Genomic DNA, 57,671 nt, shown 5'->3' on the forward strand with positions numbered 1-57,671 from the left:
GTCAGTGAATAAATAAAATGAAATATTTTTTAATAGGGTGCGTGGAGTCTTTTAAGTCTATTATCTCGACACTCAAAAGCTGGTGTGCGGTCCCGTCAGGAGCTTTCCTTTGCTTTAGATCTATTGATATGGCCAAAAGGATTTTTAGGGTTTGTGCGGATTTAAGGCAAGTTAAAAAACGTCCGGTGTTGGCCCGCATATCATGAGGCGTTAATTGGCGAAGGAAACTAATTTTATCCTTGCGGGAATCAATAAGAACGCTCAGATTTTCAATGCGATTGACGGTAATAAACTCAAGCCAGGTTAAATTCTATTTGAAGGCAGCAAGTAAGTTTTTTGACGGCGGTTACCAGATGCGCATCCACCGTTTTGACGGAAATCTTTAGGATTTCTGCCGTTTCTTTATAGCTCAGGCCTTCTTCTTTAACTAATTTAAAAACCAACTTGCACTTGTTTGGTAACGACTGTACTGCACTCTCAAGCTTCTCTTTCAGCTCGTCATTAATTAATATCTGCTCTGGGGTTGGTGCATTCAGAACCAGCTCAATATCAATATCATCCAGGGATATTATTTCTTGTCTGGCTTGTTTTTTCAAAATATTCAGCGATTTATTTCGCGCAATAACAAAGGCATACACCTTAATATTGTCAATATCGATAAGGGCTTGCCTGTCGCACCACAAAGCGATCATAACGTCGCTTGCTACTTCTTCGGCCTGTTCTTTTGATTTTAGAAGAGAATAAGCAAAGCGATACAGCGACGGAAAAAGCAGGTTAAATAATTTTTTATATGCCTTCTGGGTATTATGAAGAGCAATGCTATTGACCAAATCTGTTAAATCGGGTAACTGTTTGCACATATCAATGGGTGTAAAAATTGATCATTCCTTCTCGATTACTTTTGCGCAGCATTATTGCCAACTGCATATTTGATGCCCCCTAAAAGGTGTTTCAAAAATAGAGGGTCTGAATAGGATTCATCTGTATGGCCAAGTCCGGTATAAAAGGACCTTCCTCCATCAAAGTCATGATACCATGCAATGGGATGATTGTCTCCGTTCTTGCCGCCCTCATAGCTCTTTTCATCCAACGAAAGTAACACCTTTATATCCGGGTTTATGTCTTTATAATTATACCATTCGTCCCAACGCTTCCATTTTTCGGGAAGATGACGGGTGGCCATATGATTCTTATTTACCACATTAATAACAGCCTCCTGTTGTTTTGGATGGCTTAAAAAATAAGCGCCAACCAGTTTCCCATACCATGGCCAGTCATATTCCGTGTCACTGGCTGCATGGATACCCACGAAACCACCGCCAGCCTGAATGTACCTTTGAAAAGCTGTTTCCTGGGCAGAATTAAGGACGTTCATCGTGGTGCTTAGAAAAACAACCGCCGAATAGTTTCTAAGAGAATCATCATTGAAATAGCCCGCATTTTCGGTTGTATCAACCTGGTAACTCTGCTCCTTGCCAAGTTTTACCAGTGCGTTCCTACCGGCTTCTATAGATTGGTGACGGAAACCGGCTGTTTTACTAAATACAAGTAATCTGGCAGGCTTTTCTTGCTTATTCCACTTACTAAAAGTGAAACAGATCATTACAATTATTCCGGATAGCAGGATCTGCACGAATCTATTTTTCATGAAAAAATCTGTGTTTTTATAGCGTGGAACCATCAGCAATTAATGGGGCAACAAATAAGGTGTAATCTAAAAAGATTTTTTCTACTAAGTGGTTATTTGCTCATAAATAGTAAAAGATAGGGTTTTGTTATGCAACTGGCAATTTATTTATCACCGGCTGACGGAAGATCTGATGAATTTTATCATCCCTCTTCGTTCGGTCAGGAGGCGTTTTTTGCCTTCGATTATAGAGGCTAAATTTATTCGGTAATTAGACTTGTGAAGCATGCCGATAGAAACTACTGCACTATCCATGGAAGTCTGCCAGCGATATAAGATAGGTAAGCTGTAACATTTTTTTTACAGAATCAACTTTAACAAAATTTAACAAGACTGCGTCATAGCTTTATATCGAAATACTTAGCCCATAAAAATAAACCTATGAAAACGATTATTAAGACTTTATTTGTCATTGTAATTTATGTAAGTGCTTACATAAATGACCTAACTGCACAAAATATCTCCCTTTTCCAGGTGAAGGGTCAGCTAAGCAGCAAAGAGCAGGGCAAGCTGGATGAAGTGACCTTGCAACTGTTAAAGGCAGCTGACAAAAGCCTGGTGAAACTTGAGTTTGCCGATGCTTCCGGAAACTTCCGTTTCGAGAAGATCCCGGCAGGGAAATACCTGCTGCACACTCAAAATCCTAATTTTATTAAGTATGAAAGCGACACTATCGTCCTAACCGGCAATGTGGACCTGGGAAAAATCAACCTGGTGCCCGCTGAAAACGCGCTGAAAGAAGTGACTGTTACAGCCGCCAAGCCGCTGGTTCAGCAGGAGTATGATAAGACGGTGATCAATGTGGCCAATTCGATAACCGCGGTGGGCAGCACCGCCCTGGAAGTGCTGGCTAAAGCGCCCGGTATTACGGTGGATCAGAATGATAACATTGCTATGCGCGGCCGGCAGGGCGTGCAGGTAATGATCAACGGCAAGCTGGTGCCGATGTCGGGACAGGAGCTGGCGAATATGCTGCGCAGCATGTCGGCAGAGGAGATCGAGAAGATCGACCTGATCACCAACCCGTCAGCACGCTACGATGCTTCCGGAAATTCGGGGATCATCGATATCCGGCTAAAAAAAGGTAATAAAGGAGGCACTAACGGCAGTGTTTCAATGAGCTACGGGCGGGGCGAGTATTCCAAGTTCAACCCTTCCTTCAACATAAACAGCAAGACCAGGAATCTGAATGTCTTCGCATCCTATAATTATGGCTACCGCGAGGATTATAACAAACTGGATATCCTGCGCGATTTTTACACCAGCAGCGGCCAGATGACCGGTGGTAACGATTACAATAATTATTTCAAGTTTGGTTTCAACAATCATAACCTGCGGGTTGGAGCTGACTATAACCTGGGTAAGAAAGTAATACTTGGCTTTAGCGCCAACGGCATTTTCAGCAAGGGCGAGGTTACCTCCGACAGCAGGGCGAAGTCATTCAATGCTGCCGACCAGAACACCGGATCATTCATCACCGCCGGAAACAATTCTCCGGAACGCAGCAACCAAAGCTTCAACCTGAACTACAAGCATACCCTTGACACCAGCGGCAGGGAGCTGAGTGCTGACCTGGATTATGCGAGCTTCCGCAGCGATGAAATTCAGAATTATTTGACCCATTACTATGATCTGGAACAGAATCCCACCAGAACACCCTATAGCCTGTTCGGCGACCTTTCCGGCCGCCTGGATATTAAGTCAGTAAAAATGGATTACAGTCAGCCGGTTAAAGCCTGGGGTGCAAAGCTGGAAGCCGGAGTAAAAAGCAGTTGGGTTACTTCGGATAATGATGTTCTTTTTTCGGACAGGAGTAATGGCGGCAATGTGGTTGACGAGGGGAAAAGCAATCATTTCATCTATAAGGAAAACATCAATGCTGCCTACCTGAACGGCTCTAAGAAGTGGAATAAGCTAAGTGTTCAGCTGGGGTTACGACTCGAGAACACCATCGCAGAAGGAGTTCAGCTAAAAGGAAACGATTCTTTCGATAAGAACTATACCCAGTTTTTCCCCAGCGGCTACCTGGGCTATAAGTTCAGCGATAACAACGACCTGGGCATCTCACTTAGCAGGAGGATCAACCGGCCGTCTTACCGCCAGCTAAATCCTTTCAAAGTGTTTCTGGATCCGGCAACTTCATCTTCCGGAAACCCTTTCCTGAGCCCGGAGATTACAAGTTCTTTTGAGCTGACCCATACCTTCAAACAGAAATATACTACCAAACTGGGTTACAGCCGCACAAAGGATAATATCATTGGCGTGTTGTCTCCTGACATAGAACCGAACACGGTGCTGCAGACAGGCCGCAATTTGGCGAAGTTCAATTACTATAACGCCAGCTTCGGTTTCCCTGTTTCGGTGAGCAAATGGCTGACCAGCACCAATAATGCACAGGTATATTACGGTCGCTACACCGGCAACCTGGTGAATACCAACCTGGATGCGGGCCGTGTGACCTTCGACTTCAACACCAACAACACCATCATTATCAACAGCAGTACCACTGCCGAAGTCACCGGCAACTACCAGAGCAAATCCACCTACGGCTTCCTGGAGATCAACCCGATCTGGTCGATGGGTGTAGGAATGCAAAAACAGTTTCTGAATAAGAAAGCTTCGCTGAAGCTGAATGTGAGTGATGTGTTCTTCACCAACCGGGTGAATGCGGTTACCTTGTTGACCGGCTACGGAGAAACTTTCTTCCAGGATCGCGACAGCAGGGTCGGAACGCTCAGCTTTACCTACCGTTTCGGCAACGCGCAGAATTCGCCATCGCGCAGACGCAACGGTGGCGCTGAGGAAGAGAAGCAGCGGGCCAACTAACACCAGCAAGTCGGCAGAATTATTTACTTTGCAGGCATGGACCTGGTCAATGAATTGGGAGAGCTGGCGCTCGCGACCCGCTTAAAGCGATTGAGCGAGCGCCTTTCCCAGGATGTAAGTAAGATCTATCATGAATCGGAGGTAGACTTTGAAGCGAAGTACTACCTGATCCTCGAGTTGCTGAACCGAGAAAAGCTCCTCGGCATCACCGAGATCTCTGAATCACTGCAGCTCAGCCACCCGGCCGTAGTGCAGTTCGTCGACCAGCTGCTTCAACGCAAGCTGATTAAAGTGTCAACCGATAAAAATGATGCCCGCCGCAGGCTGGTGGCCCTCAGTCCGGGCGGTAAAAAAATCCTTCAGCAAATTGCACCGGTTTTACAGGTTATCAAGGAAGAGAACCGCCGGTGGATTGATGAGGCCAGTTGTGATATTCTGCAGACCCTGACTGAATTGGAGAAGGCGTTGGATGAGAGAAGCATGTACCAGAGGGTGAAAATTAGGTTGTTGGATATTTAATATGTAGGGCTGTTGCATGCAACGGCCCTACATATTAAATATAAATGCCCCCCCACATTGCACACCCCATCACAATTTTGCAATCGCAATCCATATCACCCCACCAGCCAGAATAATATCGTTAAATTGATAGTTAATTGTCCAAGATTCCCATCGAACAATAAATCAATCAATCAACTATGGCAGAGAAATTTCAAAATAAATACCGTATTACTTCTTCACGACTGGTTGGTTGGGATTACCGAAATGAAGGCCTGTATTTTATCACCATCTGCTGTAAGGACCGTCGCCATCATTTCGGGGAAGTGAAAAATGGGCAAATGATATTATCTGAATCAGGCAAATTATGTGAGAAATATCTATTTGAGATACCCGAACATTTTCCATTTGTTCTGCTGGATGCAGGGATTGTAATGCCGGATCATGTGCATGCTATTGTGGTGATTGGGCCCGGTGGTATTGGTTGTAGGCCCGTTGCATGCAACGGGCCTACAACCAATACCAAAAATGAATTAATGGCATCCATTTCCCCTAAACCCGGATCCCTTTCCACCATCATCCGATCATTCAAATCTGCCGTTACAAAGGATGCCCGTTTGATCAACCCTGATTTCAACTGGCAGACCCGTTTTCATGATCATATCATACGCGATGAGGGATCTCATCAAAGAATCAAGAAATACATTGAAAATAATCCGTTAAATTGGCAATTGTAGATCCGATGCATGCATCAGATCTGATAATCGGATTAACAATAATAACATCACTATGAACCCAAACGTCGACTGGTTTTTCGCCAAAGCCTCCAAATGGCAGGAAGCATATGCCGAATTAAGACGAATCGTTCTTGATTGCGGCCTGACGGAAGAATTGAAGTGGGGCTGTCCCTGTTATACCTTCCAGGATGCTAATGTTGTTTTAATACATGGTTTCAAAGATTATTGTGCACTGCTGTTTCATAAAGGCGCTTTACTGAAAGATGAAAGCAGTATTCTAATCCAGCAAACTGAGAATGTTCAGTCTGCACGACAGGTTCGATTTACGGGTATAGAAGAAATCTATAAGATTGAAGAAACTATAAAGTCATATATTAAGGGAGCAATTGAAATAGAGAAAGCAGGGCTGAAAGTAGAGATGAAAAAAACTACAGAGTTCAAAATGCCGGAAGAATTTCACAATGTTTTAGAGGACATGCCCGAATTGAAAAAAGCTTTTTATTCACTCACACCCGGACGACAAAGAGGCTACCTGCTTTATTTTTCACAACCTAAACAAGCAAAGACGCGTGAAGCGAGGATTGAAAAATACTTGGATAAGATCCTTAAAGGTCAGGGCTTAGACGATTGATAATTAATTTCGGGAAACATGAAACCCACAACAGTAAATGAGTACATAGCCGCTGCTCCGAAGCAGGCACAGGAAAAGCTTCAAGAGTTACGCGCGATCCTTAAAGAGGTGGCACCCCAGGCGACCGAAACACTGAAATGGGGATCCCCTGTATTTGAAGAAAAGCGAATTCTATTTTCCTACACGGCCTTCAAATCACACATCAATTTCATGCCCACGCGCACAACCGTTGACGCATTCCGGGAGGAACTGGCAGATTATACTACCGGAAGAGACACCATTCAACTTCCTTATGACAAAGAACTCCCGGCAGATCTCATCCGCAAGATTGCTGCTCACCGTGTTTGGGATATAAAGGAGAATGATTCGCTTTGGATGCATTGACCTAAAATTTGAATAATAACAAAGTCACTAGTTAACTCACAAAATGCTAACCTTTTAAGGGCGCGATCGTTCTGATAAAAATCACTCAATTGAAAGCAGCTGTACTATACCATCCCGGCGGACCTGAGAACTTTGTTTTAGAAGACAGACCGATACCAAACCTTAAAAGTGCTGAAGTATTAGTCAAAGTGAAAGCTTTTGGCCTTAACCGCTCAGAACTCATGACCCGCAAAGGCCTGTCCCCGGATGTCAAATTCCCGAGAGTGTTGGGCATAGAATGTATCGGAGAGGTGGAAAATGACCCTTCCGGAGAATTTGCACCCGGACAAAAAGTAGCTGCCTTTATGGGCGGCATGGGCCGTGATTTCGATGGCAGCTATGCAGAATACGCCGCCATTCCCAGATCTTTGCTTGATTCTTTTGAGAGCAATTTGAGCTGGATGCAGCTGGGTGCCATCCCGGAAATGTTCCAGACTGTTTATGGCTCGTTATACCTGGGTTTAAAGATTAAAACGGGTGAAACCCTGCTTGTCAGGGGCGGAACTTCGTCGATAGGCATGCTGGCTACCCAGCTGGCAAAAAAGAACGGTCTTATCGTCATCGCGACCACCCGGAATCCCGAAAAGAAAGAACTGCTGCTGAGCACCGGTGCAAACCACGTCCTGATTGATGCAGGTACCTTAGAAACAGCGGTTAAAGCCATTTACCCGAACGGCCTTGATAAAGTCCTTGAACTGATCGGCACTTCCACCCTGAAAGATTCGCTGCGTTGCGCTGCCCCAGGCGGCTCCGTTTGCATGACCGGGATGCTCGCCGAACAATGGTCGATTGCTGATTTCGCCCCCATGGATTACATTCCGGCTACCGTTAATCTCACGGTCTACGACACCGGACAGATCCGGGTAGATCAGCAAAGCTTCCAGGCTTTTATCCGGGACGTGGAAGCTGGTGAGATTCATTTAAATATCAGTCGTTCGTTCAGTCTGAGTGAAATTGTAGCCGCACATCAGTTTATGGAAAGTAATGCCGGCGCAGGGAAAATAGTGGTGCTTACTGGGGTATGATTCCAGGGATGCACCACAGATACACAGATTTTCACAGATTAATGGATTTCAAAAAACAGTACTTTTGAATATGCCAGGTTTTATTTCTGTTTTTCTACCAAAAAGCATGAAGGCCGTGTCACCCTGAGCGGAGTCGAGGGGCGGCCTCCTAGCGCTTTACCCAAGTGGTTGTATGCTTCATTTCATTACAATGGAAGTCTCCTTCGACTCCGCTAAGGATGACACTCCAGGGACTTTTCCTAGTCAACGAAGGCTTAGCGTATAATAAAAACAATCCATCCTGAGCCCGGCAATTTAATTCCGACTGACCAGTTGTTTTTGTTCGGCCTGACTGATATGTAGTTTTACGCCGGATTACTTTTTAGACGTAGGTCATTCGGACTTTAGACGTACTTTGGTCGTACTTGTGACAATTGTACACGACTAAACTACGCCCGGAGTACGATTTATCATCTACTTTAACTAGTTAATGTCCTTTGAAAAAATTATCTTAAGAGATTAAATCTTAGAGACTTATGGCAATCTTAGCAAACGGCCCTAACGGGGGATTCAGCGGCAAAGCCGGCAGTGTGGTCGGTTATTATTTATATGGCAAATGGGTCATTCGGGGCTTGCCGCGACCCTCGCGTAAGAACAAGATCGGCTCACCCGGCCAAAAGCTCTACCGTTTGCGGTTTTCCAAAATGCAGGCCTTTCATCGCCCCCTTCTGGAATTCATCCGGGTGGGGTTTAACCTGGAGGCCCGGCTCCGGGGCAATAGCGCCATTAATTCGGCAAACTCCTGGAATATGAAGCATGGCTTTCTGGAAAACGGGGATATCGATTATTCTGCGATAAAAGTCAGTTCAGGCGAGCTACCCGGCGCCGAGAATGCACAGGTTGCTTCCGGGGAAGAGGGCCTGGTGTTTACCTGGACAAATAATTCAGATCATGATCGTAGCAACCGCAAGGATGTGGCCCGCCCAAACGACCAGGTGATGTTACTGGCTTACGACGTGAACCAACTGCTGGTCTGGCAAGTACTCAGCGGAGCCAGGCGTTCGGAAGGAACGGCGGTGTTAAAAGTTTCCGGCCAACCCGGCAGTGAATGGCATACCTGGATGGCGTTTATTTCGGACGATAGGGAGAGTATTGCAACGAGTATTTACATGGGAGTGGTAAGCTAATAACCGCGATTTTCTGCGATTACTAGAGAACGATTACGCAGTGTGATGCAATCAGTCACCCTGCATACCCCGACGAGTGTTGCTAATTAATTATTTCTTTTTAGTTATTAATTTTTACAGCTATTTTATATTCGTGCTTTGCCGTACGGATTAGGTAGCAACCATGACTCAGAAATCGGAAGTAGTTCCAATTTGGATCTTAATTATTTCAGCGTTTTTCGCCCTAATGGAAGTGGGAGTGAGTGCTGCTTATGTTTTTGCTCCTTAATCTGTTTTAGAGAACGTTGACCTGCAAGCTAAGGGTGTTCCCTACCTGATCCAGATGTGGGCCGCCCGGCAATTTGCCTTGGGATTTATTTTTGGCTATGCGGTTTTCAAAAGGTCTGCTACTATGTTGACGCTGGCCTACCTGTTCTTTTTAGTCATGTTCATTGGGGATTTCTTGATTGGGATCGGGCAGGGGGATGCTTCGCTTTATGGCGGTGCGGTGGTGAGGTGTTTGGTATCGGCGGTGATGATTTACTTTATAAATGATAAATAATAGATCGAGAGCTATGGCTGCTGAAATTAAAGTTGTCAAATAAGCGAAATCAAGTTTAAACGTATTTACCTGTGTAAGTCATTTTAGTTTTCTTAATATTAAAAACTAATGACTTATTTGCAATCTGTTAAATAATTTAATAAACAATGGACTATTTATTCGAAAATCTTGGACATGAAAGATTTCAAGAGTTTTGCAGTACTCTAATAGCAAAAGAATTTCCAAATTTCCAATCGTTTCCAGTAGGTCAAGCTGATGGAGGAAGAGATTCATTAGTTTATGTTATGAATCAGCCTAGCAAAGATTTCATAGTTTTCCAAGTTAAGTATGTTAGAAATCCACATTTGATAAGTGATGTCCATAAGTGGCTTACCGACACTTTGAAGGGAGAAGCTAAAAAGATTGAAAAATTGATACCTAAAGGAGCAAAGGGCTTTTATTTATTAACAAATGTAGTAGGAACTGCTCATCTAGATGTTGGATCAAAAGATAAAGTCAACTCCATTTTAGAAGACAATATTAAAGTTCCATCAATATGTTGGTGGAGAGATGATTTATCAAGACTAGTAGAAAAAGATCCTGTATTTAAATGGTCTTTTCCAGAGATTCTAAATGGGCAGGATATTTTAAATTCCATTTTGTTTAAAAATATCACTGAAAATAAAGAAAAACGAGAAAGTGTTATCAATGCCTATTTAGCTGATCAATATTCTATAGATAACGAAGTGAAATTTCGACAAATTGATTTGCAGAATAAGCTTTTCGATCTTTTTACGGACGTTCCTTTAAGGATTAAAAAATTTAATGTAAAAAATAAGAACATTAAGCGAGTCCTGGAGTATTTCGAGCATCATAATAGGAAAATTGACGAAGAATATATAGTGTACGAAGAACCCGCAAAGGTTGGTGCAGCTACATTTTTGCTTCACCCGAGAGTGCAGAATGATATTGAAAGAATTTTATTAGAAGGTGGACCTGGTCAGGGAAAATCGACAATTTCACAGTACATATGTCAAGTACATAGAGCTCGCCTATTAAACAAACAAGCGGATTTAAACACGCTGCCCGACCATATTAGGAAGACGCCCATTAGACTGCCGTTTAAAATCGATTTGCGACATGTAGCTGATTGGATTGAAAAGAAAAATCCGTACCAGATTCGACTAAATGAAGAATATTTTACAAGTATTTGGAAAGGCAATTTAGAATCTTTTCTAGTTGGACATATTGTTTATCATTCTTCAATTGATGATTTCAATACAAGTGATTTAATTGCTATAACCAAAATTAGTTCCGTTCTTTTTGTTTTTGATGGCTTCGATGAGATCGCTAACCTTAAAGTTCGGGAGGAAGTCATCGACTTCATAAACAAAGGAATAAACCGAATACATGAGAATGCTAAATCCATACAGATTGTCATAACGAGCAGACCTGCCGCGTTTTCTGATACACTAGGTTTCTCAGTTGACACTTATCCTCACTTTGAATTAACAGATATTACGCCTGCAATAACGGAGGATTACGTAGACAAATGGATTAAAGCTAGTAGGCTGGATAGCAGAGAGGCAGCCGAAATCAGAAGACTTGTACGAGAGAAACTACAAATGCCTCATTTAAGAGATTTGGCAAAAAGCCCTATGCAGCTTGCAATTTTTATAAGCCTTCTAAGAACTAGGGGAGAATCCTTGCCTAATAAAAGGACTGCATTATATGATAGTTATATTGAACTATTTTTTAATAGAGAATCTGAGAAAAGTCATACTATCAGAGACCATCGTGATCTTATAATAGACATCCATCAATATTTAGCTTGGGTATTACATTCTGAAGCGGAACTTTTGAAAAATAATGGAAGTATTAAAATCGATGATTTAAAGGAAAGATTAAAAAAATATTTATTGAAAGAAGGACACAAAACTGATATAGCCGATCAATTGTTCCATGTTATGGAGGAGCGTGTTTGTGCTTTAGTGTCTAGGGTTCAAGGAACGTATGAGTTTGAAGTACAGCCTCTTAGGGAATATTTCTGTGCAAAATACCTTTACAACACCTCTCCATATTCACCGAGCGGCTCAGAAAAGGCTGGAACAAAGCCAGATCGGTTTGATGCGATAGCTCGAAATTTTTATTGGCATAATGTTGTTCGGTTTTTCTCAGGATGCTTTGATAAAGGAGAACTGCCTATGCTAATTCAAAAATTAAAAGAGTTACAAAACGATGATTTTCTAAAGTATACAAATTACCCAAGACTGATTACTTCACAAATTCTGTCAGATTGGGTTTTTACGCAATATCCACTACTACTGAAGGATGTTGTAAAGATTATAGTTGATGGAATTAATATTGGAAATATTATAAATCAAGAGGGTCGACGGAGCGACAATGAACCTATTATTTTACCAAACGAATGTGGGCGACAAGAGGTAATCAGTGAATGCTTTGAGCAACTAAAAAAAATCCCTCATTACGACTATGCATCAGAACTTATTGGGTTAATTAAGAATAATCCTTACAATACATTAGAACGATGGACAGAGAATTTACCAAATTTGGAAGGAGAAAAGCTGACACGATGGCTTGAGTACGCTTATATGCTGGAAATAATTCACAAAGTAGATTCATCTATTTTAGTGGATATTGTGAATAGTGGCAATTCTTCCCAAAAGGAAAAAAGGCTACAAATAATACTCGATGGGAGTAGGCTCGATGTGGTGGATAACTCTTTGGATTTAAAGAAGATTGTTTTTGCAGGTATTTTAGAAGGTAATATATCTGTTTTTCAAAGAAGGTATTCTGAGCATAGTTTACATTTTCTTTCCATTATACTAAACCCATATTTACTATCTCATTTATTGAAATATGAACAGGGGAATATTCCATTTATTACATCGATCTCAGGGTTTAGACCTTATATTACAGAAAAAAAACAGCTCAAATTAATTACTCAGTTCAAATCGGTTGATGAAATAGACGTTCAAATTCAGAAATTTACAAGTGATATTGGTTCAGCATTAAACAAGAATGTTTCTGATTGGCAGCTAAATATTGAGTTATGGGATGTATTAGTTGAAAATGCTCGAAGGTTATTCAAGGATTCGTGGTCGCTTTACATCATTTCTGTTGTAGCCGCAGGCATAAAATCAAAAGACGAAACATATGAGGATTTCAATGATCTTACTGATTCTTCAATATCTTTATGCAAGCGCGTAAGATGTGCGCGAATGAAATCCGGAAACATTAAGTATTGGGAAAGCCAGCTAGATAAGTCCGATAATATCAAATTTACCCTCTTGATTTTTTTTACATGGGCAACGCCTAAAACAATCACGCAATTGATTGAGAAAATAACAATCATTGTAAATAGCCTTCCTTCTGATGTCTTTGTAACCTTAATTGATTCCCTTAGAAAGGCAATACAGCATTCCTATTTTAGTAATTCTCAGATAAGGGAATTAGAAAAAATGTTTATAGAGAAAAGAATAAATGATGAGGTTAAGTTCATTCTAAGTTTTAGATTTTCTGAAGACTATAGGAAGAAGTTCACTTATGAAAATATTCAGTTAACAACCCACAATTTGGTTGACTTTGCTTATATAAGGTTGAATTTCCTGATTGAAGAATATTTAAAAAATCCACTAAATTTAGGTTACTTAAATGAAATTAAGAAAACGTATTCCTCGATTTCAAAGTATGATGAAAACTATTATTATCACAATAGATATTATGTAAAAGGTATAGAATTTCCTATTGATATAGCTCAATTGATCATGACTAATTCTAAAAGATATCCTCGAATTATTGCTTCTCATGCTGAGAAATCATGCAGAATATTTGCCACAAAAAATATCAAAGCAGTTGGTCAAATTGCGAAAGATGAGAAATGGTTCGTATAGCATCTACTAACTAACTTCTATCGTGCATTATTGCATTAGAAGCATTTTTGAACATTTTAAATCCGTCACATTACTTTAAACTTTAAATAGCTTCGAGTGTAGGTAGTGTTTTATCTCATATTGGCTTATTATTTTCGGCGCTGTTCGTTCCCGAACCCCTTTGTGCGATATCGGTCACCTTCTCCAAAACATAATGAGATAAATACTTAATTATTAACTACTTACGTTTGGTACATCCCTTGCAAAACTCTTTGCAAAATACCGAACAATGGATACCCCGATCTCTGAAGAAGTCATCACTCAAAAAAGAAGAAAGAATACGCTTCTTATCATCATAGGCTTGACCGTATTTCTGGCTGCCATTTTTCTGGTCAGGAGTTTCTTCAAGTCGAGCATTAGCCGTTCTGAGTTTACTACCGCAGTTGTAGAGACCGGCAATATTGAAAACACCATTACCGCTGCCGGGGAAGTACTGCCCGAGTTTGAAGAGGTATTAACCAGTCCGATCAATGCCTCCATCAAGAGTGCGCTGCTGGATGCGGGCACGCAGGTGAAAGCCGGCCAGTCCATCCTGATGCTGGATAAATCTGCTTCGGAGAACGAGTTTAATAAACTGAAGTTTCAGCTGGAGAGCAAACGCAACGAGATCAAGAAGCTGAAGCTGAATTTGGATAAGAGCTTTTTTGATATCCAGTCGAGCAATGCCATCAAACAGCTCCGCATCAGCAGTCTGCAGGATGATGTAGAAAGCGCCAAACGATTACTGAAAGCCGGCGGCGGCACCCGCGAAGATATTGCACAGGCAGAACTGGCCTTAAAGGTTGCGCAACTGGAAAAGAAACAGCTGGAGAACGAGATCCGGAGCAAGCAGCAGACCATGCAGGTGGAAGCAAGGGAAGCGCAGATTGCCGCGCAGATCCAGGAGAATGACTTGCAGGAACTGGAAAGGAAGTTAAAGCTGGCCAACGTGGTGGCTACGCGCAGCGGCGTGATCACCTATGTGAATAAAAATATCGGCGCTTCCATCCGTGAAGGGGAGACCGTGGCCCGTATTGCCGACCTCGGCAGCTTTAAAGTGTCCGCCAGCGTTTCGGATGATTACCTGGAACAGCTTAGTACTGGCATGCCCGTCATCGTGAAATATAATGACACCCAGAAGAGAGGGCGTGTATCTAATATCTATCCCAGCATTCAAAACGGCATCGTCACCTTCGATGTGCAGCTGGAAGAACGTAACAATAAGCAGCTTCGTCCCAATATGAAAGTAGAGGTTTTCCTGGTAACTGCTGCGCATAATAACGTGGTCAGGGTTGCCAACGGTCCGGCCTTTAAGGGGCTGGGTAAACAGGATGTTTTCGTGATCAATAAGGATAAAGCGGAAAGAAGAACCGTGAATCTGGGGCTTAGCAATTTTGATTATGTGGAGGTGCTGAACGGGTTGAAGCCTGGGGAGGTGGTGATTAGTTCGGAGATGAGTGGGTTTGAGAACAGTAGGGAATTGACAATTAAGAATTAAGAATGAGCTGTCAGCGGTCAGCTTTCAGCAATCAGAAAAAGGGCAGTAGCAGTAGCAGGCGGCAGGTTGTAATTCGTGTTAAGTTGAATAGTAGTATCAAATGAAATTTTCAAAACCTCATATCTCAAATCTCAGGTCTCAGATCTCTCTGATGATCTCATGTCTTAAGTCTCAAATCTATCTGATACTGATACCTATCCTTGGCTGCGCCTCTACGGGGTACACTCAGGTTGTACCGGATACAATACGTCTCAGTCTGCAGGAGGTGGTGGAATTGGCGAGGCAGAACTCTATCGCGGCTAAGCAGGCGGTGGCGGTTAAGGAAACCAGGTATTGGGAATTCCGGACCTTTAAATCAAATTACCAGCCGCAGCTTTCTCTAAGCGGGAACCTTCCGGGGTATAGCAAGACGAACAGGGAGGTGTTGCAGCCTGACGGAACGGTTTTGTTTCAGCCGGTACGTTATGATAATTCGAGCCTGGCGCTTGATTTCAGTCAGACGATTACGGCTACCGGGGGTACGGTTTTCGGCACTACGGAAATGCAGCGCTTCAATGATTTCGACCGGAAGAATATTCTGTATAACGGCGTGCCTTATGCCATTGGGTATAGTCAGCCTTTGTTCCAGTTCAACCGCTTGAAATGGGATAAGAAAATTGAGCCTCTGAAGTACGATGAGAGCAAGCAGGCTTTTATCGAATCGCAGGAGCAGATCTCGGTGACCGTGGAAGGTTATTTCTTCGATTTGTTGCTGGCGCAGGTAAACCTGCGGGTGGCAGAAAGTAATCTGAGCAGCACCCGCAGTATTATGAATGTGGCGAACACCAAGTTCGACATGGGGAAGATCTCCCGCAATGAGATCCTGCAGCTCAAGCTGGAACTTCTGAACGCCCAGAAAGCAGTCGGCATAGCTAAACGGAATATCGAGATCGCCACGCTGACGCTGCGCAGCTATATGGGTTATGAAGGGGATGCACAGATCGCGCTGAGCGTTCCTGAAACGATCAGTACGATGGAAGTCAGCGCGGACAAGGTACTGGAAGAAGCCTTTGCCAACCGTTCGGACGCAATAGGATTTGCCCGCCGGTTGGCGGAGGCGAAAAGAGATGTGGCACAAGCGAAAGGTCAAAGCGGCCTGATTGCGACATTGAACGCTAACCTGGGTTTCTCCAAAACCGCCTCTAATATTCCGGATGTTTACCATGCTCCGCAAAACCAGCAGTTGCTGCAGCTGTCATTCTCTATCCCGGTAATGGACTGGGGACGGTCGAGGTCGAGAGTGAAGACCGCACAGACCAACCAGCAGTTCACCGAGTATGAAGTGGAACAGGATAAGCTCACTTTCCGCCAGCAGATCATCACGCAAGTGACCCTCTTCAACATGCTGAAGGAGCAGATCGCCTCCAACGCCCAGGCAGACAGCATTGCCGGGGAGAAATACCAGATTGCCCGTGAACGATATGTGCTCGGCGACCTGAGCATTACGGACTTGAGCATCGCCTTTAAGGAAAATGACCAGGCTAAGCGGGATTATATTAATGCCCTGCGCGACTATTGGGGAGCCTATTACCAGCTTCGGTACCTGTCGCTATATGACTTCGAAAAGAAACAAAAGATCAACACTAAATAACCTTATTCAAACATAAAGACATGATACGATTACAAAACATCGAAAAGGTGTACCGCACCAGCACTATTGAAACCCTGGCTTTAAACAGCATCAACCTGGCTGTGGCAAAGGGGGAGTTTCTTTCCATCATGGGACCCTCAGGCTGCGGCAAGAGTACGCTGCTGAACATTATGGGCCTGCTGGATGCACCCACCCGCGGAGATATCCGCATCAGCGACCAGCAGACTGCACAGCTGAAAGACAGGGAGCTGGCGGCTTTCCGGAATAAGAAGCTGGGCTTCATCTTTCAAAGCTACCACCTGATCAACGACCTGCAGGTGCTGGATAATGTGGAGCTGCCGCTGCTCTACCGTACAATGTCGGCCAAAGAGCGGAAGAAACTGGCGACAGAGGCCCTTGAAAAAGTAGGCCTAAGTAACCGCATCAATCACTTCCCGACGCAGTTGTCTGGTGGACAAAGACAAAGGGTGGCTATTGCAAGGGCGATTGTCGGCCGTCCGGAGATCATCCTGGCCGATGAGCCGACGGGTAACCTCGACAGCGCGATGGGAAATGAGATCATGGAGATCCTGATCAACCTGAACCGTAACGAAGGAACTACGATCGTGATGGTGACGCATGATGAGAATATGGCGCATAAAACGCATAGGCTGGTGAGGTTATTTGATGGGAGCCAGGTATCGTAGGGAGGTTTTATTCACCGCAGATTACAAGAAAGGTTTTTACACCACAGATTACACAGATTTACACAGATTGAAGAGTGCGAAAAGGTTTGTTCACCACGGATTGCAAGAAGGTTTTTTGCACCACAGATACACAGATTAAAAAGATGTTGATTGGTGCAGCTTTAAAGGCCAATAGGAGCCAGCAAATTTAATTTCTCTTTTTTAAGAAATAATTAATCTGTGAAAATCTGTGTATCTGTGATGCCCCTCTTTAGTTTTTTTTTTTTTGATCGCAATTGATATAAAGATACACAGATTTAAAAAGATGTTGAATGGTGCAGATATAAAGACCAATGGGAGCCGGGCAAATTTAATTTCTGTTTTTTAAGAATAATTAATCTGTAAAAATCTGTGTATCTGTGGTGCCCCTCTTTAGTTTTTTTGATCGCAATTAATAGAAAACCCATGTTAAGAAATTACTTTAAAATAGCCATAGCGGTACTGAAGCGCCGGAAGTTCTTCACGTTCATCAGCCTTTTCGGGATCAGCTTTACGCTGACCATCCTGATGGTTGCCACCGCATTTATTGATAAACTGGTTAATGATCCCTACCCGGATGCTAAACGCGGGCGTTCATTATACATCAATAAGTTAGAACAAAGAATGAAGGATGGACGGAATACAGGCCCTGTATCGTTCTACTTCCTGGATCATTATGCCGGCAGTTTGAAGACCCCGGTTAAGGTCGCGATATCGTCGCTCTACCGTTCGACAAACACCTACCTGAATAACAGGAAGATCGTGATCGACTACAAGTATACTAATGCCGACTACTGGGATGTGCTGGAATATGAGTTCCTGGAAGGCAAACCCTTCAGCAAGCAGCAGATCGCGAACGCGGAACTGGTGACCGTTATATCGGAAGATATTAAGAAGGAGTATTTTGGCGATGTAGGTAGCGTGGTCGGCAAGTATATTGAGGCCGACAACGTAAAATATCGCATCAGCGGGGTGGTGAAGAGTGTACCCGTTACGGCCTACCAATTCTATTCAGACATCTACCTGCCTTATACCGTTTCAAAGGGCGACTATAAGGACAAGAACTATAGCGGCGAATATATCGGAATTCTCCTGGCAAAGAACAAAGATGATCTACCTGCCATGAGCCGTGAATATGAGCAAATGATTAGTAAGATGCCTATGCAAAGAAAAGAGTTCACGCATATGTATAGTCACGCCAACTCCTACTTCGAGAGCTATGTCAATTTGGGTAATGAAGACGTCTCGGGCATTGCCATTGTGATCACCGCACTATCCCTTTTTGCGCTGCTGGTGATGCTGCTGCCGACACTCAACCTGGTGAACATCAATATCACTCGCATTATGGAGCGTTCGTCAGAGATTGGCGTGCGAAAAGCCTTTGGCGCATCTTCGCGCACGCTGGTTTACCAGTTCATCGTTGAGAACCTGATCCTCACATTGATCGGCGGACTGATTGGGGTAGTACTCACCTTTATTGTTATCGCGCTGATCAATAATGCGCAGCTGATCGACAACCTCAACCTGACGATCAATTTCACGGTGCTGCTTTATGCGCTGGCCACCTGTATCTTCTTCGGCCTTCTTTCCGGAGTCTATCCTGCATGGCGTATGTCTAAACTGAACGTGGTGACCGCACTCCGACAAAATAACTAATCACCTGTAAAGACCATATTATGTTCAAGCATTTATTAAAACTGATCTGGAATAAAAAGAAGCAGAACTTCTTACTGATCTCCGAAATACTTTTTTCCTTCATGGTGATCTTCGCCGTCTTCACCTTCGGCGTGTACGCATGGGACAATTACAAGCAGCCCATGGGGCTGGACTATGAGCAGGTGCTGGCTGTTAACTTCAGCAATCCTGTGAAAACTACCAATGCGGATTCGCTGGCCCTGTTCTATGAAACGGTAAAGAGGAACATTAAATCCATGCCCGAAGTAAGCGAAGTGACGTATGCCAGCGTGAATATCCCTTTCAGCGAATCGACCATGAACAATAGTATGGATGTCAACGGCAAGCATATCAGTCAGATCAACGAATTCTGGAGTGACGATAGCTATCCGACTGTTTTAAATTTAAAGATTGCGGAAGGCCGCTGGTATAATAAGCAGGATGCAGTTCCCGGCACCAGAAACATCGTGATTAACCGGGCCCTGAAGGAAAAGGGGTTCGGCGATATGCCGGTTGTCGGTAAGTTCCTGGGTGATCCGGCGAAAGCCAGCGAACGGCTTAAGATCATCGGCGTGGTAGAAAATATCAAGTTTAACGGCGATTACCAGAGTCCGGCAATGGCAGTGTACAAACGGATGGATACCACGGCTTACCGGGATGCCGGGAACATGCTGATCAGGGTACGGCCATCTGCGGATGCCGCTTTCGAGAGCCGGTTGTATAAAACGCTGGCAAACTCGTTGAACAATGCAAATGTGGAGATCGAGCATCTGGCAAACAAACGAACCAGCATCAACAAGATGACCCTGGTGCCGATGATCATCCTTTCGATTGTGGCCGGTTTCCTGATCATCAACGTGGCTTTGGGACTGTTTGGCGTGCTTTGGTATAACATCAATAAGCGGCGCGGGGAGATCGGCCTGCGCAGGGCACTGGGAGCTACCGGCAGCGGCGTATCTTCGCAGATCGTGTGGGAGGCGCTGATCCTGGCAACCTTCTCCATGATCATTGGGTCTTTCTTCGCCATACAATTTCCCCTGTTGAATGTGTTCGACCTGCCGGCCATGGTTTATATCATTGCGCTGATCGGATCGGTGCTGTTCATCTACCTGCTGGTATTTATTTGCTCGCTTTACCCGGGCAAACAGGCGGCGGCAATTTATCCCGCTGTTGCATTACATGAAGAATAATTACGACCTTGAACCCGCATATGATACTGATTATTGATGACGATATTGCCGTAAGAACGTCGCTCGTTTTGCTCTTAAAGAACGAAGGCTATGCGGTAATGAGCGCTGCGGGACCTGAGGAAGCGCTGACTGTCATCAGTAAGCATAATCCGCAACTGATCATCCTTGATCTGAACTTTTCTATTGATACCTCAGGCGAAGAGGGGATAACGCTGCTGGCAAAGATCAGGGAGAAAAATTCCCTGGTGCCTGTGATCCTGATCACTGGCTGGGGCAGCATTGAACTGGCCGTAAAGGGGATGAAGATGGGCGCCAGTGATTTTATCAACAAGCCCTGGGATAATACGCATTTACTGCAATCGGTAAAGACCTCGCTCGACCTGAAAGTGCCGAAAGGTAAAAGTCTGAACCGAAAGGAGCTGGACAAACACTATGATTTTCAACAGATCATCGGCGAAGATCCGCGTATGCTGGAGATCCTCGAGACGATAGGCCGGGTAGCGCCTACGGATGCTTCTATCCTGGTGATGGGCGAAAGTGGCACCGGCAAGGAGCTGATCGCGGAAGCTGTTCATCAGAACAGTCTGCGTCGCAATAAACCTTTTATCAAAGTGAACCTTGGCGGGATCTCGACCTCGCTGTTTGAGAGCGAGATGTTTGGTCATATTCGCGGTGCCTTTACCGACGCCCGCTTTGACCGGATGGGCCGCTTTGAAATGGCTAATAAGGGGACGATCTTTTTAGATGAGATCGGCGACCTGGATCCGGGGAGCCAGGTAAAGCTGCTGCGGGTGCTGCAGGACCGTACTTACGAGGTGCTGGGCAGCAGTCGTACCAAGACGGTGGACATACGGGTGGTTTGCGCCACTAATAAGAACCTGCACGAGATGGTGCAGAAAGGCGGCTTCCGCGAAGACCTGCTTTACCGGATCAACCTGATCACCGTTTACCTGCCGGCACTGCGCGAGCGGCCGGGAGATATTCCACTGCTGGCAAACTACTTTATTAAGAACCTGAAAGAGATCTATAACCGCCCTGACCTTTCGATCACCCCGCGGGCGATGAAGTGGCTTCAGCAGCTGCCCTTACCTGGAAATATACGGCAGCTGAAAAACCTGGTAGAACGCTCAGTGTTGGTCAGCAGGAATGATCAGCTCGATATTGAGGATATCCGGGCGCAGGTAGAGTTGTCGCCGGTGCAAAAGGGAAGCATCCAGATGCCCGGCGTGGGATCAGTGACCCTGGAGGAAATGGAAGTGCAGATGATCAAACAGGCTTTAGACTATCATAAGAACAAGATCAGCAAAGCAGCCAAGTCCCTGGGCCTGACGCGCAGCTCGTTATACCGCCGGCTCGACAAATACGCCATACCTTACGATGAGGCTGAGGACTAAGTATATTATATTTGTTGGGATCCTGCACCTGGTTACCCTGGTGCTGACCTATTTTATCTTTGAAAAGGACAAGCTCCTGTTCCTCGTGGCCGAAGTCTTTATAATTATTTCCCTGCTCATTTCCTGGAGTTTGTACCGGCAGCTAATCCAGCCGCTGAAGACGTTGATGGATGGCTTGAGTGCGATCAAAGACCAGGATTTTAATGTTAAGTTTCTTTCTACCGGCAAGCACGAGGTCGACCAGCTGATCGGGGTGTACAACCAGATGATCGACCAGCTTCGGGGCGAGCGTACCCGGCAGGAACAGCAGCACTTCTTCCTGGAGAAGCTGATCCATACTTCACCCACCGGGATCATTATCCTGGATTATGATGACCGGGTTCAGCAGGTCAATCCACGGGCTCTGCAGGTGTTAAATCTTGCTGAGAATGAAGTACTCAGGCAGGAGGTCCGTGCCTTGGATCATGAGCTCTTCAGGCAGATTGCTGAGCTGAAAACCGGCGAGAACAAGACAGTCAAGCTGAACGGCACGGAGACTTTTAAGATTCAGCGCTCGCACTTTATTGACCGGGGATTTTCACGCAGTTTTATCATGATTGAAGAATTGACTGCGGAAATCCTGGCAGCGGAAAAGAACGCTTATGGCAAAGTGATCCGCATGATGGCCCATGAGGTGAATAATACCATTGGTCCGGTGAACTCCATCATACAGTCCGCCTTACAGGCGAAAGCCCTATGGAAGGAAGGTGACGGGCTTTTGAACGAAGCTCTGCAGGTAGCCTATGAACGGAATCAGAACCTGAACCTCTTCATGCGGAATTTTGCCGACCTGGTGAAACTGCCTGAACCCAGTAAGAAGCAGCTGGATCTTCACCGCTTCATTCGGTCGGTAGTGGCGTTGATGGCTTTCAAGGCCGGAGAGAATGAGGTAGAATTACTCATTGATATTCCCGACGAACCTTTCTACATCACGGCTGATGAGCAGCAGCTGGAGCAGGCGCTGATCAATGTGTTGAAGAATGCAGCGGAGGCCGTAGAAAGTAAAGGCGAGATTCGGTTGAAGACTGATCCGGCAAAGAAAATGCTGACCATTACAGATACAGGAAAGGGGATCTCACCCGAAGCCGCAGATAATCTGTTTAATCCATTCTTCAGCACGAAGAAAGACGGGCAGGGGATTGGACTGACGCTGGTCAGGGAGATACTGATGAATCACGGTTTTGAGTGTTCGCTAAAGACGGTGAGGGAAGGTTGTACGGAGTTTACGATCCGGTTTTAATATAAACGCTGACAGGGTTTGAAACCCTGTCAGCGTTGACGAAACCCTGTCAGCGTTGACGAAACCCTGTCAGCGTTGACGAAACCCTGTCAGCGTTGACGAAACCCTGTCAGCGTTGACGAAACCCTGTCAGCGTTGACGGAAACGGAGAATCTGTTTATGACCGCTTAATTGCACAAATGGGCCAAAAGCTTTCTACTTTTGAACCTATGCAAAGTTTAAGCTCCAAGACCTTTACGAATGATTTCGTCCAGACTTTCCCCGGTGATGATAGTGGCAGCCTGCAGCCCAGGCAGACACCCGGTGTTTTGTACAGTAAAACGACCCCAACCCCTGTAGCCAAACCGATGCTTTTAGCCTGGTCGGATGAGCTGGCTATGGAACTGGGTATTGCAGCGCCGGATGAAAAGGAACAGGATATATTGGGTGGTAACCTGGTTACTTCTTCCATGAGCCCTTATGCCGCATCCTATGCCGGGCACCAGTTTGGTAATTGGGCCGGACAGCTGGGTGACGGTCGTGCGATCACGCTGGGGGAATGGCCGACACCGCAGGGTGATAGCTGGGAACTCCAGTTAAAGGGAGCCGGACCTACGGCCTATTCGCGAAGAGGGGATGGCCGGGCTGTATTGCGGTCTTCGGTGCGCGAGTATTTGATGAGCGAAGCCATGCATTACCTCGGTATACCGACCACCAGGGCGTTAAGCCTGGTCACTACAGGCGACCAGGTGATGCGTGATATGTTTTATAACGGTCAGCCGGCTTATGAGCCAGGGGCCATTGTGATGCGCGCCGCACCAAGCTTCCTTCGTTTCGGGAATTTTGAGATGCTGGCTGCCCGGAATGAGACGGAAAACCTGAAAACACTGGCTGACTGGACGATTGCACGGTATTATCCGCATATTCAGGACGATGAGAAATATCTCGATTGGTTTGCGGAGGTAGTTGACCGAACGGCAGCGATGGTGGTGGAATGGACCAGGGTAGGTTTTGTACATGGAGTAATGAATACCGATAACATGTCCATTCTTGGACTGACCATTGATTACGGCCCGTTCTCTTTCCTGGATAATTACGATCCTGAATTTACGCCCAACACCACTGATCTGCCCGGCAAAAGATACGCGTTCGGACAACAAGCCGCTATTGCCTACTGGAACCTGAGCTGCCTGGCGAATGCATTGTCGCCATTGATACCGGAAACGGAAAAGCTGTCTGAAAAGTTAAAGTCCTTTGAAGTCAATTATGGCACCCGCTTTTATGCCATGATGGGCGCCAAGCTGGGTCTTGACGTGGTAAAAGAAACGGATGCCCCGCTGATTACCGACCTTGAGAAGGTGCTGATATTTATTCAGCCTGATATGACGATCTTTTATCAGCTGCTGATAGATCTGCCGCTGGATGTTGAGGGTGAGAATGAGCTAACCGCATATTTCCGCGCTAGCTTCTATAACGAGCTTAATCCTGCAGAAAGCGAGAGTCTCTCTAAAGTGATGAAGGCATACCAGGCAAGAATTAAGGCCAACACCTGCAGCAGGGAAGATTCACAAGCCCGAATGAGAGAGGCAAACCCGCGTTTTATTTTACGGAACTACCTTTTGCATATGGCCATTGAAGAACTTGAAAAAGGCAATGATGAACTGTTCCTGAAATTACAGCGAGCTCTGAAACACCCTTATTCCACAAAATACGACGAGTTTTTCGAGCTGCGTCCTGACTGGGCGACGCAAAAAGCTGGTTGTTCTATGTTGTCGTGTAGTTCTTAAAGTCAGTATCAAAGATGTGATCAGCTTTTCCGGTGAAACCATCTTGTTTGGTTTACCGTTCGCAATATTTTTAATTCGTCAGAACTGCCGTCTGGAGACAGCAAGGAAATATTGTCCGGTTAAAATTCTATACAGTTCTGAAAATTGCTTATCTTAATATAAGTCTTACTTAATCCGAGGTAAAGACGAGAAGAATTTTGTACTGTCGGTATAAAACTGTTGAAATGATTAATTCATCTCTTAGCCTAAAATTCATATAGGTGGAAAGAACAAAATATCTATTAACGACTATGGATTAAAGATATCTTATGAAAAGCATCATTCTTTGCCTGATCCTCTTATTATTCGGATTCCAATCCTTCAGTCAGGCGCCTGCGGGTTCCAGAGAGTATTACCTCCAAAAAAGCAAGAGTCAAAAGAAAACCGGCTGGGTGCTGCTCGGTGTAGGAACGGCGATGGCGGTAGGTGGCGGTATTGGCTTCAGCAAATACTGGGACCTTTTTGAAAGTAATACCAAAGCTGATGTTTACGGAGGCATCATGGTAGCTGGAATCGTTGCTGACCTGGTGAGTATTCCTGTTTTTATCAGTTCCGGACGAAATGCCAGGAGAGCGGCCCGGGTCAGTGTTAGTAGTCAGGTTATTGACTTCCCAAGAGGAACCAGTAGGTATGCTAAAGCACATCCTGCAATAAGTGTTAAAATCCCCTTTTAAAAAATCTTAACGCTGACAGGGTTTGAAACCCTGTCAGCGTTAGGAACCCTGTCAGCGTTTTGTTCAGTTTTTATTAATCAGGTGATGAAAATCAGAGAAGCGAACATTGACGATATAAAGCAAATTCAAGTAGTAAGGAATTCGGTCAAAGAGAATACTCTGTCAAACCCTGATTTGGTGACTGACGAAGATTGCAAAGAATTCCTAACAGTCAGAGGAAAAGGTTGGGTCTGCAAAATCGACAATGAAATCGTTGGGTTTGCCATTGTTGACCTGAAAGAGCATAATATCTGGGCTTTATTTCTAAGCCCGGATTTTGAGAAAAGGGGTATCGGCAAACAGCTTCACGACATCATGCTTGACTGGTATTTTAAGCAGACTGCGCACAATGTTTGGTTGGGAACTTCACCAAAGACAAGAGCTGAGGCTTTTTACAGGAAGGCAGGCTGGACGGAGATTGGGACACATGGTAATGGTGAGATCAAGTTTGAAATGACCTATCAGGACTGGACAAAGAACTCTGAAAATTATTAAATAAAATAATATTTCCCGGGAGCTAAGATTATTCTGATTGAAGTTATTTGACTAAGCTGGCCGTCCAACGATTGTCGGGGTTTGCCGGGAAAACGAGGAAGAATTTATTTGGCCGGTCAATCTTCTCCGCTTTTCCGCCATCGAGATATCCACCTTTAAACAATAAGTTTCCTTTATCGTCAACTACAAAGGTTCCATTGCTGGGCTTTTCAAATCCGTGGTAGGTGTATTTACCGTTTTTGGAAATAGTAAAGGAACCGCGTGGAATAAATTCATAAGAACCGTTACGGTATTTTGAAGCAGTGCAACTATATTTTCCATAGATGAGGCCGACTGTATTTGATTTTTTTACATAAACAGAGGCACGCTTAGCAACCTTGCTTTGTGCAACAATAATCAAGGGGCCTGCAAAAACAAAAAGAACACATAGGATAACAGATAATGCGGGCAGCAAGACGATCTCTTTTGCAGGGTAAATCTTTAACATATAATGTTTTTTTAAAATCGAATATAACAAATCTCCGTTTTTAAAAAAGCATAATCAGTTTAGGATCAGGTTGCCGATTTAGATTAAAAAAGGGTGGGACGTTTTGGATTCCCACCCGGGGGTAATGCATATAATCAGCTTCTGAAAGCGATGGGTTTTTAATTGGAACATTCAAGGTAATTGTTTAACCATTCAGTAAATTAAGAAAGTAATCTATCAATTGGAAACTTATTACCTGGCCATCTTGGTTCTGCTGCCTGACTTATAACCGCCAACATGCGGCATATAAATGTCGACCAGTTCTTCTTTGAACTCGATCTTTAGAAATGAGCTTAAGCACTTTGACTGCTCTTTCGAAACTTTAAATAAGGAGATTAACTTTTTCATGGCGTTGAATTTTACAAGGTGATTTTATGTTTTATATAATTTTTTTAAAATCTGTGCTCTGTATGATAGTCCACCTCATTTATTCAAACCGCCGGTAGTTTGGTCTTCGATCTGGTTTAAGACCGAATATTGGTGTCTCGTTATAAGCTGTATATATTAAAATCTATGCCATTCATTTATAGGGTATTAGCTGGCAGGCAGATATTTCCATTTTTTCCACCTGACAGAGTGATTTGATACCTGGGATGTCTTGCTTATCTGTGTTAACCCCGCTAGCCATGCATTTTCATCCTCAATTATAAATGGAAATGTGTACTTTTCTGTACATCAGGTCCCGTTTCTTAGGTTTAGGAATGAGGTTGTAGAACTAACAGACCCCGTTTATTTTGGTAACTCCTTAATAATTACTTTTGTATTCTTCGGCATTTTCCGGCATTTTCGTTTATGTTTGATTTTAAGCGACTAAATGGACGATTATATCAAGGTTTCCGGAAAAACTACCCTCGCAGGGATATTAGAAAACGCACTTTTGATTGCGCCTTTTCCAATTGTGATCTTTGAAGGAATTGAGCTGAAAGTTACATATGCAAATGATGCTCTGCTCGATCTATGGGGCAAAGATCGCAGCAGCCTCGGAAAGACCTTTGTCCAGATCCTCCCTGAGTTTCGTGATCAGCCTTTCCCCGAATTGCTCAGGCAGGTGTTTATCACCGGCAAGGCTCATATCGACAACGAAGCGCTGGCTTACATCGAAAAGGACGGCGTTAGTGTGGCCCATTATTTTGACTATTCCTATACAGCGATCCGGGAGGCAGACGATGAAATCATCGGTGTACTTGTAGTGTGTAAAGATGTCACCGAACAGGCGGGAGCAAAAAAGAGGGCCCTTGACAGCGAGGCCAAATTCAGGGATACCGTATTGCAGGCGCCTATTGCAATGGCGGTAGTTAAAGGTCCGGATTTTATTGTGGAGACTGCTAATGCGGAGAGCCTGAAGCTTTGGGCAAGAACAGAACGGATTATAGGGCAGCGGGTCGTTGATGTTTTCCCGGAAGTGATCAGGCAGGGGTTTATGGAAATCCTGAATTACGTATATGCAAATGGTAAACCTTACTATGGAAATGAAACTGCGGTAGACCTTGTAAATGAGGCTGCAGAGCGGTATACAATATATATAAACTTTGTATTTCATCCCATCTTTGAAAATGGCGTGGTGAGCTCTGTCATGACCCTTGGCTATAATGTAACCGAATTGGTAAATGCAAAAAAGGTAGCGCAGAGAAGTGAGATTGATGCTTTGGAAGCAAAAAAAGGTTTGGAGATTGCCCTTGCAAAGAAGGACGAGTTTATCAGTGTTGCCAGTCATGAGTTGAAAACTCCGTTAACTAGCCTGACCGGGTATTTGCAGGTATTGGAGAGGATGCAGTCGGACGACCGGAACAGAGGCTTTGTGGTTAAAGCCATTCAGCAGTTGAAAAAGCTGTCGGGATTGGTATCCGACCTGCTCGATGTTTCAAAGATCGAAGCAGGAGGACTTCACTACAAATTTGAGCAGGTGGACATAATAACGCTGTTGGAGGAATCTATAGAGCAAGTAAAATACGCGAACGCCAGTCAGCAGATTCGTTTCGAATCGAATGTTGAGCAGCTGATTCTGTCCATGGATAAACATCGGATCGAGCAGGTAATGGCAAACCTGCTTAGCAATGCTATTAAATACGCTCCTTCTTCAGAGGTCATTGAGGTGAAACTAAGCGCAAGCAGAGATGAGGTTACAGTGGAGGTAAGAGACTACGGTATGGGGATAGCTGATGATCAGAAAAGCAAGTTATTTTTGAAATACCACCGCGTGGATGAGATTAACCCGGTTATATCGGGTATGGGAATTGGGCTGTTTATCTGTAAAGAAATTATTGAACGGCATTCAGGAAGTATCTGGGTTGAAAGCGAGAAAGGGAAGGGGAGTTGTTTTGGTTTTAGGTTGCCGGTTTAGGTAATTATAAAACGCTGACAGGGTTTCAAACCCTGTCAGCGTTATTTTACGCGAAAAATGGAGTGACGATAGCAACAACCTGTTCTTTAGTCAGGGGCTCGTCGAAACTCTCTGTAGCGGCGTTGAAAGGGACATCCTGGCCGTTAATGTTCGTAATGGTGATGCCTGCCTGCTTATCAATTTCTTCGCCGTTATATATAGCCTGGGCTGGTGCACCGATGCCACTTTCCTTGCCGGTAATCCAAGGCTTCACATCAGCGTGATTCAGCTTTTTCCGCATGCTGCGGATGTGGGCAGCATGACGGGCTTCCACTGAATGGATCCGCAGCGCTGCCGTAAGGACTTCATTTGATTCGATCAGGTTACCAGCCTGGCCCTTATAGGCGCGTACGCCGGTATCTTCAAATGCCTGCGCCACAGCTAAAAAGGTTGCATAGTTGCTAAACACATCCGTGAAAGTTCCCTTCGCCGTGAAATCGTAATTAGCCTGCTTAACAGGCATACCACCCAGGCTGGTGATCACCTTCTGTAAGAATGCTACGTGGTGCTTTTCATCTTCGCGAATGACAGTAATTGAGTCTCTGTCGCAACCGGCCGGTATGCTGACCTTTGCACATCCCTGTTCGTAAAATTTGTATTCAAGGTGTTCCAGTGTGAGGGCAAAGTTCAGTACTTCTAAAATTTTAGTAGGACTCTGGCCGTAAGCTTTCTTGAACATTGAGCCCATCGCAAGCGGTACAGATGCAAGAGCGACTTTAGAACCCATGTTGAAAAAGCTTTTCATAGCTCTTCTGCGCGGACTTAAACGATCGTACACGTCGGCATCCACTTTTTCAATTTCTTCTAATATATTCATCAAATTCATGATCGTCGGTTTAGGTAGTAGGTAAATTACTTGCGTTTATTTTAGTCTTAATATAGGTTCCGGCAATCGCCAGCACCTCTGCCGGTGTACGAACCACATCCAGTCCGTTTGCATCAACGACGTCACTGTTGGCAAAAGTTCCGCACTGAATAAGATCGCGGATATATGCGGCATGACGTGCTTCTACCGAAACAATCTTACCGGCCAGCAACAGGTAGTCGGGAGATTCAAGAAGTTGTCCGGCACCGTTATAAGCCGATACCCCCAGATCTTCAAATGCCTTTGCTGTTGCAAGCACACTATTACGGCTGCTAAAATCAATTGACGAAAAGTTAACCTCTAAGGCGGGAATAGCTTTATTGCCAAGTGCATTTTTAAAGAATTCCCGGTGGGCAACCTCGTGGCGTGAAACATCGATGAAGTAGGCTTTCTCATCCGCAGAAATGCCGGAGTAAGGAGTTGCAACAATCTGTAGGTAAAACGCCGCTTCCAGTTGCTCAAGCGCATAGGCGTAATTCAGGATACCGATGTCGCCGCTGCCAAGATCGACACCGTCATCATCCATAATCATGTTTCCATCTTTTTTACAACCTGCCATAATCAGGGTTGCCGCTGCAACACCGGCACCGGTGTATTGCAGAAAGGAGCGCCGTGCCATTTTTTTGGCGGTTAAATCACCGTCTACCGACAGTGATTTCTCAGAGTACTTTTCTTTTTCCATGTGTTTACATTGATTGGATTAGGAATTATTAGTTATCAGGTAACTTATTAATCAATGAACGAGGTTTTTTAACCCACGGATTTCTAAGGATGAAAGAAATATTAACTTTTGGTAGTATTCCGGAAAATTCAATGGTTATCTATGTTCACACAGACCAGAGGTATTTAGTCTACCTGAAAAGAGGTACCACCGGAAAAGATTCGGTAACAATTATTTTGCAAACGCGAGGGATTTGTTACTTCATACCTCTTTTCAGATCCTAAGGACTGCCTCTGAAGCCTGTTATGCGCTTTATCTCTAATCTCTAAAGCCTGGTAGTCAAAACTTAACACCTAATCATAACCTCTTCTTCGTAGTAGCTTAATATTTCGGTATTAGTTTTGTAATTGCAGATTACCATCTTAAAAAACCTTGTTTAAACCTGAATAACCTGTTTATAAAGCCATGTTAGAATATGTTAAATTAATTTTGCTGAAGGTCAGTTTCGACAAAATGCTGTTTGAGAAAGAATTAATGAAAGGCTTGAAGATGCTTCAAAAGGAGGAACTGTTGAATCTTAAACAATGGTGTTCCGGGCGTTTCAGTGACATGCACTTGCTGATTGTCAACAGGGCGTTTGCAACGGTTTAGTTGTTGTCTTTCAATATTCAGTCGTCAGCGTCGGCCATTAGTTAACTGCTAAGATTGCTTTTAAAATATTGTGCTACATTTAGAGGGAAACCATCCCTTAAACAAGATTTATGAAAGCACCTTCGGCACCCTCAAAAATTATCTGGTACACTGGCTTGATAACCGGTATCCTTGGAATTGCAGGTCGTTATATTGATGTCCCGGTACTCACAGAAAACAACTACGTATTGCTACTCGTTGGATTCGTATGCCTGGCGATAGGTACTAGTTTTAAGAATATATAGTTGTTAGGTATTAGCTGTTAGCAATTCGGTATCAGCAATTAGCTTGATTTGCGATTTGAAGATTGTCATGGAATTTCTGTCAATAGCAAGCTTTAACACCTACAACCTACCTAATCCAACGCCCTTACTTTGGAAGCGAGGAAGGTAACGAGCAGTCCGAAGCAGCCTATTACCGCGTATGAGTAGCGCAGGTTGGAGAGTGCAGAAATATAGCCGATCAGGGGTGGTCCCATTAGAAATCCTAAATAGCTAACGCTGGAAACCATTGCCAGGGCCATGCCCGGCGAAACCTTTTGATTTCTGCCTGCAGAACTGTACACGGTAGGTACTATACTTGAGACTCCCAGGCCGACGAGCATAAAGCCGATTGTAGCCGGAATAATAAGCGGGAACACGACGGAGATAAGCATACCGCTAAAGATAACTATGCCACTGATTTGAATGGTTTGCCTGCGGCCTAATTTGGCAATTACACCGTCTCCAAGAAATCGTCCCAGGGCCATCATAACCATAAAGGATGCATAACCAATGATCACCAGGGAGGAAGGTGCCTGGACAATGTCTTTAAAGTAAACTCCGCTCCAGTCAAACATGGCACCCTCGGCTGCCATGCTGCAAAATCCGATAATTCCCAGCTGCAGTAAAACTCCTTCGGGCTTTACAAATAAGCTTGATCCGGAAGATGTGCCGGTACCTTTGCCCGGTACCAAGTGCTTATAATTGAAGAATACGTTGGCGAAGATAAGTATGGCAATTATCCAGAAATGGAGATAGGGTGAGACGTGCAGGTTGATCATGAGCAATCCAATTAATGCCCCGCTGAATCCTGCAATGCTCCATGCGCCATGAAAGGAAGTCATAATTGGTTTTGCAAAAAGCTTTTCCGCCTCAACTCCCTGGGTATTTAGTGCGATGTTGCACATATTTCCTATTACTCCGAACAGGAATAACATTAGCCCTAATTGCCATGCGGATGCAGCAAGGCCGATATTGCTTAATGCCAAAACATATATTGGCACGGAGACCGCCAGGACAATGCGACTGCCAAAACGGGTAACCAACCGACCGGAAATGGGCATCGTTAGTAGCTGCCCAAGCGGTAATGCCAGTAAAATGCTGCCCAGGACTGCATCGGATAATTGCAGGCTGGACTTAATATCAGGAATACGGCTCGCCCATGACGCAAAGCTGATTCCCTGTCCGAAATAAAATAATGAAACCGCCAAACGAATGCGGTTGGGACTAAGGGTATGAGATACAGCAACGTCTTGCTGCTCAATTGTTTTGCTTACTTCCAAATTGCGTTGTACTCTTAAATATCGTGCAAAACTCCGCAAATTAATTTGAAGACTGGCTTCGGGCTAACTTTTTGACTTTGAAGTGTTCGACCAGACAATAATCTGTGAAAATCTCGTAATCTGTGTTAATGATATTTTGTTTGCGAAAAGGTTCACCACAGATTCACAGATTATTTATTGGAAAATCTGATCAGCCAAAATCTTCTGAATCTTAATGATTCTGCCCTTTTATTTATAGGTTTAATAAGCAGAATGTTATCGACCATAACATTCAGCTCACCAACGTGTTTAAATCCTTAATCAGATGCCTTTCTTCGATCTGCATGTGCACCCCACTTTGAAATCTATGCTTAGCACCAGGGAAGCTAAAACGAATCCCTGGCAGCTGATTGACATCAAAAAGATCAGCTGGTTTGTGCGCTGGTGTACCGATTTTAAGAGCATCCTGGGTTCACAATCCAATCCCGCGCAGCTGCTTGATGGTGACTGTAACCTTGTATGCATTGCGCTGTACGTTCCGGAACGGGGGATGACAGAAAGTAGACTGTTGAACAAGCAGGCTTTGAAGACTAAACTCAGGGTCTATATTGACCCGGGGCGCCTTGAAGAAATCAACTCCGGGGCATTACGCCCGTATCCTGACCTGGTGAAGGAGGACCTGGCGGTGCTTACTAATCCTGATCAGTTTGGCATAAACGCTAAAGAAGTTATCCCGCTCCTTCCTGATGTTCTTTATAACCCGGACGGTAATTCGTCTCTGTACGTTGCTTTTACGGTTGAGGGATGTCATACGTTATCATCAACGCTCGACCGGCATGCAATAAACCGGGAAGAGGTGCTGCGCAACCTGGATGACCTTTGCACAAATTACCCGGTGATCGCCCTGAATATTACCCACCTGGAACAATATCCGTTTTGCAATCATGCTTACGGAATCCTGTTTGTCAGCACCGATGATTTCAAACCCAGTGGCAAGGAGATCTCAGAAGACGGCATCGAGATAGTCAGGCATTGTTATAACCGGAACATCCTGATTGATATAAAGCATATGAGTCTTGGAGCGAGGAGGAAGCTCATCGAAGATGTTCGCCTGCGCCCTGATTTTGCAGCCCTCAACCAGCCGTTGATCTGCTCACATGCGGGGTTTACGGGTCTGACTTATAATGACATCCCGGATTATATTCAGCATCAATCGATAAGTGGAAAAGACTTTTCGTACCTTTTGTGGAATAAGCCAAAAAAGTACGGGACCTATCCTACGGTAACGGCTTTCAATCCCTCCAGTATCAATCTTTATGATGAGGACATCATGGCGATACTGAATTCAGGAGGCATGATTGGACTTTCGCTGGATAAGCGGATACTGGGTTTCTCCGAAGCCGACAGCCGGCCAGTAGCAATCAATGAGACTACCTTCGAAGAAGAATATATTTCAAATGAGGAGTTGAAATACTTTGCCAGCCGTGCACCGCTCAGCCAAAAAATGAACGACTATTACTGCATCACCACAGAGGAGGTGCTTGCAGGTGGTGTAGTAAACCCTGACGCCAGTTTTTATCACCTTTGCCACTTTATGTCGCACTTGCTGCACCTCATTAGGGTAGCAGGAGATAACGGCTATGACGTCCGCACAGCTTTAAAGCAAGTTTGTATAGGTTCTGATTTTGATGGACTAATCAACCCGGTATGGTGCTGTAAAAATGTGACGCGACTCCAGGCATTTAAAGCGGAACTGATCAGATATTTCCCCGGATATGCAAGGAACAACCGGGATGTGGTGGTTTTACCGGAAGGTTTCGATATAAAGGAGTTCGCAGAGCAATTATTTTTTGAGAACGGGAGAGATTTTTTGATGAAAAGGCTCTCGCTCCTGAAGCAGGTAATTGTTTAGGTCGATTCGCTATGTCGAAGTACTATTTTTTAAAGCGTTTTAAGCAGTCTTCTTTCTGGTATAGCGGAGTAATTCGTGATGCCGACCCTCAGCGTAATAGTTGTTTACTACCAGGATCGCGTGAATAACTCCGGGTATCCAGAAGCATATCGTCAAAAGGACGCTTAAGATAAACGCTCCAGGTTTTCCGGTTGTAAGTACCGCTAACGGCGGACAGATGATGCAAAAGAAGTATCGCATAGATTCTATATTTATAAACGAATTACTGCTCAAGTGAAAACAAATTGCTGTCGTTAGGATCTCCCCATACCATTGCCGGCGCAGGAACAAGCGGTGCATTCTTTAACCGTTCAATAGCTTTGATGTCTAAGTCACCGGGATTTCCCCAGATCATAGCGGGTGCTTCAAATAACAGGTAAGGACTGCTTTTCAACTTGATGACACTTGAGGAATTGACATCACCCGGATTTCCCCACTCCATTTGTGGATTGCTTATCAGGGTCGGACTACTTAATTCGGCTTCCCTGGTTGTGTCTGGTGATACGCTGGCAAAGGCGCTAAAAGACAGTGCTGCAATAAATAGAGTGCTGATTGTTTTTAAAGTTTTCATGGTTTTAAATTTTAAGTATCGTTGATTTGTTATTCAAATGTAGCCCGTGCAAGCACGCCGGGCAATCCGAAACTGGCAGGCAACATTAACAAATCGGTAAATACCCAAATTTCTCCGGTGAAGTATTTTTTGCGGCGAGGGAAGATTAATTTTACCGGTAAGTCCGCTTCGGAATTACGGTATAGATGGCGTTCCAGCCCAGATTAGAGTTGGGTAAGCGGGGATTGTTAAACACCCCGCTTGTGCACGCTGTAAATTGTATTACAACAGTCGATTATGTTTCGAGAAACAAGTGCTCTTTCAACTAAAACTTTCCTCGTCAGCACTTGGGCCATAGCTGCCCGGAATTGGGATGTTCAGTAAGCGTAGGTAAACACCTAATTGTGCCCGGTGATGAACCGTTTGGCAAAAGGACATACGGATTACTTCATGTTTTGCTGTGGTGCTGTATATGGTTTCTCCGTTACGCAACGTCCAGTCAGGAAGCAAAGATTCTTCGGTAGCCTGATTTAACGCAGCCATGCCCTCACTTAAAGATTTTTCAAAAACTTTCAGAAGATCATCATTTGTTTCTATTACCGTGGGAGTATAATCCATGGCCGCAAAGTCCAACTCTGAAGTTTCCAAAGCCATCTTTGTCCAGCCAGGCAGTTCAGCAATATGGACAGCAAGGCTTCTCATCACCATGCTTTTAGGATGAGGTCTGTAATCCAGATCTTCCGGCCTTACCAGTTTTAGCATCTTGCGGGTGGTGTTCGCTTCATGCTCCATTTCCTTTTTAAATAACGCTATAATATCCATGGTTTTTAATTTATGGTGCAAGTTGTAAACCAACTATGACAACCCTATGTCAGCAGAGAAGATTCATCCTTTTATCTGTAAGTTTTTTTCGATCATCAAAAGCCTTTCAAATAAGTGGGTTCGTAAGGATTCAGGAGATATTACCTGGGCGACGTCGGCAAAGCTGAGAAACCAATAGCTGAAATTGGAAATTCCGGGCGACAAGAAATTCATTTCCACCCATTCGCCGAGAATCCTTTCTTCAACCAATCCCTGGTAATATTTCTGCTCACCCAGGTATCGGTGAGCGCTGGTCTTTACTTTGATCGTGATAGGGATCAGTGGAACTTCGGGATATATCGTATTGATGAAGTCGCTAAGCGGCGGATGACAGGGGGTGAAATTTTCGGCTTTGGGGTGTATATTGTGCATCCGGTCAAAGCGGAAATCGCGGTAATCTTCTCTTAAGCGGCAGTAGGCTATCAGGTGCCAGAAGTTGTCGAGGTAAAATATACCAACCGGTTCTATATCGCGTTCACTTGTACTTTCGGCATAAGCGGGGAGATATTTCAAAGATAATACTTTCCGGGCGGCGATGGCTGCAATGATTATTTGCAGAGGATCTGTTACCAGGGGATTGTATCGCTGAGGCCTGCTACGGAGTACCTCGATGCTGGATTGCATGTTTTCTACAAATTCTCTTTCGGTGACCTTCAGTACAGAGCGGATTTTGTCCATTGCCGAGCTGTAATTTCTACCAGAGCTTTGATCAGCCAGCTTTCCCAGAAGCTTTTCAGCAGTGATCAGAGCGGTCACTTCTTCCCGGCTAAACATCACAGGTGGTAATTTATAGCCATCGGCAAGTGAATAGCCTTTCCCTGCTTCACCAATAATAGGAACGCCCGCCAGCTCTAATGTTCTGATATCCCGATAAACGGTACGCAAACCGATCTCAAACTTTTCGGCAAGGTCTTGTGCGCGGATCCTTCTTCGGGATTGTAATTGAATTAAAGTAGATGATAAACGATCCAGCCGATTCATGATCAAATCTGCAAAAAGTAAATGAAATACGTGAAGTACTAAGCTCTTACATTATCTGCCGCCTGCTTTCTTATTGCTTTGTCGGGATACTTCTGATCTGGCCGTAAAAGGAGATAGATTGCCTGGAGTTGAAGCGTACATTTAAGTTAGCATAGCCGCTTGGTGAGACATTGAAAATAAACTCCTGGGCATCGCTTGCATTATCAAGTTTAATACGGATCAGCGTATTCCCCCTATTACCGGGTTCGCTGCTGTAGGCAAATTTAGTGGCTGTAAAATCGAGGGGACCTTTCCCCGGATCAATTGGAGCTGAATGAGCGACTCCGTAGTAAGGGAGGTATGAGGATAACGATTCTTTACGGACAGTGAGCGCGTAATTGCTGATCGGGATAGAGCGCCCAGCCTGCGGTTGTACCGTCTGAGGTATGAACTGGTACATTCTGCTTTCCAGCAATTTCTTTACAGCCGCTTCCTTTGCATTTTGCCTAGAAGGCCCCACAGGTTTGCATTGACCAGTTAAGATACAAAGCGGAATTAGCAATAACAGAATAAACTTTAAGTTTTTCATGATAGTGTTACGTAAGAACATTCTGACTTTACCGGAATGTGATCGCATTAAGATGAAATGCATTCCAGCGGATTTACTGTTCCCGCTTTTACTGATGATTTAGTTAAAACGGAAAGGCAAAGTTTTAGTTTTTAATTTCATTGTGCGGAGCTATCTTAATCCGGGCAGTGGGGCGCCTCGCCGTTTGTCTCCACGGTCTGTGGCGGCTTAATACTGTTATTATCCCATCGCTTTTAGGTTGGCTGAGCATTTATAGTAAGGGGCTAAGCAGATGGATTAAAGTTGAGGAAACACTGCTTTATAAAGACGGGAAATTTCTGCCAGGCAGTCTGAAGGAGTGCCTGCTTTCGGATGGCGACCTGACGGAAATGTACTGCTTAACGCTAACGTGGACGATCTGGAGAAGGTTAAAGAAATAATAATGGAACGAAGCGGCAGAGTGAGTGTGGTCCTCAAAGATCAATAATGTTCAATATACTGGTTTTCTTCAGGATTAGGCTGCGGTTACATTTTCCGTTTTCTTTTCTGTAGAAAATCCCTGGCGGGTCATTTCTCCCCATGAGTTCTTTTTTCTCAGAATATCCACAAAGCCCATTATTGCTGACCAAACCACAAAAGGATGGAACGTAAAAGGTTCCAGGAAAGCGGTTAAAATCAGGTTCAGGATATCTTTTGGACGCTTATACTGATGGTAGGTCACCACTTCCATGAGGATGGCAAACACAGAATACAAAAAACCAAAGCTGAATATTAATGAAAGCAGAGTTATAAAAAAGCCCCAGTCAACAAGGCCAGAAATGCTTAAAATGAGCAATATGATTAATCCGAAAAACTCCACTATTGGTGCTAATAACTCAAAAAAGAACCAGTAGGGGTAACTCACCAGGCCGAGAAACCCATAGCGGGGATTTAAGAACATCACTTTATGGAAACGCAGCGTTTCAATTGTTCCGCGCGTCCAGCGATTACGCTGGCGGCCGAGTATTTTGAATGTTGCCGGCGCTTCGGTCCAGCACAGCGGATCAGGAATAAAGGCAACTTTATAGGGCTGGTTCAGCTCTTCCATGTACCGGCGCATCCGAACCACTAATTCCATATCTTCCCCGACGGTATTATGGTCATAGCCGCCACACTTGATCACAATTTCTTTATCAAAGGCGCCAAATGCCCCGGAAATTAACAGTAATCCGTTAAACCGGCTCCATGCCATACGGCCCAGCAGAAAAGCCCTGATGTATTCGAGCGTCTGAACCCTCGGTAAGAATTGTTTCGGAAGGTTGACTTTTATGAGCCTTCCACCTTCGATCTCGCAGCTATTAGCTATACGTATTACACCTCCTGTTGCGATAACTCTGCAATCCGGATACTCCAGGAAAGGCTTAGCGAGTTTTAACAGGGCATCTTGTTCTAAAATGCAATCAACATCTATACAGACTACATAATTGTTTTTTGCAATATTAACACCAACGTTGAGTGCATCGGCTTTACCTCCGTTCTCCTTATCAACAACAATTAGTTTACGGTAAACCTTATTACGGCTTTTATAGATGCCGCGTATGTTCTTAGTAGGAATTTGTTGATTGACAAAAAAATCAACTTTGTGCAAATCATAAACTTTAATTAGTTTTTCTAAAGAATCGTCTTTACTACCATCGTTGATAATAATCACCTCCAGGTTATTATAATGAATTGAGAGAAGTGAACGTACGTTTTCGACGATGTTTGCCCCTTCATTGTAGGCGGGGGCCAAAATACTCATGCTTGGTGCTTCGGTAGAACCTGCCAGAATCCGGTAATCTGTAAAGCTGTTTTTCTTAAGATAATTTTTTGTTTCTCCTATCGAAAAGATCCCGATAAGGGTATAGCATAATAAGAGTCCTCCCGAATAGGCCAGAAGACCATAAGTAATCAAATCAATGACAATAGTAAACAAGCTCATGCCACTAATCCCATTTTTATCTCTCCGATGATATCCTTAAGGGGATAACTGTCGGCCTGAGGATGCAAGTTTAAACGGTTAAAGCCTTCAGTACTGATCTTTGCAAGCGCCCGGGCTATGGCTTGTTTCAGGGCTATATTGTCACTGTCAAGCTGATCGATCAAGACCGGAATATCATCGTTTGAACCTATATTCCTTAATACCTGAAAAATAGCCAGTTGCTGCTTCGGGGCCTCTTTTAAGATCCTTCTGATTAAAATATCGGATGTTTCTTCATTGTAGATCTCTCCCAGGGTATTTATTGCCTGTAACCTTACCTGTTCGTCCTCGTCGGCTAAACAGGTAATGATCGTATCATGCAGCTCGAACCGGTGGTGGATCCGCGCAAGCTTCAGAGCGAAACTAACTACGGTCTTATTTGGAGACTTAATCCACTTTTCAATACCGCTAAAATTTTCAGCAGGTACCTGAGATAGCTCATGCAGCAGTTTTATTTGCTGCCACTCGGATATAGGATAGGAAACCAAATCCAGGAAGCGAAGTCCCTCAAAGCCTGAGAATCTAACAATTGCTATCTGCGCCTCCATGCGCAACAGGTCATTGGCATTATTGGTGTACCGGTACACTTTTGTCAGGTGTTCCTTGATTCCCATTATAGACAGCTCCTGGATTACAGGTGCTTTTACATACCACTTGTCGCTCTTGAGCCGGTTTAAAGCATGCTCCTGCAGGTTGAGTTGCCGGTAAAGTTGGGTAAGATTATACCCCGAACTGCCGCTTACAGCCTTTTTGGCGTTTGTCAGCTCGCTGATCAGCAGTTTTATAAAATGCTTGTTCTTTAACAGTTTTTTAAATCGGGGCGTGACCGGCACATTAAGTTCGGCGCCATCAACGTCTTCTTCCGCGAAAATCGCTTTCCTGATCAGCAGGTCGGCCATAAGCTTCCATTTCTGATGTTTGCTGTTTCGCTGCACTCTTACATACATCGAAACAAGAATGAAAATGATAAGGGAAAAAGCGAGGCCGATCAGCGCAAAGTTGGCCAGGTGAAAGAAGTTTGGATGAAAGGTCGTCAACTGAGCAAGGTGATTAGGAGTCAACCAGACTAGGCCACATTCATGACCTTCAAAAGGCCAAATCTTTTAATACGCAGTGACAATTCATTGGGGCTAAAGGGTTTAGTGATGAAGTCGTCTGCACCAAGTTGAAAAGCTTCCATAACAACATCTTCCTGACCCATACTAGAAAGTACAATAATCGGAATTCTGCTATGATACTGCTCACGCACCGCACCTGTAACTTCCAATCCAGAAATGTAGGGCATCATGATGTCGGTGATAATGAGATCCGGCATGTGCTCTGCTATTTGCTTCAATGCCTCACGTCCGTCCTTCGTGACGATAACTTCATGGCCGTCCCGCTTTAAACGGAATTCTATTGTTTTCCGCATTAAATCATCATCTTCGGCTATTAATATCCTCATAATCCTTTGATACGGAAAATATCCGGGCAAGGTTCGGAAATTTCAGCTGTTTCTTGCGAATAAAGACAGTGTGAGCTGTTTTGACTCGATATAGCTTACATGAATTAATAACTTCTTATTTGAATTAATATCTTCATCGCAGGCGACAGAATTAACGTTTTGGAACATTAACCGCTCTTCCGCGCTTTACAGGTTTCCCCTCCGTAGCATTATAGTGGATTATGAAATGATTCGTGAGTGGCTCCCGCTCCGGAGAGCTCCGTGTTTACGTAAATGTGCTTCATCCGCCCTGGCTTCGAACGGACTTCCTAATTTTTTCCGATTAGTGCTAATCACTTAAAGTTGCCAGTGTTTTATCATTTGCCGATGTTCTTATATGGACTTATTTTGTTAATGTGGTAAGAGTTAGATGGACCTTGAGCCTGTAAGCATCCTGTTATATACTACTGAAGCAAGGCAACTATTTCTATCTTATAAATTCAAAGGGTATTACTACTTACCATCCGTACTATGGCTTATGGCCGTCGGTTACAACCGGAGTTGCTAAAGTAATGGGTTATGAGTCATTTTCCAATACTGCACCTTTATCGATCTGAGAGCACTATTGCAATGATTATTACCCAATGCTGACAATTAAGTCATCAGTTTTGACGGCCGCGAATTATCCGGTAGATGCTTTGATCCATCGTGATAGAATACTTGTCAATCATGATAAGAATATTGTGCTTCATGTTTTGAAAACACAGATTAGCGGATTAATGTTATCAGGGCATAGCTGATTTACTATGTCTCTATTATTTAGCCCCCTTGACCTTCGAAGCCTTACGCTGAAAAACCGCATCGTGGTATCTCCTATGTGCCAGTATTCAAGTGAGGAAGGCTTTGCCAACGACTGGCACCTGGTACACCTGGGCAGCAGGGCAGTCGGCGGGGCAGGGCTGGTTATTGCGGAAGCCACCGCTGTATCACCGGAAGGCAGAATTTCAGCTTCTGACCTGGGAATCTGGAGTGACGAGCATATCCCCCACCTTAGAAGAATAACAAACTTTATTCATCAGAATGATTCATTGGCGGGGATCCAGATTGCTCATGCCGGAAGGAAAGCGAGTACACTTCCCCCCTGGCTGGGTGGCCATTCTGTAAAACCAGAGGAAGGTGGGTGGCAAACGTTCGCGCCCAGCGCCATAGGTTTCCGTGAAAATGATCAGTTACCGAGGCCGCTTACAAGTACAGAGATACGTGGCGTAATCGTTGATTTTGCAGCGGCTGCAGAGAGGGCAGTGGAAGCAGGGTTTAAAGTTCTCGAAATCCACGCGGCTCATGGATACCTGCTGCATCAGTTCTTGTCGCCTTTAACCAATGGGCGCAGCGATGAGTATGGCGGTTCGTTTGAAAATCGTATTCGCCTATTGATTGAGGTAGTGGAGGCGGTGCAAAAGGTATGGCCTGCCGATCTTCCTCTAATGATCCGGATCTCCGCCACCGACTGGGCGGAAGGAGGGTGGGACATCGCACAGTCGGTACAGCTGTCTAAAACTTTAAAACAGATCGGCGTTGACCTGATCGACTGTTCTTCAGGAGGACTCATCCCGAACGCAAAGATCACCGTGGGTCCCGGCTACCAGGTTCAGTTTTCAGAACAGATCAAAAAAGAAGCGGGCATCCTGACCGGTGCTGTTGGTCTCATCACCTCTGCCGCACAGGCAGAATCTATTCTGAATACTTCAAAGGCAGATGTGATCATTCTTGCGCGTCAGTTATTGCGCGACCCTTATTTTCCGTTACATGCAGCTACTCAATTACAGCAGGACATTAAGTGGCCGGTACAATATGACCGGGCAAAATTGCGGTAATTGATGTGCTTCGCTGAGATAAGGGACGGTTCTGTTTTGTATCTCCGGTCTTCGATTTGTCGATCGACCGAGTGACGGAATAACGAAAAACTAACCAACGATTAACCAATAACAAAGCAAAATGGCACAAATTAATCCCTATCTAAATTTTAATGGCAACTGTGAAGAAGCCTTTAATTTCTATAAATCAGTTTTTGGTGGGAGTTTCCAATGATCAGCCGGTTTAAGGACATGCCTCCAGCAGAAGGACAACCAGCGATGAACGTTGACGGCGATAAGATTATGCATGTGAGTTTGCCCATCAGTAGGTGAATTACGATTACCTAACGGCACGGATATTAAGATAAATATTTATTTCTACCAACGTATTACCCCTAACGGGGTATAATACTCCTTATCAATCAGATCAATTTTAAGGGATAGGCGCAAATTAAATGTTTTCTCCTCTTTCTCAGGAATAAGAAGTTAGATGATGTAATAGAAGAATTTGAGGAAAGTCGAATCAACTCTCCGCAGATTGATTTGTATTAGTTGTTAATCGGTCTAAGGTCGTTATTAATGCAATCGCGTTTTTTCTATAGGCCGCTGCTACCGATTCGGTGTCCATATAGTTCAATTCCGACGAAACCTTCAATTACAATTCCAGCGCTCCCCTGTAATAGTCCAGTATTCTGGTTCTCAAAACATAATCATACCTGGCATTGATCAGGTTGATGGATGCCCTGTCAAAGTTGTTTTTGGCGATTGAGTAGTCCACCGATGTAGCGGCACCTGCATTGAAGCGTACCTCCGCGGCATTGAAAGCTTTTCGGAATGCTTCAACCTGGTTGTTAACTGCCTCTAAGCGTTCCCATGCTGCTTCCATGTTAAAGTAGGCCTGGTCTATTGCCTGCTTCAACTGCAGTTGAGTTGTTTCTTCAATAAGTTCGGCGTTTTGTAACTCAACCTTTGCCTGTGCAATCCTGCTTTTAGCATACACAGTGTTGAATATGGGAATTCGTAAATTAACACTGAAAGAGGAACTGAAGTTATTCTTTATCTGATCGTTATACCTGATCTTTTGTGAATTGAAGGTGCGCTCAGGAGTGATGACGGGGTACTGCATTCCATTTACATTTACAAAATTGTCGGTTGTTACCTGCTGGATACTTGCAAATTCGTTTACGGAAGCTAAGGAAGAATAATTAGTGAAAAGGTCCGTGTTTAAGCTCAATGTAGGATAACGTAAAGCCCTTGAAACCTGCACACCTTTTGCTGCGCTCTCTCGCCGGAGTGCCGCCCCTTTAATTAATGCTAGCTCATTCAACGCTGAGGTGACAATCTCGCCTGGGTTGAACCCGTACTTACCCGTAGTTTTTATCTGTTCGGCTGATAAACGAGCTACCTTTAGCTGTGGATCATATTCCACGTTCATCAATTGCGCAAGTGCAAGTTTTGATGCATTTAAAGCATTTCGGCTATTAATTATGGTCAGCTCATCGTTGGCCAACTGTCCCTGCAGGTCGAATAACAGGGCAGGGGCTATGGCGCCTTCCTTATCCAATACCTGCAATCTTTTAACTTGCTGATTACTCACCCCAGCCTGCAAAGCCGCCTGGTTTAATAGGTCTTCATTTGATAGTACCTGAAGGTAATTTAAAATCACGTCCAGGGTCAGTGACTCCATGGCTTGCTGTTTTTCCATCTTCGCTGCCTCAAAGGCAAGTGAATTCTGCCCGATGGTATTTTGGAGCAGTAATCCGTTAAATAAAGTAATACCGCCGCTTAAGGAATAATTGGCAAAGTTTACATTCTGGTCGATATATGAGTTTGTGAAAGGGTCTATACTTCGTCCCTGGTTTAATCCATGACCGATAGCGCCAGACACTGAAGGCAGCAGATCACGCCTTGATTGCTTCAATACAATAGAAGCTGATTGCGATTGGAGCTCACTTTGGCGTACCTCCAGATTGTTTTTCAGCGCAATGTTGACACTCTGTTCGAGTGTTAAAACGGTACCGGCCGGTACACTTTCCTGTGCAAGAACTAAACTAAAACTTGCCAGGTAAGTGCAGGCCAGTAAGATCATTTTGTTTGGTATCATTCTATATATGTTCAATTTGTCCGTCCGAAAGATTGATGATCCTTTTACCATAACCCGCATTCTTTTCGGAATGAGTAACCTGCACGATCGTTACTCCATCCTCGTTTAACGCTTTAAAGATATTCATGATCTCCTCTCCCTGTTTTGAGTTTAAGTTGCCGGTTGGTTCATCAGCCAGTAATAAAGCGGGTTCAATAATCAGGGCACGGGCGATGCCCACGATCTGCTGCTGACCTCCGGAAAGCTGGCTTGGAAAAAGGTCTTTCTTTCCTACTATCTGGAACCTATCCAACATTTCTGCGACCCGAGCCTTCCGCTCAGATGTCGGAACATTCAGGTAAAGAAGCGGCGTTTCAATGTTTTCGTAAACGGTGAGTTCATCGATCAGGTGGTATGCCTGGAAAACAATCCCAATGTTCTCTTTCATTAATAAAGACCTTTGTTTCTCCCTCAACTGGTACACCGATTCTCCATTAAATAAGTAATCCCCTTCATTTGGCTGCTCAATCATCCCGAGAATGTGAAGCAGTGTCGATTTACCTGATCCCGAAGCACCCATAATGGATATGAATTCTCCTTTATGCACCTGCAGATTGATGTCCTTAAGGATGAAGACTCTTTTGCCGCCCTGGTTTACCCAGTGAAAGATGTGGTTTAGTTGAAGCATAGGTTTGAGGTATGAGGTATCAGGTTTGAGGTATTAGGTGTTAGATTGTTGGCGTTAGTTTCCGCAGCGTTCGCTTTTAGCATTTGATGGCTGATTTCTGATAGCTTAAAGCTGATTGCTACTCACTCTGTCCTTAAATTTTTAACAGGATTGGCAGATGCCGCTTTGATGGTTTGAACACTTACGGTTATCAAAGAAATTAGTAGAATACTTATTGCCGGAAGGATAAACATCATTGGACTGATATTAATCTTGAATGCATAATTTCCAAGCCATTCATTCAGGAAATACCAGGTTACTGGGGTCGCAATAGCGAAAGAGATGAGGATGGGTTTAATAAAGTCCTTACTCAGGAGCATCAGGATCCCAGGAACTCCCGCTCCTAAAACTTTCCGAATTCCTATTTCCTTGGTCCGTTGTGTAGTAACAAAGGAAACCAAGCCGAATAAACCCAAACAGGCTACAATAATGGCAAGTACAGCAAATAAACCAAAGGTTTTTCCGAATTGCTGGTCAGCTTTGTACTGTTGCTGAAAATGTTCATTCAGAAAGAAATATTCAAAAGGATTTCCAGGGAAAAATGAGGCCCATTTATCCTCAGCTGCTTTAATAATTTCATTTACGTTTTTGCTTCCCGGATCGATGGTAACTGAGTAATAGTTGTTGCTCTCTGGAATCAACCTGTATATGAAAGCGTCATAAGCCTCTCTCAATGATTCCTGGTGATGATTAGAAACAACTCCCACAATTTTGTACTGCTCTCCCCAAAAGTCTATTTCCTTATTTAGCGCATCTTCAGGTTTATTGAAACCCATTAGTTTGACAGCCACCTCATTAAAGAGCACAGCCTTCGGATCGGTACCATATTGCTCAGAAAAGTTTCTTCCTTTCAGCACTTTCAATCCATAGGCGTCGATAAAATCATAATCAATTCCGATGATCCGGTATTGATTCGTTTTATTAGGGTCGCTTCCTACCAATCGGATTCCGCCGGCATTCCACTTTACCTTATTACCTGGAATCTCGGTGGAAGCAGTGAGCTTATTTATCCCGGGGACGTTTAGCATTTCGGTTTTGAAGGAATTCAATTTGCCTGTATAGGTCGAATCTCTGACATTCGGTCCACGCAGCACCAGAGTTTTATCTATCTTAACACCGAGATCCTGGCTTTGCATATAGTTTAATTGGCGATATACTGCATAAGTGCCAACCATTAATGCAACTGACGCTGCAAATTGTATAACCACAAGGCTTTGGCGTAGCAAGGCGCCATGAGTCGTTTTAACGAGTTTGCCTTTCAGCACCTCAACCGGCTTAAAGGAAGAAAGGACAAACGCGGGATAGAGGCCTGACATGAATGTTCCGGCAAAGAAAATAATGGATAAAGTGATCCAGAACATCATGTCGGTAAGCAGTGCGAAGCTGATGTCTTTACCCGTAAGTGCATTGAACAGGGGTAGGGTGAGCACTATGATTAACAATGCCAGCATAACCGCGAAGAAGTTGATCAGGAACGACTCTAATAAAAACTGGCGGATGAGCTGCCCGCGGTATGAACCCAGAACTTTACGGATCCCGACCTCTTTGGCTCTTTCCAATGACCGGGCGGTACTCAGGTTGATGTAGTTTATCCACGCTATGATTATAATAAATATGGCGATTACCGTTAAGAAGTTTACCGCCTGCCCATTGCCGTTCACTTCGGCTTCCATCATGTAGTTGGAGTTCAAGTGGATATCTTTCAACGGCTGAAGCTTTAAAACCAGTCCGGCATTGCCTTCCTTCAGCTCTTTTCCGAACTTTACATCAATAAGATTAGCTATCTTCTTTTCAACCACTTTAGGATCCGCCTGAGGTTTTAACAGGAGGTAAGTGTAAAAGCCATCCCAGTTCCAGGTGGTATTGGCGTCAGGGCCGGCCAATTTTACATAGGTTTCGAAGGACAACAGGATTTCAAATTTAAGATGTGTATTGAAAGGCAAATCTTCAACCACAGCAGTGATCTTGAAATCCTGTTTCTTATTATAGCTAATAACTTTACCTATAGGATCTTCTTCTCCAAAATATTTTTTTGCAGCGGACTCGGTAATAACTGCGGTATTAGGTTCAGCTAATGCGCCTTTTGTCTGACCTTTTAAAGCCTTGTAAGAAAACATCGGGAGAAAGGCATCATTGGCGAAATACATTTTTTCCTCCCTGAACTTCTTATCCTTGTAGCTAATCACATCGCTGGTATGGTAGAGCTTGGCGAATGTTTCAACTTCAGGAATTGCTTCTTTCACATCCGGACCTATTCCTGCCGCCCCGGCAGCCCATTGGGTGCTTAGTTTGCCTTCATTATAACGGTCTTGCTGTACCCTGTAAATACGTTCACCGTTTGACTGAAATTGGTCGTAACTGCGTTCAAGACGCACATACTGAAGCAGTAGCAGGCAGGCCGCAATTCCCAGGGCTAGTCCAAAAACATTGATAAAAGAGAATACCTTATGCTTAACAAGGTTTCTGATAGCGGTTTTGAAATAGTTTCTTAACATGGGGGATTAGGGATTAGGTGTTAAGTATTATGTATCAAGTCAGCATGGTCTATATACTTTTGTGCCATTTGTATAAGATGTTGATTTTCAGTAGTATATCATTGGTTGGTCTTTCTGAGTTGGTCACTTCCGAACACCTGTTGCACGTTAGTGTTACATTCTAAGGCTATCGGGCATCAGTGTCAGGTATCAATTAATAGGTACTAAGTATTAGGTAATAGGTGTCATGTATCAGCTCTCAGTTATCCGGTAAGTTTGTGGTTATGAAAATAAGTGATGCCTTTTTATAAATCCTCAGTTAGGAGATGCGCTGAAAGCTGACATCTTACCGCTTGGAAAGCTGACCGCTCCCTCTCACTCTGTTCTCAAACTATCCACTGGATTGGCCTTCCCTGCTTTCACTGCTTTGATTCCAATTATTAGGAGAGCAATCAAAATGGTTAGTGCTCCTGAAGCCAGGAAAATTCCTGCGTTGATGTTTATCCGGTAAGCAAAATCATTAAGCCATGTATTCATGATCCACCATGCCACAGGCCAGGCTAGTACGTTCGCCAGTAGGATCAATTTAAAAAAGTCTTTCGACAAAAGTTTAACTATATCTGCAATAGAAGCTCCCAATACTTTGCGAATACCAATCTCTTTAATTCGCTGTTCGGTAGCAAAAGTAACCAGTCCTAATAAACCGAGGCAGGCCACTAAAATGGTAAGTCCGGCAAATATGGCGAGAATCTGACCGACCTTTTGTTCGAATTCATAACTTCTTCGGAAATTTTCATCGAGGAATGAGTAGCTAAAAGGCTCATCAGGACTCAGATCAGCCCAGCGCTTTTTGACTGTTGCCAATAATCCTGCAATATCTTTTGTTTTAAATTTCACAATCAAACCATCACTTTGCCCTAAGACCATTACCAGGGGAGAAATCCGTTCATGCAGAGATTTAAAATGAAAGTCTTTCACTACTCCGATCACTTGATAGGTCGTTCTCGAACTGTTATTGTTAGCCGTGCTTAAAGTTTTTCCAATGGGGTTCTTTCCCCATCCAAATGATCTTACGGCAGTCTCGTTGATGATAACCGCAGTGGAATCGGTTGCCAATTCTTTTGAAAAGTTGCGGCCTGCAAGTAAATTGATCCCTAGTGTTGGAATATACTGGTCATCGACATCATACCGTAGGGTTTTTACCTGTTCTAACGCGTTTTCATCGCCCGGATAGACAAAAAAGTTGTTATTATTTGTTGGTCCCGCTGGAAGGTAGCCTGAATTACTGACGCTTAAGACTCGGGTATCCTGCAGAAGTTGCTCGCGTAAGATATCTTCCTTCTCTCCAAGACGGCCAGTCTCTCGCAATATTAAAACCTGTTCTTTATTATAACCAAGACTTTTGTTCTTTATATACTGCAGTTGCTTAAACACCACAACAGTGCCTATAATCAAAGAGACAGAAATAAAGAATTGAAATACTACCAAGCCGCTGCGAAGGCTAATGCCATTTTTCCCAGCTAGTATTTTGCCTTTCAAGACGGTGACCGGTTTAAAGGAAGAAAGGAAGATTGCCGGGTAGCTTCCGGCAAAAGCAGCGGTCACTAAACCGGTCAACAAAATGGCCGGTAATATCCAGGGATCGGAAGTAAGCTGCAGATCCAGTTCCTTTCCTGAAAGTTCATTAAATAGGGGTATTACAATTTTTACAAAAATGACTGCCAGGGCTAGTGCGATAAATGTGATGACGATTGATTCGGTGAGGAACTGACTAATAAGCTGGATTCTTTCCGAACCCAGTACTTTTCTGATGCCCACTTCTTTCGCCCTTTTAGAGGCTGCCGCAGTCGAAAGATTGATAAAGTTAATACATGCGATAAGGAGCATAAATAACGCAATGACCGTGAAGATATATACATATTGGATATTTCCGGCCGCATCAAGATCATATGAAAAATTAGACTTCAAATGGATATCGGTCAGCGGTTGAAGAACGAGACCTAACTGATTGCCCTTCTGCTTAAATTCTGAGAAGGTTATTCCCATAGACTTTTGCAGTTGTGGTCCCATATACTTTTCTACCACTTGTGGTAACTTGTCTTCCAGTTTTTTATAATTATAACCCTCCGGCAACACCAGATAGGTAAAGAATTCGGAGGTCATCCACGATTGTTCTCTTGCTTCGGGCAGGCTGGCCATCGAGGCGAAAAGGTCAAAGTGGAAATGTGAATTCTTCGGAATATCTTCCATTACTCCTGTTACTTTAAAGCCGCGGTCGGAATCAAGGGTGAGTGTTTTGTTGATCGGATTCTCGGTGCCAAAGTATTTGTCAGCAATGTCTCTTGAAATTACTACTGTATTGGGTTCCAAAAGCGCAGTTTTAGGATCTCCCTTTAGAAGCGGCAGTGTAAAGACTTCAAAAATATTAGAATCCGCAAAGGCAAGTGCATCCTCCCGAAATGACTTTTCCCCGTATGCGATTCGTGGAAAGCCGCCATTCCGTAAGCGAGTGGCTTCCTGCACTTCAGGATAATCAGTCTGGAGCGTTTGCGCAACCGGGGGCATCACATGAGCTTCATTCATTTTCTCGCCCTGTACCAATCCTTTGAAGGCAACCCGAACAATCCGGTCAGCCTTTTTATTGAAACGGTCGTAACTGAGCTCATTCTTTACATAAAGCATAATGAGCATGCATGTGGCCATGCCTATGGTGAGACCGAGTATATTAATCGCTGAAAAAAGCTTGTGCCTTTTCAGATTGCGGATGGCGATTTTGAAATAGGTTGTGAGCATGGGTTTTTTGGCTATCAGCTGGCAGCTTTGGGCAATCAGCTTTTTGGAAAATTAATGTGATATTGACAGTTGTGTCTTTTAAATATTAAGGAAGGTTGATTCGTTATTCGCATAACTTAATAGTTTTAGGCTATTTGTTTTTAGAATCCAATGCAGAGCATTGATATCCGTTTGACTGTGATTCTTTGAAGCTGAAAGCTGACCGCTGACGTCTAATTCACTCCATCCTCAAACTTGTCACCGGGTTTGCTCTGGCCGCCTTCACAGCCTGCAAACTTACAGTCACCAGGGCTATCAGCATTGCGATCATGGCTGCGCCAGCGAAAACCCACCAATGTAATGAGGTTCGGTATGCGAAACTTTGGAGCCACTGACTCATGGCGACGTAGCCAAGTGGAATTGCGATCAATGTGCCTAAGAGAACCGGTTTTAAAAGATCCTTTGAAAGCAGAACGATGATGCTTTGCGTAGACGAGCCCAGCACCTTACGAACGCCAATTTCCTTAGTCCGCCTGACCGCTGTGTAAGAAGCAAGGCCAAACAAGCCTAGACAGGCTATAAAGATGGCTATGGCTGAAAACCCTGTCAAGATCTTTTGTTGGCGCAGATCGGTTTGATACTGATCATTGAATTGCTGGTCAAGAAACTCGTATTCGAACGGGTATAATGAGGCTATGCCCGTATAGACTTTTTTAATGGATTGTACAGCTGAAGGCAGATCTCCGGCTTTAAGCTTTATCATCGCAACCCTTCTGTCCTGATTGCCCGCGATCACCATTGGCTCGATCCGTTCCTTCAGGGATAGAAAGTGAAAGTTTTCAACGACGCCCACCACCGTGCGGGTGATCGAATCACGCATTAGATTTCTCATTTGTGTGCCCACTGCCTCCTGGGGTGTTAGTCCCAGCTTGATAGCTGCAGCGCGATTGATGATCATTGCCCTGGAAGAATCAGTCGGAAAGCTTGCTGAGAAATTCCGGCCCGCCAGCAGTTTTAAGCCAAGCGTATTAATATATTCAAAATCGGCAAATACAGTACGGAATTGCCATTCTTCTGAAGGCTTACCGTCTACTTCAAAGCTAAAGTTATCATGGAACCCGCCCGGTTCGCCTGACATCAGGGATACATTCTCTACCATTGGAAGGTTTTGAAGCTGCTGTTTAAGCCGTTCTCGGCCTGTCCAGATCTCATCGTTATCTAGTTTGACGACAACCAACCGTTCCTTTTCAAAGCCCAAGTCTTTGTTACGTACATAATCCATCTGGCTTCCTATGATCATCATTCCAATTATTAGTAAGACTGTGCAACTGAACTGGAATACCACCAGCGCCTTTCTAAATAAGGCACCGCCAGTGCCCAGCTTCAGCTTACCTTTCAGGGATTCGATTGGTGAAAAAGATGATAGTAGGAGGGCAGGGTAACTTCCCGCAAGCAGGCCAACGATTAAGATGATAGCGCCGGTAAAAATATATAAGAACGGATTGCTCCAATAGCCGGGAAGAGTATAGCCCAACATAGAATTGAATGCCGGCATTAAAAGCTGCAGCATCAATAAGGCAAGTACACCGGAGATCGTCGCCAGCAAAATAGATTCGCCCATAAACTGTATAACCAGCTGAGACCGGACGGCGCCGAGTACCTTGCGTAGTCCGACTTCCTTCGAGCGTTCTGTGGCGCGCGCAGTGGCCAGATTCATGAAGTTAATACAGGCTATGAACAGGATTAGAAAGGCGATACACATAAAAATATAAACAACATTTTCATTGCCATGCTTAACGTTATCCCATGGGCCGGCCTCTTCAAAATAAATGTCCCGCAGGGGATTTAATCCCAGCCCTGTCTTTCCACCAGCAGCAGCGAGTTCGGCACCCATATATTTATCCATGAATGCCGGGAAGCTTTGGGTTAATACATTCTTATCAGTCGTCTCATTCAACTGTACATACGTGAAGAGATTGTTATTATTCCACACCTGAAACCAGTCGGCGGCACTGAAATTAGAAATAGGAACGACAAGGTCGAAGTTCAAATGAGAGTTGGCAGGTACGTCTTCCGAAATTCCGCTTACCTTCAGTTGGAGCTGTTTATCCACGGTAATCACTTTTCCCATCGGATCCTCATCGCCAAAATATTTCCGGGCTGTTGATTCAGTAAGTACCACATTTCGAGGTTCCATAAGAACATCTCTTTTGTTTCCTCTAATTAGTTTAAAATCAAAAAGCTCGAAGAAATCAGCATCGCTATAATACAGCCTTTTTTCTGTGAATGCGGCATTTTTATAACTTACCAGTCCGCCGGAAGGCATTATTCTAACAGCTCTTTTTATGGCATCGGGGTAGTCGTTTTTAAGAGCCGTAGCACAGGGTGGGGAAAGATAAGGGATACTCTCCCTGCTTCCGTTACGATCGGCGACCCGCATAACGCGGTAGATATCTTTGCCTTCCTTATGAAAGTTGTCATAGCTGAATTCATGTTGTACAAACAAGAATATCACCAGGCAACTAGTTATTCCGACAGTCAATCCAGCGATATTGATAATCGTGAAACCCTTTTGTTTTTTGAGATTCCTCAAGGCGAGCAATAAATAGTTTTTGAACATGGCTGTGAGCTGTTAGCTATCAGTCATCGGCTGTCAGCTGAAGGCAGATAGTTTAAATTGTATTTTTTATTTGCTTCAATTCTTTCTTGAACACAAGTATTACCGATTCTCAATTTTTAGGACCATCGTCCCTTATTTCCCATTCCTTTTACCTCACAGCTGTCTTTCACTCTGTCCTCAAACTTTTCACTGGGTTTGAAACGGCGGCTTTGACCGCATGAAAGCTTACGGTGATGAAAGCAATAAGCAATGAAGCCAGACCAGTCAGGATAAAGATCCATGCCGTGATTTCTATGCGGTAAGGAAAGTCATCCAGCCAGCTTTTCATCAGCCACCAGGCAACCGGGAAGGCAATCAGGGATGCGATCAAAACGGGCTGCAGGAATTTTTTAGACAGCATTGCGACAATATCAGTAGCAGTTGCTCCAAGTACCTTGCGAATGCCAATCTCTTTGGTTCTTTGCTCAGCATTGAACGCTGCCAAACCGAATAACCCGAGGCAACCCACCAGTATAGCCATCAACGTGAAGATCCAAAGAAGGGTGCTCAGCTTTTGTTCCGACTGGTACATGGCTTCAAAATTCTCATCCAGGAACTTGTAATCCAGCGGATAGGCTGGTGAGAACTTGGTCCAGGTTGTTTTAATGTATTCCAATGTTTTAGGCAAATCCTCCTGTTTAACCTTCAGAGCCATCTTCACATTCACTTCCGGATAAATCTGCAGAACAGCCGGGCGGACTTTCTCATGCAGGCTTTTATAATGGAAATCTTTCACGACACCCACAACCTTTCCTTTCTTTACGGGATTGATAGAGTCAGGCACCCACTTATCCCAATTTATTCGTTGACCGATAGCTTGCTCTGCAGTCTTAAAGCCCATTTCTTTGACGGCCGTCTCATTGATGATAAAGGCTTCATCTATATCCGTTGCGAATTTCTTTGAGAAGTTCCGGCCTTTGATAATCTGCAAGCCCATGGTATTTATATAATCGTGGTCAACGATGAAAAGAGTCACATTTTGTTTCTTTTCTCCTTCTTCGCCCGGGATCAATACCTGTTCACCGGCTAGCTGATCGCCCGGCAGGCCATAACCTGCGGTCACAGAAACCACTCCGGCCGATCGTTGCAACTCTGCCTTCAGCGTTTCCGGATGCGTGGCCATCTCGCCCGGCAAGTCAAAGTACAAAATCTGGTTTTTGTTAAAACCAAGGTCTTTCTGTTGCAGGAAGTTCATTTGTTTGTACACGACGACAGTAGAAATGATCAGTAGAGCCGACAATGTAAATTGTACCATAACAAGCGCCTCCCGTAAACCCACTGAAGCTCCGGCCCGGCTTACAGGTTGTAGACCTTTCAAGACTCTTATCGGCTGGAATCCAGACATGAAAAGCGCGGGATAGATACCGGCTAGAATGCCGATCATGACTGCAGCTGCCAGCAGAAGCAAACCCATGGCAGGATCAGTTATGGGATTAAATGAAATCGATTTTCCGGTAAATGTGTTTAGCGACGGCAGCAGGAGAAATGTGGCTATCACGGCAATGATAACCGCAAGGAGCGAAAATAAGATCGTCTCGCCGGTAAACTGAAAGATTAGCTGGCGGCGTGCTGCCCCGATTACCTTGCGAACCCCGATCTCTTTGGCTCGTCTGAAAGATCGTGCGGTAGCAAGGTTTATGAAGTTAAAGCAGGCGATTATAAGTACAAAAAAGACTATAATCGTCAAGCCTTTGACGTAGACCGAGTTACCCCTCTTTGCATTGTCGTAGATGAATTCCGATGACTTCAGGTGAATGTCTTTTAATGGCTGGAAGAAAGGAAGGAAGGTAGATCCCTCACCAGCTAATTGGGGATGGACGATTTTTTTAACAGCATCCTGAAATTTGCTCTGTAAAAGTTGAACATTAGTTCCCGGCTTTAATTTCACGTAAGTAAAGAATTGGTTCCAGGTCCATCTTTCCATTTGTTCCTTTTCTATTCCTGCAGCCGGCATTGGAAGAATATATTCCACGTCCAGGTGAAAATGTTCCGGAATCCTGGCGAGTACTCCTTTAACAGCATAGTCAGTTTTATCGATCTTAATGATCTTGCCGATAGGGTTTGTATTGGAAAAATATTTCTTAGCCAGGGTTTCAGATATTACTACAGATGTTGCTCCTTGTAAAGCAGTTTTAGGATCTCCTTTTAAAAACTTCAGTGGAAAAACGCTGAAGAACGACGAGTCGGCTATTAATGCGTTATTCTCATAGGAACTGATTCCGTTCACCTCCATCAGGGCTTTACCGTTAAACATGAGCAATCTCATAGTCGTAAGTACCTCAGGATAGGTGGCCTGCAGGTAAGTGGCCATCATTGGAGCTACACTTGCAGTAGTTGTATTACCGGTTTCGCTTGTATTTTCAGTATAAATTCTATAAATATTATTCCGGTCTTTTACGAATTTGTCATATTGTAACTCATCCCAAACGAAGAGCCCGATAATAAGGCAGCTGGTAAGGCCAATAGCCAGGCTGGAGATGTTAATCAGGCTGAAACCTTTGTAACGCCAGAGGTTTCTTAATGCGGTTTTTAAATAGTTTTTGAACATAGCATTAAATTTTGGCTTTCAGCTTTCGGCTGTCAGCAATCAGTTCGATTCTGTATTATGATTATCTCAGCTATCGGCTTTCAGCAATGAAGTATCAGCCTAAGCAGATATTATTAGTTCCGTTGCAGATTTTTCGTTCTCTTTTTTAAATTTCTTTGTAGTGAATAATTCTTTTGTCGAGTTTCTTTAAAGCTGATTACTGACTACCGATGGCTGACAGCTACTCCGTTCTTAAACTATTAACGGGATTTCTCCTAGCTGCTTTGACAGTTTGTAAACTCACAGTGAACAGCGCCACCAGCAAGGTTGCAGCGCCGGCCGCCAGAAATACCCACCAGCTAATTTCTACCCGGTATGCGAAATCGCGAAGCCAGTCGTCCAAAGCCCACCAGGCAACTGGAAAGGAAATAAGCGCCGCGATAAAAACCAGCAATACGAAATCTTTGGATAAGAGCAGCACTATTGCCGGGGTATTTGCGCCAAGCACTTTCCTGATTCCAATCTCTTTGGTGCGGCGGCTGACAATGAGGGTGGCTAGCCCGAACAGACCCAGGCATGCAATAAATACTGATAAACCTGATGCAACGTTAACGATCGTGCTTATGCGTGCTTCCTGGCGGTACTGATTACTAATTGATTCATCCAAGAATGTGTATTCAAAGTCCTGATTTGGAGCTACTTTTTTCCACACATCTTCGAGCATAGCAACCTGCGATTGCAAATTACCTTCTTTCAACCGCACCAGCATCCTGGGCTTCGTCGACGCACTAAACATAATATTTTCTGCTGCGTGGAATGCTGAATCTCGTTTCATAACCAACATAAGAGGCTTTACCGGAGTGTGCAGAGATTCATAGTTAAAATCCTCTACAACGCCAATGATAGTTTGTGGAAACGCACCAGGTAATTTCTTGCCAATTGGATCTTTCCAGCCATAATCCTTAACGAGTGACTCGTTGACAATCATAGAGTTTTCAATATCGGCGGGATTTTCTTTTGAAAAATTGCGGCCAGAAATTAATTTAATATCCATTGTCGGTAAAAATTCCGCATCAACTGAATTCAGTCTGAAACGACGATTGTGCCTGTTATCGTCTGTGTAATCCAGGGCTACCCATCCCGGCTCGTTAAAGCTCAACATCACCGTACTCATACTTTCGACTTCAGGACTTTTTGATATCTCCTGTCTGAACCGGTCTGCAATTAGCTTTCAGCAGGATTTGTAAATCAATTCTATTTAACTTTCAGCTTCAGCTGAAGGTATTGGTATTTTCGATTTGTTAGGAGAAAAGTGCTTCTACTTTTATAACTGATAACACTTTACGAATAGCTTTCTCTCAAACCATTAGTTGATGGCTGAAAGCTGATGGCCAAAAAGCTCTCAGCTATAGCAACGCATTCTCCATCACCATCTGTCCGTCAAGCAGGCGGATAATACGGTGGCTATAACGAGCGTCGTGTTCCGAGTGGGTAACCATTATAATAGTAGTTCCCTGTTCATTCAGATCTGTAAGCAACTGCATTACCTCATTTCCGTTTGAAGAGTCCAGATTCCCTGTCGGCTCATCTGCGAGGATCAGCTTGGGATTGTTCACCACTGCCCTGGCCACCGCAACCCGCTGCTGCTGACCACCCGACAATTGCTGCGGGTAGTGATTACGGCGGTGCATAACCTGCATTTTTTTTAAAACTTCTTCGACTTTTTCTTTGCGCTCAGAAGCTTTCATGTTCAGGTAGATCAGAGGAAGTTCAACGTTCTCAAACACGGTCAG

The 57,671-nt window shown here is 44.2% G+C and carries 47 protein-coding genes (1 of these 47 running past the window's edge); 24 read left to right on the top strand and 23 right to left on the bottom strand.

Annotated features, from left to right (window positions below):
* Positions 1-293 precede the first annotated feature (293 nt).
* Positions 294-860 carry an RNA polymerase sigma factor gene (locus AC1MCB_RS18905; protein ID WP_479966279.1) on the bottom strand — a complete coding sequence of 189 codons (567 nt, stop codon included), beginning with the start codon at positions 858-860 and terminating at the stop codon, positions 294-296.
* Positions 861-895: 35 nt separating this feature from the next.
* On the bottom strand, positions 896-1,648 hold the full coding sequence (locus AC1MCB_RS18910) for a ThuA domain-containing protein (protein ID WP_479966280.1): 753 nt from the start codon (positions 1,646-1,648) through the stop codon (positions 896-898).
* Between the two features lie 420 nt (positions 1,649-2,068).
* Here AC1MCB_RS18910 and AC1MCB_RS18915 point away from each other — a divergent pair, with 420 nt between their 5' ends.
* The 19 genes from AC1MCB_RS18915 (at position 2,069) to AC1MCB_RS19005 (ending at position 25,827) form a co-directional block, all read left to right on the top strand.
* Positions 2,069-4,513, top strand: coding sequence for a TonB-dependent receptor (locus tag AC1MCB_RS18915; protein ID WP_479966281.1), 2,445 nt, complete (start codon positions 2,069-2,071; stop codon positions 4,511-4,513).
* 36 nt (positions 4,514-4,549) lie between these two features.
* Positions 4,550-5,032 carry a MarR family winged helix-turn-helix transcriptional regulator gene (locus AC1MCB_RS18920; RefSeq protein ID WP_479966282.1) on the top strand — a complete coding sequence of 161 codons (483 nt, stop codon included), beginning with the start codon at positions 4,550-4,552 and terminating at the stop codon, positions 5,030-5,032.
* 179 nt (positions 5,033-5,211) lie between these two features.
* Positions 5,212-5,748, top strand: coding sequence for a transposase (locus AC1MCB_RS18925; RefSeq protein ID WP_479966283.1), 537 nt, complete (start codon positions 5,212-5,214; stop codon positions 5,746-5,748).
* Positions 5,749-5,800: 52 nt separating this feature from the next.
* Positions 5,801-6,379, top strand: coding sequence for a YdeI/OmpD-associated family protein (locus AC1MCB_RS18930; RefSeq protein WP_479966284.1), 579 nt, complete (start codon positions 5,801-5,803; stop codon positions 6,377-6,379).
* An 18-nt stretch (positions 6,380-6,397) separates the two neighbouring features.
* Positions 6,398-6,763, top strand: coding sequence for an iron chaperone (locus tag AC1MCB_RS18935; RefSeq protein ID WP_479966285.1), 366 nt, complete (start codon positions 6,398-6,400; stop codon positions 6,761-6,763).
* Between the two features lie 89 nt (positions 6,764-6,852).
* Positions 6,853-7,827 (top strand): zinc-binding alcohol dehydrogenase family protein, encoded by a 975-nt coding sequence (locus tag AC1MCB_RS18940; RefSeq protein ID WP_479966286.1) that lies wholly within the window; start codon positions 6,853-6,855, stop codon positions 7,825-7,827.
* A gap of 515 nt (positions 7,828-8,342) precedes the next feature.
* Positions 8,343-8,993 (top strand): DUF6266 family protein, encoded by a 651-nt coding sequence (locus AC1MCB_RS18945; RefSeq protein WP_479966287.1) that lies wholly within the window; start codon positions 8,343-8,345, stop codon positions 8,991-8,993.
* 322 nt (positions 8,994-9,315) lie between these two features.
* Positions 9,316-9,534 carry a hypothetical protein gene (locus AC1MCB_RS18950; protein ID WP_479966288.1) on the top strand — a complete coding sequence of 73 codons (219 nt, stop codon included), beginning with the start codon at positions 9,316-9,318 and terminating at the stop codon, positions 9,532-9,534.
* Between the two features lie 146 nt (positions 9,535-9,680).
* Positions 9,681-13,427, top strand: a complete 3,747-nt coding sequence (locus AC1MCB_RS18955; RefSeq protein ID WP_479966289.1) for an NACHT domain-containing protein — start codon at positions 9,681-9,683, stop codon at positions 13,425-13,427.
* Between the two features lie 268 nt (positions 13,428-13,695).
* On the top strand, positions 13,696-14,943 hold the full coding sequence (locus AC1MCB_RS18960) for an efflux RND transporter periplasmic adaptor subunit (RefSeq protein WP_479966290.1): 1,248 nt from the start codon (positions 13,696-13,698) through the stop codon (positions 14,941-14,943).
* Between the two features lie 100 nt (positions 14,944-15,043).
* A complete protein-coding gene (locus AC1MCB_RS18965) occupies positions 15,044-16,573 on the top strand; it encodes a TolC family protein (RefSeq protein ID WP_479966291.1) in 1,530 nt (509 codons plus the stop codon).
* A gap of 20 nt (positions 16,574-16,593) precedes the next feature.
* Entirely contained in the window at positions 16,594-17,259 is a 666-nt protein-coding gene (locus AC1MCB_RS18970; protein WP_479966292.1) for an ABC transporter ATP-binding protein, read from the top strand.
* 444 nt (positions 17,260-17,703) lie between these two features.
* Positions 17,704-18,933 (top strand): ABC transporter permease, encoded by a 1,230-nt coding sequence (locus tag AC1MCB_RS18975; RefSeq protein ID WP_479966293.1) that lies wholly within the window; start codon positions 17,704-17,706, stop codon positions 18,931-18,933.
* Between the two features lie 20 nt (positions 18,934-18,953).
* A complete protein-coding gene (locus AC1MCB_RS18980; RefSeq protein WP_479966294.1) occupies positions 18,954-20,141 on the top strand; it encodes an ABC transporter permease in 1,188 nt (395 codons plus the stop codon).
* A 20-nt stretch (positions 20,142-20,161) separates the two neighbouring features.
* On the top strand, positions 20,162-21,535 hold the full coding sequence (locus AC1MCB_RS18985) for a sigma-54-dependent transcriptional regulator (protein ID WP_479966295.1): 1,374 nt from the start codon (positions 20,162-20,164) through the stop codon (positions 21,533-21,535).
* Positions 21,519-22,814 carry a sensor histidine kinase gene (locus tag AC1MCB_RS18990; protein ID WP_479966296.1) on the top strand — a complete coding sequence of 432 codons (1,296 nt, stop codon included), beginning with the start codon at positions 21,519-21,521 and terminating at the stop codon, positions 22,812-22,814. Before AC1MCB_RS18985 ends, AC1MCB_RS18990 begins: the two co-directional genes overlap by 17 nt.
* Positions 22,815-22,993: 179 nt before the next feature.
* The gene (locus AC1MCB_RS18995) at positions 22,994-24,580 is read left to right on the top strand and encodes a protein adenylyltransferase SelO (protein WP_479966297.1); all 1,587 of its coding nucleotides are present in this window, start codon (positions 22,994-22,996) and stop codon (positions 24,578-24,580) included.
* Between the two features lie 308 nt (positions 24,581-24,888).
* Positions 24,889-25,293, top strand: a complete 405-nt coding sequence (locus AC1MCB_RS19000) for a hypothetical protein (protein WP_479966298.1) — start codon at positions 24,889-24,891, stop codon at positions 25,291-25,293.
* Between the two features lie 84 nt (positions 25,294-25,377).
* Positions 25,378-25,827 carry a GNAT family N-acetyltransferase gene (locus AC1MCB_RS19005; protein ID WP_479966299.1) on the top strand — a complete coding sequence of 150 codons (450 nt, stop codon included), beginning with the start codon at positions 25,378-25,380 and terminating at the stop codon, positions 25,825-25,827.
* Between the two features lie 43 nt (positions 25,828-25,870).
* Here AC1MCB_RS19005 and AC1MCB_RS19010 read toward each other — a convergent pair whose 3' ends face one another.
* Positions 25,871-26,314 (bottom strand): hypothetical protein, encoded by a 444-nt coding sequence (locus AC1MCB_RS19010; protein ID WP_479966300.1) that lies wholly within the window; start codon positions 26,312-26,314, stop codon positions 25,871-25,873.
* Between the two features lie 231 nt (positions 26,315-26,545).
* A complete protein-coding gene (locus AC1MCB_RS19015; protein ID WP_479966301.1) occupies positions 26,546-26,701 on the bottom strand; it encodes a hypothetical protein in 156 nt (51 codons plus the stop codon).
* Between the two features lie 466 nt (positions 26,702-27,167).
* Between AC1MCB_RS19015 and AC1MCB_RS19020 the strand changes: the two genes are divergently transcribed.
* Positions 27,168-28,694 (top strand): sensor histidine kinase, encoded by a 1,527-nt coding sequence (locus AC1MCB_RS19020; protein ID WP_479966302.1) that lies wholly within the window; start codon positions 27,168-27,170, stop codon positions 28,692-28,694.
* Between the two features lie 46 nt (positions 28,695-28,740).
* Here AC1MCB_RS19020 and AC1MCB_RS19025 read toward each other — a convergent pair whose 3' ends face one another.
* Both AC1MCB_RS19025 and AC1MCB_RS19030 read right to left on the bottom strand, forming a co-directional pair.
* Complete coding sequence (locus tag AC1MCB_RS19025; protein WP_479966303.1) at positions 28,741-29,559, bottom strand: ferritin-like domain-containing protein; 819 nt, start codon at positions 29,557-29,559, stop codon at positions 28,741-28,743.
* A gap of 10 nt (positions 29,560-29,569) precedes the next feature.
* A complete protein-coding gene (locus AC1MCB_RS19030) occupies positions 29,570-30,280 on the bottom strand; it encodes a ferritin-like domain-containing protein (protein WP_479966304.1) in 711 nt (236 codons plus the stop codon).
* Between the two features lie 444 nt (positions 30,281-30,724).
* Here AC1MCB_RS19030 and AC1MCB_RS19035 point away from each other — a divergent pair, with 444 nt between their 5' ends.
* Positions 30,725-30,910, top strand: a complete 186-nt coding sequence (locus AC1MCB_RS19035; RefSeq protein WP_479966305.1) for a hypothetical protein — start codon at positions 30,725-30,727, stop codon at positions 30,908-30,910.
* A gap of 110 nt (positions 30,911-31,020) precedes the next feature.
* Entirely contained in the window at positions 31,021-31,194 is a 174-nt protein-coding gene (locus AC1MCB_RS19040; protein WP_479966306.1) for a hypothetical protein, read from the top strand.
* A 110-nt stretch (positions 31,195-31,304) separates the two neighbouring features.
* Here the strand turns inward: AC1MCB_RS19040 and AC1MCB_RS19045 are convergent, their stop codons facing one another.
* Positions 31,305-32,492 (bottom strand): MFS transporter, encoded by a 1,188-nt coding sequence (locus AC1MCB_RS19045; RefSeq protein ID WP_479966307.1) that lies wholly within the window; start codon positions 32,490-32,492, stop codon positions 31,305-31,307.
* A gap of 304 nt (positions 32,493-32,796) precedes the next feature.
* On the opposite strand from AC1MCB_RS19045, the gene AC1MCB_RS19050 reads away from it, so the two are divergent.
* Positions 32,797-34,383, top strand: a complete 1,587-nt coding sequence (locus AC1MCB_RS19050) for a membrane dipeptidase (protein ID WP_479966308.1) — start codon at positions 32,797-32,799, stop codon at positions 34,381-34,383.
* Positions 34,384-34,422: 39 nt separating this feature from the next.
* Here AC1MCB_RS19050 and AC1MCB_RS19055 read toward each other — a convergent pair whose 3' ends face one another.
* The 8 genes from AC1MCB_RS19055 to AC1MCB_RS19090 all read right to left on the bottom strand — a co-directional run bounded on the left by AC1MCB_RS19055 (position 34,423) and on the right by AC1MCB_RS19090 (position 40,804).
* Complete coding sequence (locus AC1MCB_RS19055) at positions 34,423-34,623, bottom strand: YqaE/Pmp3 family membrane protein (RefSeq protein ID WP_479966309.1); 201 nt, start codon at positions 34,621-34,623, stop codon at positions 34,423-34,425.
* 22 nt (positions 34,624-34,645) lie between these two features.
* Complete coding sequence (locus AC1MCB_RS19060) at positions 34,646-34,993, bottom strand: hypothetical protein (RefSeq protein WP_479966310.1); 348 nt, start codon at positions 34,991-34,993, stop codon at positions 34,646-34,648.
* A 300-nt stretch (positions 34,994-35,293) separates the two neighbouring features.
* The gene (locus AC1MCB_RS19065; RefSeq protein WP_479966311.1) at positions 35,294-35,794 is read right to left on the bottom strand and encodes a DinB family protein; all 501 of its coding nucleotides are present in this window, start codon (positions 35,792-35,794) and stop codon (positions 35,294-35,296) included.
* Between the two features lie 63 nt (positions 35,795-35,857).
* The gene (locus tag AC1MCB_RS19070) at positions 35,858-36,814 is read right to left on the bottom strand and encodes a helix-turn-helix transcriptional regulator (RefSeq protein ID WP_479966312.1); all 957 of its coding nucleotides are present in this window, start codon (positions 36,812-36,814) and stop codon (positions 35,858-35,860) included.
* Between the two features lie 70 nt (positions 36,815-36,884).
* Positions 36,885-37,382 (bottom strand): DUF4251 domain-containing protein, encoded by a 498-nt coding sequence (locus AC1MCB_RS19075; RefSeq protein WP_479966313.1) that lies wholly within the window; start codon positions 37,380-37,382, stop codon positions 36,885-36,887.
* A 493-nt stretch (positions 37,383-37,875) separates the two neighbouring features.
* On the bottom strand, positions 37,876-39,321 hold the full coding sequence (locus tag AC1MCB_RS19080; protein ID WP_479966314.1) for a glycosyltransferase family 2 protein: 1,446 nt from the start codon (positions 39,319-39,321) through the stop codon (positions 37,876-37,878).
* Complete coding sequence (locus AC1MCB_RS19085) at positions 39,318-40,397, bottom strand: HEAT repeat domain-containing protein (RefSeq protein ID WP_479966315.1); 1,080 nt, start codon at positions 40,395-40,397, stop codon at positions 39,318-39,320. The genes AC1MCB_RS19080 and AC1MCB_RS19085 overlap by 4 nt, the downstream gene beginning before the upstream one ends.
* A 29-nt stretch (positions 40,398-40,426) precedes the next feature.
* Positions 40,427-40,804, bottom strand: coding sequence for a response regulator transcription factor (locus AC1MCB_RS19090; protein WP_479966316.1), 378 nt, complete (start codon positions 40,802-40,804; stop codon positions 40,427-40,429).
* Between the two features lie 785 nt (positions 40,805-41,589).
* Here AC1MCB_RS19090 and namA point away from each other — a divergent pair.
* On the top strand, positions 41,590-42,657 hold the full coding sequence (gene namA, locus AC1MCB_RS19095; RefSeq protein WP_479966317.1) for an NADPH dehydrogenase NamA: 1,068 nt from the start codon (positions 41,590-41,592) through the stop codon (positions 42,655-42,657).
* A 634-nt stretch (positions 42,658-43,291) separates the two neighbouring features.
* Here namA and AC1MCB_RS19100 read toward each other — a convergent pair.
* The 8 genes from AC1MCB_RS19100 to AC1MCB_RS19135 form a co-directional block, all read right to left on the bottom strand.
* A complete protein-coding gene (locus AC1MCB_RS19100) occupies positions 43,292-44,740 on the bottom strand; it encodes a TolC family protein (RefSeq protein ID WP_479966318.1) in 1,449 nt (482 codons plus the stop codon).
* 1 nt (position 44,741) lies between these two features.
* Positions 44,742-45,407, bottom strand: a complete 666-nt coding sequence (locus AC1MCB_RS19105) for an ABC transporter ATP-binding protein (RefSeq protein ID WP_479966319.1) — start codon at positions 45,405-45,407, stop codon at positions 44,742-44,744.
* A 122-nt stretch (positions 45,408-45,529) separates the two neighbouring features.
* Complete coding sequence (locus tag AC1MCB_RS19110; protein ID WP_479966320.1) at positions 45,530-47,941, bottom strand: ABC transporter permease; 2,412 nt, start codon at positions 47,939-47,941, stop codon at positions 45,530-45,532.
* A gap of 354 nt (positions 47,942-48,295) precedes the next feature.
* Complete coding sequence (locus AC1MCB_RS19115) at positions 48,296-50,713, bottom strand: ABC transporter permease (RefSeq protein ID WP_479966321.1); 2,418 nt, start codon at positions 50,711-50,713, stop codon at positions 48,296-48,298.
* A 217-nt stretch (positions 50,714-50,930) separates the two neighbouring features.
* The gene (locus AC1MCB_RS19120; RefSeq protein WP_479966322.1) at positions 50,931-53,312 is read right to left on the bottom strand and encodes an ABC transporter permease; all 2,382 of its coding nucleotides are present in this window, start codon (positions 53,310-53,312) and stop codon (positions 50,931-50,933) included.
* A gap of 166 nt (positions 53,313-53,478) precedes the next feature.
* Entirely contained in the window at positions 53,479-55,899 is a 2,421-nt protein-coding gene (locus AC1MCB_RS19125) for an ABC transporter permease (protein WP_479966323.1), read from the bottom strand.
* A 220-nt stretch (positions 55,900-56,119) separates the two neighbouring features.
* Complete coding sequence (locus tag AC1MCB_RS19130; protein ID WP_479966324.1) at positions 56,120-57,052, bottom strand: ABC transporter permease; 933 nt, start codon at positions 57,050-57,052, stop codon at positions 56,120-56,122.
* Between the two features lie 232 nt (positions 57,053-57,284).
* Positions 57,285-57,671, bottom strand: the 3' portion of a protein-coding gene (locus AC1MCB_RS19135) for an ABC transporter ATP-binding protein (RefSeq protein ID WP_479966325.1). It continues 291 nt past the right edge of the window; the window shows 387 of its 678 coding nt (coding positions 292-678); its start codon lies beyond the right edge, outside the window — the gene reads right to left on this strand; its stop codon occupies positions 57,285-57,287.

The organism is Daejeonella sp. AP26 (assembly GCF_056680515.1).

Excerpts from the sequence above, each read along its gene's own strand:
- AC1MCB_RS18905 (WP_479966279.1), bottom strand. The coding sequence starts at position 860 with ATGTGCAAACAGTTACCCGATTTAACAGATTTGGTCAATAGCATTGCT.
- AC1MCB_RS18910 (WP_479966280.1), bottom strand. The coding sequence starts at position 1,648 with ATGAAAAATAGATTCGTGCAGATCCTGCTATCCGGAATAATTGTAATG.
- AC1MCB_RS18915 (WP_479966281.1), top strand. The coding sequence starts at position 2,069 with ATGAAAACGATTATTAAGACTTTATTTGTCATTGTAATTTATGTAAGT.
- AC1MCB_RS18920 (WP_479966282.1), top strand. The coding sequence starts at position 4,550 with ATGGACCTGGTCAATGAATTGGGAGAGCTGGCGCTCGCGACCCGCTTA.
- AC1MCB_RS18925 (WP_479966283.1), top strand. The coding sequence starts at position 5,212 with ATGGCAGAGAAATTTCAAAATAAATACCGTATTACTTCTTCACGACTG.
- AC1MCB_RS18930 (WP_479966284.1), top strand. The coding sequence starts at position 5,801 with ATGAACCCAAACGTCGACTGGTTTTTCGCCAAAGCCTCCAAATGGCAG.
- AC1MCB_RS18935 (WP_479966285.1), top strand. The coding sequence starts at position 6,398 with ATGAAACCCACAACAGTAAATGAGTACATAGCCGCTGCTCCGAAGCAG.
- AC1MCB_RS18945 (WP_479966287.1), top strand. The coding sequence starts at position 8,343 with ATGGCAATCTTAGCAAACGGCCCTAACGGGGGATTCAGCGGCAAAGCC.
- AC1MCB_RS18950 (WP_479966288.1), top strand. The coding sequence starts at position 9,316 with ATGTGGGCCGCCCGGCAATTTGCCTTGGGATTTATTTTTGGCTATGCG.
- AC1MCB_RS18955 (WP_479966289.1), top strand. The coding sequence starts at position 9,681 with ATGGACTATTTATTCGAAAATCTTGGACATGAAAGATTTCAAGAGTTT.
- AC1MCB_RS18960 (WP_479966290.1), top strand. The coding sequence starts at position 13,696 with ATGGATACCCCGATCTCTGAAGAAGTCATCACTCAAAAAAGAAGAAAG.
- AC1MCB_RS18965 (WP_479966291.1), top strand. The coding sequence starts at position 15,044 with ATGAAATTTTCAAAACCTCATATCTCAAATCTCAGGTCTCAGATCTCT.
- AC1MCB_RS18970 (WP_479966292.1), top strand. The coding sequence starts at position 16,594 with ATGATACGATTACAAAACATCGAAAAGGTGTACCGCACCAGCACTATT.
- AC1MCB_RS18975 (WP_479966293.1), top strand. The coding sequence starts at position 17,704 with ATGTTAAGAAATTACTTTAAAATAGCCATAGCGGTACTGAAGCGCCGG.
- AC1MCB_RS18980 (WP_479966294.1), top strand. The coding sequence starts at position 18,954 with ATGTTCAAGCATTTATTAAAACTGATCTGGAATAAAAAGAAGCAGAAC.
- AC1MCB_RS18985 (WP_479966295.1), top strand. The coding sequence starts at position 20,162 with ATGATACTGATTATTGATGACGATATTGCCGTAAGAACGTCGCTCGTT.
- AC1MCB_RS18990 (WP_479966296.1), top strand. The coding sequence starts at position 21,519 with ATGAGGCTGAGGACTAAGTATATTATATTTGTTGGGATCCTGCACCTG.
- AC1MCB_RS18995 (WP_479966297.1), top strand. The coding sequence starts at position 22,994 with ATGGGCCAAAAGCTTTCTACTTTTGAACCTATGCAAAGTTTAAGCTCC.
- AC1MCB_RS19000 (WP_479966298.1), top strand. The coding sequence starts at position 24,889 with ATGAAAAGCATCATTCTTTGCCTGATCCTCTTATTATTCGGATTCCAA.
- AC1MCB_RS19005 (WP_479966299.1), top strand. The coding sequence starts at position 25,378 with ATGAAAATCAGAGAAGCGAACATTGACGATATAAAGCAAATTCAAGTA.
- AC1MCB_RS19010 (WP_479966300.1), bottom strand. The coding sequence starts at position 26,314 with ATGTTAAAGATTTACCCTGCAAAAGAGATCGTCTTGCTGCCCGCATTA.
- AC1MCB_RS19015 (WP_479966301.1), bottom strand. The coding sequence starts at position 26,701 with ATGAAAAAGTTAATCTCCTTATTTAAAGTTTCGAAAGAGCAGTCAAAG.
- AC1MCB_RS19020 (WP_479966302.1), top strand. The coding sequence starts at position 27,168 with ATGGACGATTATATCAAGGTTTCCGGAAAAACTACCCTCGCAGGGATA.
- AC1MCB_RS19025 (WP_479966303.1), bottom strand. The coding sequence starts at position 29,559 with ATGAATTTGATGAATATATTAGAAGAAATTGAAAAAGTGGATGCCGAC.
- AC1MCB_RS19030 (WP_479966304.1), bottom strand. The coding sequence starts at position 30,280 with ATGGAAAAAGAAAAGTACTCTGAGAAATCACTGTCGGTAGACGGTGAT.
- AC1MCB_RS19035 (WP_479966305.1), top strand. The coding sequence starts at position 30,725 with ATGTTAGAATATGTTAAATTAATTTTGCTGAAGGTCAGTTTCGACAAA.
- AC1MCB_RS19040 (WP_479966306.1), top strand. The coding sequence starts at position 31,021 with ATGAAAGCACCTTCGGCACCCTCAAAAATTATCTGGTACACTGGCTTG.
- AC1MCB_RS19050 (WP_479966308.1), top strand. The coding sequence starts at position 32,797 with ATGCCTTTCTTCGATCTGCATGTGCACCCCACTTTGAAATCTATGCTT.
- AC1MCB_RS19055 (WP_479966309.1), bottom strand. The coding sequence starts at position 34,623 with ATGCGATACTTCTTTTGCATCATCTGTCCGCCGTTAGCGGTACTTACA.
- AC1MCB_RS19060 (WP_479966310.1), bottom strand. The coding sequence starts at position 34,993 with ATGAAAACTTTAAAAACAATCAGCACTCTATTTATTGCAGCACTGTCT.
- AC1MCB_RS19065 (WP_479966311.1), bottom strand. The coding sequence starts at position 35,794 with ATGGATATTATAGCGTTATTTAAAAAGGAAATGGAGCATGAAGCGAAC.
- AC1MCB_RS19070 (WP_479966312.1), bottom strand. The coding sequence starts at position 36,814 with ATGAATCGGCTGGATCGTTTATCATCTACTTTAATTCAATTACAATCC.
- AC1MCB_RS19075 (WP_479966313.1), bottom strand. The coding sequence starts at position 37,382 with ATGAAAAACTTAAAGTTTATTCTGTTATTGCTAATTCCGCTTTGTATC.
- AC1MCB_RS19080 (WP_479966314.1), bottom strand. The coding sequence starts at position 39,321 with ATGAGCTTGTTTACTATTGTCATTGATTTGATTACTTATGGTCTTCTG.
- AC1MCB_RS19090 (WP_479966316.1), bottom strand. The coding sequence starts at position 40,804 with ATGAGGATATTAATAGCCGAAGATGATGATTTAATGCGGAAAACAATA.
- namA (WP_479966317.1), top strand. The coding sequence starts at position 41,590 with ATGTCTCTATTATTTAGCCCCCTTGACCTTCGAAGCCTTACGCTGAAA.
- AC1MCB_RS19100 (WP_479966318.1), bottom strand. The coding sequence starts at position 44,740 with ATGATACCAAACAAAATGATCTTACTGGCCTGCACTTACCTGGCAAGT.
- AC1MCB_RS19105 (WP_479966319.1), bottom strand. The coding sequence starts at position 45,407 with ATGCTTCAACTAAACCACATCTTTCACTGGGTAAACCAGGGCGGCAAA.
- AC1MCB_RS19110 (WP_479966320.1), bottom strand. The coding sequence starts at position 47,941 with ATGTTAAGAAACTATTTCAAAACCGCTATCAGAAACCTTGTTAAGCAT.
- AC1MCB_RS19115 (WP_479966321.1), bottom strand. The coding sequence starts at position 50,713 with ATGCTCACAACCTATTTCAAAATCGCCATCCGCAATCTGAAAAGGCAC.
- AC1MCB_RS19120 (WP_479966322.1), bottom strand. The coding sequence starts at position 53,312 with ATGTTCAAAAACTATTTATTGCTCGCCTTGAGGAATCTCAAAAAACAA.
- AC1MCB_RS19125 (WP_479966323.1), bottom strand. The coding sequence starts at position 55,899 with ATGTTCAAAAACTATTTAAAAACCGCATTAAGAAACCTCTGGCGTTAC.
- AC1MCB_RS19130 (WP_479966324.1), bottom strand. The coding sequence starts at position 57,052 with ATGAGTACGGTGATGTTGAGCTTTAACGAGCCGGGATGGGTAGCCCTG.